The organism is Desulfovectis peckii (assembly GCF_055391705.1).
Window position 1 is genome coordinate 1035292 of sequence record NZ_AP042409.1, and the last position, 57671, is coordinate 1092962.

The following is a 57671-nucleotide window of genomic DNA, read 5'->3' on the forward strand; positions in this document are numbered from 1 at the left end:
AGTATTTAAAAACCGCCAAATTCAAAGGCGATCAAGAACAACTGCTGATGCGGGCGGAACAATTATACAGCAAATTAAAGGAAAGGGATATTTACGGATGATACCGGTTGAATTAAAGTTAAGAAACTTTTTAAGCTACGGCGCGGAAAGCCAGTCATTGCGCTTTGACGGATTCCATATTGCCTGCCTTACCGGTGACAACGGCAACGGCAAATCCGCATTGCTGGATGCGATTACCTGGGCTGTTTGGGGGCAGGCGAGAGGAACAGATGATCGGGGCGCCGGGGTAGACGACTTAGTCAATTCCGGCGCAGATGATATGGAAGTGGAATTTACTTTTATGCTGGAAGGCAATACTTATCGCATCTGTCGCCGCCGGGACAAAGGTCGCGGCAAGTCCTCATTGGAATTGCAAATTGATGACGGCGGGACCTTTCGCTCCATTTCCGGCGACAACATTACCGCCACCCAGCAAAAAATTATTCAAATTTTACGCATGGATTACCGCACTTTTACCACGGCCTCATTCATCCTGCAGGGCAAAGCGGATGCCTTTACGGCAATGAAACCGTCAGAACGCAAGAAAATTTTAGGCGAGATCCTGGGATTATCAATATATCGTGATTTAGAGTCAATGGCCCGGGAGGAATACAATTCTGCTACCGGTTTAGTAGCCAAACTGGATGAAAAGCTTCGCGAAATCGACGCTGAATTATCCGAAAAACAATTCTATCAAGATGAGGAACAAAAGCTTCAGAAACAGCAAAAACAATTAACTGAAGAATTAAATGCCAAGCTGGAAGAATTAAACCATTTGAAGAACAAATTATTCGAGCTACAGCAGATAGAGAAGCGGGTAATTGAGTTGCAGCAGCAATTTGTTGAACAGCAGCGGCAGGTAAAATCAATGGAAGCAAAGGTGGAAGAATTAAAGCGGAAAATTACTGACGGTGAGGAACTGGTATCCCGCTCCGAGGAAATAAAATCCGGTTACCAAACTTTACAAGAGCTGTTGGAAAAAGATCGCTTATTAAACGCCAAATCCCGCAAATTACTGGAACTAAACGAAAAGAAAAGAAAACTGGAGCAGTTGGTTGACAAGGAACGCTTTAGTTTAGAAAACAAATATGCTCAACTGCAGGGAGAGTACAAACACTATCTGGAAAAATCCCGGCAAACTGAATCCCTTTCTGAAAAGCTTGAGACACTCCGGCAAAAAATACAGGAGTTAAGACAATTAGAAGAGCGGCTGTTAAATTTGCAAAATATCAGCCAATCTTTAGGGCAGGAGATTAAAGCTAAAGAAATACTGGCTCAAACCATTGATAAACAGGTAAATGATCTGCGGGGAAAATATGCTTTGCTGCGTAAACCGCAGGCCCACTGCCCGGTTTGCCGCACTAAACTGAGCGGCAGCGACCGCGAGCGGGTATTAAATGAGATGATTGCCGAAGCCAATCAGTTAAAAGCGCAATATGACCGGCTACAGCGCGAGATAACTGAGTATAAAAATAAGCAGCAGCAAAGGGAAAAGGAAATTAAAAATCTGGAAGTTAATATAAATAGTTTAAAGGCCGCAGAGCAAGAATATACATTGTGCAATCGCGATCTGGAAGAGGCTAAACAAGCTTCGCTTAAACTTGATGAAATTAAAGCAAACCGCGAAAAAATATTAGCTCTCATTAACGGCAAGAAATATGCCTTGGAACAGCAAAGCCAAATTGCCGAGCTGCAATCGGAAATTGACGCCTTAAATTATAATTCTGCCGAACACAATCAAATTCAACAGCAAATCGGCGAGTACCGTGATTATGAAAATCAGTACCGTCATTTACAACAGGTACAGCTGGCATTGGATAATGATCGGCAAAACTACAAGCACTTTACCGACAATTTGCAGTCACTGCACAAAGCACTGAAAAATATCGAGGAACTAATTGCCCAACATAAGGAAAAATTAACTTCCCTGCCGGCGGTTAAAGAACAGGAACAAACTTTAGAAGCAAAAACCGCAGAACTAAAGAGTGCCATTTCTCAGCTAGAGAGGAATTTAGGAATATTTCAGGAAAAGTTAGCTCGCTGTCAACGCCTGGAAGAAGAAAAAAAGCAAATTACTGCGCAAAGAAATACAGCCAAAAAAGAAAAGCAGTACTATAGTGAATTAGTAAAGGCATTTGGCAAGAACGGCATTCAAGCGATTATCATTGAAAATGCCATTCCGGAACTGGAACAAGAGGCCAACCGCATCCTGCAGCAAATTTCCGACGGCCGTTTAACGGTGGCTTTAATTACCCAGAAAGCAGCAAAAACGCGGAAAAATGTAATGGAAACCTTAGAAATAGTGATTTCTGATGAATTCAGTACCAGGCGTTATGAAATGTACAGCGGCGGAGAGGCATTTAAAGTTAACTTTGCCCTGCGCATTGCCTTGTCGCGATTATTAGCCCGCCGTGCCGGCGCGCGCTTGCAAACATTGGTCATTGATGAAGGATTCGGCACGCAGGACAGTCAAGGTAAAGAGCGGTTGGTGCAGGCGATCAATGCTATCGCAGCCGACTTTGAAAAAATTATCGTCATTACCCATATTGAGGAACTAAAAAATGCCTTTCCGGTGCAATTGCTGGTTACCAAAGACAGCCAAGGCTCAAAAGTAGAGATTCGTCAATAATGACAAGCCCGTTAAAATTTACTACCTTTTAACTTCCAGGATTAGCTGTACAGTATTAAGCCAATTTAATATAATTAGACATGTTATTATTTATTGTTTAAGTTAAGGGGCGAGCAAAAATTTTGCGAGATTTTAAGTCAAAATTCCTGAAACTGATTAGTTTAAAAGATGATCCTAAGGTATTGGCAAAAAGCGTAGCTTTAGGTTTCTTTTTGGCATTTTTGCCTTTACCCGGATTAAATTACCCTTTAGGGATTATTCTGGCTAAATTTTTTAAACTAAACATCATTGCCACCACATTACCGGCAGTAATTGTCACTTACATCGGCCCGTTTTTTTATATCGTTCACTTTAAGGTAGGGGCGTTATTTATTACTTCCGTTCAACCGCCTCAAAACTTTGAATATAACCTAGCCTATATAATTAATTTGTTTAAATCCGTTACCTCACCCAGTGATATCTGGGGCGTTATAGTAGAGTTAATTAGCTATTTAGGGCCGGCTTTCTTACTGGGCAGCTTAATTGATGCTTTGCTGGCGGCGATGATATCATACTGTGCCTTTCTTTTAATTTACAAATCCACAGCTGGATTTATCAAAAGAAAGAAATCAACAAAAATTAAATTTAGGAAATACAGACCTACCGGGTATACCGCCAGGATTAAAAACCCGCAAGTAATCAACAAGTTTAGGCAAAACAAAATATATAAAAGTTAAAAATATTAGCTTTTTTAGTTACATCCCAAGTTTTATTTGGGATGTTTTTTTATTTGCCCATGTATGCTGTCAGCATAACAATTAATTTGTTGGAATTAAAAGGTAAATTTTAGCAGGAAAAGGAATGTTGTATTGCGAATGTTTTATATCATGCTGCTTTAAAAGGAGAGATGCCAGTTGTGGAAGTTTAGCAAATCTCAATTCTGGCAGGTGCTGGCATGCACATTGGAAAGATGCGGAGCACACAGACTGGCCCAAAGATATATTGAAAAAGCCATTGCCTCTGATCCGAATAAACACGATCTACATCTGCAAGCCAGTCGCCTGTATTTAAAAGACGGACAAGTAGACCGGGCAGCTCTGCACTGCAAAAAGGCTGCCATTGGTGTAGGCCCCGGAGGTTTTATATATTGGCTGAATAAAATCAGTAATGGCTGTTATTTTAAGGACGGCAAAATTACCGATGATCATATGAATAAAGATTACCAAGATAAGGCAGCCATTTTAAATAACAGCGGCATCTTATTATTACAGCAAAGGCGTTACCAAGAAGCAATCACTTGTTTTGAGCAAGCATTGCAGCAGTCGCGCAAAAAAGATCCGGCTATTCTTGTAAACATAGGTTTGGCTTATACTAAAATGGGTTTATATCAGCAGGCCTTAGATTATTTTCAACAAGCGCAAAACAGCGGATTTTTAAATATCGAATTAATTATTCACAAAGGATATAGTTTATATCATTTACAGCGGTATGAGGAAGCGCTAACCTGTTATCAATTGGCCCGGCAAATGTTTCCCGACGATGCAACTATATTATCCAATCTCGCTGCGTGTTATCAAGCCTTGGGTAAATTTAAAGAAGCAATTGATTGTTTTAAAATTGCCGGTCATGTTTCCTCTGAGGATGCGACGATATATAACAACCTGGCCCTGTGCTATGAAAAGATTGGCGACAACGATGAAGCAATAAAAAATTATCAGAGGGCAGTAGAGCTGGCAGACAAGGATGCGGTAATTTTAATTAATTATGCGGCATTTTTAGGCCAGCTGGGCAAACACCAGGAAGCCTTAGAATTTTGTGAGAAGGCTTTGGCTGCATGCCCACATAACTATGAAGCCTGGGGTGTGAAAGGAAATTTATTAATGGACATGGGCAAAACAGAAGAAGCGGCACAAGCATTTTCTAAAGCATTGGGTTTAACCGGCTAATAGGAATAATAATATTTTATCAGCCTGCAGGTAAGCAGGCTTTTGTTGTTTCCGGATCAATAGCAGGAATGTTAAAATATTTGTAGAATAACACATACTTTAGGCAGTTTATGCATACTGATAAGCTGTAATTCACTGGCGCACCAAAGGAGGAATGGTCATGCCAAAATTCGACGCCATAAAGATTGAGCAGGCGGTGCGTATGATATTAGAAGCTATTGGCGAGGATCCGGATCGTGAGGGGTTAAAAGAGACACCACAACGGGTTGCCCGCATGTATGAGGAAGTTTTTAGCGGTTTACATGAAGATCCCTTAGATCATTTGGAAAAATTATTTACCGAGCAGCATGAGGAAATGGTGCTGGTTAAAGACATTCCGGTTTATTCCATGTGTGAACACCATCTTGTCCCTTTTTTTGGAAAGGCACATGTAGCATATATTCCTAAAAACGGCCAAGTTACCGGCTTATCTAAATTGGCCAGGGTGGTAGAAGGGTATGCCCGGCGCCCGCAGCTGCAGGAAAGGCTGACCACCCAAATTGCTGACGGAATTATGGAAAAGCTTAATCCCTATGGTGTGGTCGTGGTTATCGAAGCGGAACACATGTGTATGTCTATGCGCGGTATTCGCAAGCCGGGTGCTAAAACAGTGACTTCCGCGGTACGGGGTTTGTTTAAGAAAAACGCCACCTCGCGGGCGGAAGCCTTTTCACTCATCATGAAATAGCTTGGAAGGGGAATCTTTAATGCCTGAAGAAAAACAAGAGCCAAGGTTGGAGATAATAGCCCAAAAGTCCTTTGCTTACTATCCGGATATGTATAAAGTAGTTGATTTTCTAAACAAAACACTGAAAGATAAAAACGTCATCTTTGGATTGACGAAAAAAGATGAAAAATTAACGATCACAATTTACCGGACTTAGGAGGAAAATATGCGATTCTTGCTGTCTAATGATGATGGTATTTATGCCGAAGGGATTAACGCTTTGAGAAAGGCACTGGAGGAAATCGGAGAAGTTACGGTTGTCGCTCCGGACAGGGAGCGCAGTGCCACCGGACATGGCATAACCGTTTACCGTCCCCTGCGGGTGAAAACGATTAAATATAAAAACAGCGGTTCTATCGGTTATGCGGTAGACGGAACGCCGGCGGACTGCGTAAAGCTGGGGCTGGAAGCTTTAATGAAAGAACCGCCGGATTTGGTGATCGCGGGGATTAACCTAGGACCGAACCTGGGCACAGATGTGCTTTATTCCGGCACGGTTTCCGCTGCCTATGAGGGTGTAATAAACGGTATTCCTGCCCTGGCAGTTTCGTTAAATACCTGGGAGGACCCGGATTTTACCTTTGCAGCTAATTTTATAAAGGACTACATTCCTCATGTGCTAAAACAGCAATTCCCTCCCGGTGTGCTGTTAAATATTAATATACCTCACGGTGTTGAACCCAAAGGGGTGCGGGTAACCAAGCTGGGTTACCGGCGCTACATAAACGTTTTTGAACAGCGTAAGGATCCCAGGGGGAAAATATATTTTTGGATGGCCGGCGAACCGGAGGATGTGGATGCAGATGATCCGGATACCGATGTCAACGCTATTAACCAAGGATATATCACCGTAACCCCAATTCAAATAGATGTTACCCATTATGGCTTTATGCAGGAACTAAAAAAGTGGCCGGTAAATAAATAAAAAAACGATGGGGCTGCATGCAGCCTCATCGTTTTTTTATATCCTTTTATTGTTACTTAGGCTGTTCAGATAGGTTTAGCAATTTCGCGGCGTTTTGGTACATTACTTTTTCCCGCACTTCCGGCTTGAAGGGAAGTGTTTGGTAGTTTTTAATCGCCTTTTTAAAGTCAACAAAGGGATGGGCGCTGGCAAACAACAGTTTATCACTGATAATGGTATTAGCTGCTTGAATATAAGCTTCAGATTGAGGGAAGAACTCATATTCCGACAGCTCAACATAAACATTTGGATTCCGCTGGGCAACGATAATCATTTCATTCACCCAAGGATATCCGCCGTGGCTGACAATGATTTTCAATTCCGGAAAGTCGCGAGCCACAAAGTCGATATACCGCGGGGCAACATGATCAATGACGGCATTGGGGACAAAGGATGCCGGGCCGGTAGTAATAATCACCGGAATGTCTAATTCACAACATTTAAAGTAAATGGGGTAGTATCTGGCGTCGTTCACATAAATTTGAGCCAGGTAGGGATCAATTGCCGCCCCTTGGATACCGTACTCGGCAACAGCGGTTTTAAGCTCATTGATTGCCTGCATTTTTTTGTGGGGATCCAGACCGACAAAACCGATAAATTTGTCCGGAAATTTACTGACAAATTCAATGACGCTGGCATTATTTGAGGGAGCGCCATTAGTTGTTTCACTGTCTCTGCCTGTGATTACCGCCTTCACTACCTTGTGCCGATCAAGTTCTTGCACTACTTCTTCAAGGGTCTGAGGCAACATTTTGGAAAAAGCAATAGAAGAACACAGTTCTTTAAATGACGGGTTGTTGGCAATTCCTGCCAGGATTTCCTCAGTATTCGGCCGGAAGCGAAAATCAATAATGTTCATGCGTATCCTCCTTCAACCATGAATTTAGCTTGTTAATTAATTTACATCGCAAGATTTATACCAACCGCCTGTTAACCGGATAAGCAATGTTTTTTGCAATTGTCATTTTATACAAACATGTCATTTGTTGTAGAACTGCAACGAGCCATGTTAAGATAAGGGTAAAAATATAGAAATAACTATCACATTCGGATTATTGTTGCACTTTTGCAACCTGTTGCAAAAGCGCATCATCAACAGTGGAGGGAGAACGGTTGTGTTTAAATCTAAACTATTAAAAACATTTGATGTAGAGACACTTCATGAAAGAATACTGGATGTATTTACTGACGGTATCTATGTGACAAACTCTGAGGGTAAAACATTGGCGGTAAACCGGATGTATGAAAAAATTACCGGGTTACAAAAAGAAGAACTTATCGGAAAGACGGTACATGAATTGATAAACAAAGGCGTATTTGATATAGCTTTAAACCCGGAGATTGTCAAAACAGGTAAAGAAAAAACTTCCGTTCAGGTGACTAAAACCGGAAGAAGAGTTTTATTAAACGGCTATCCGATTATTGACGAATCGGGCAATGTGGTTTTAGTGATTACCTTTGTCAGAGATATTACATTGCTTTCCCAACTTCAAGACCAACTAAAAGAGCAGCAAGAAGTAATAGACAAATATCGTGAAGTACAAATAAGAAACGAAAATAGTGATGTTTACGTTTTTGAAAGCCCGGAAATGTCTAAGTTAATTAATTTGTTGGAAAATGTCGCTAAAACCGATGCCACAGTATTACTGCTTGGTGAAACAGGCGTCGGCAAAGGGGTGCTTGCCCAATTCATTCACCGACGAAGCTTAAGATATAATGAACCCTTTTTTAAGGTGGATTGTTCAACGATACCGGAAAATCTCATTGAGTCCGAGCTTTTCGGTTATGAAGCCGGGGCCTTTTCCGGTGCAGGCAAGAAAGGTAAACCGGGGCTTTTTGAAATGGCTGATAAAGGAACTTTGTTTTTAGATGAAATTGGTGAGCTTCCTCTTCATTTGCAGGCTAAGTTATTGCGGGCAATTCAGGACCAGGAACTAATTCGCGTCGGCTCAACACAGGTGCGAAAAATTGACGTGCGCTTTATCGCAGCGACAAACAGAGATTTAAGGGAAGAGGTGGAAAAAGGTAATTTTCGCAGTGATTTATACTATCGGTTACGAGTCGCCTGTTTTAAAATTCCCCCGTTAAGAGAGCGGCGAAAGGATATTCTGCCCTTGGTGCGCACTTTTACAAAAAAATATAACAATAAATACAGAAAAAATATCGCCTTTACCAAAGAAGTAGAGAAAGTTTTTGAAAATTATAAGTGGCCCGGCAACGTAAGGGAACTGGACAACTTAATTCAAAGCCTGGTTGTTACGCAAGACAAAGAAGTGCTCGAAGTTTCAGATTTACCCCATTATGTAATCTATGACAGGATCGATTTAGAACAATCGGGCAGTGAAAAAAATCAATCATTAAATGATTTGGTAGCTAATTTTGAGAAAAAAATTATTAAAGACGCCCTGGAAGTTCATGGTTCCATAGCGAAAGCGGCAAAACTTTTAAAAGTCGATCGGTCAACAGTCTATCGAAAAGCCAAAAAATATTCCCTGATTGAATAAGAGGTTGCGATTATGCAACAAGTGTTGCAGAATTGCAACCTTTTAAAAGTGCGTAAAGGTACAAGATAAACCAAGTACCATTAATAACAATGTTGCAGAGTTGCACAAGGGTTGTGAAATATAAAACTTTATATTTATGGGAGAAAAGCACAAATCTTAGCTGTTTTTGTTGATTCCCAAAAACGTTGGCACGGCATTTGCTACAGTATATAGGCAAAAGTTAATAGGCGGTAGAGTTAAAAATAAGGTAAGGGGGTTGATATTGAAGACTTGGGGCAGTGCGCTGATAACGGCAGATGCTTAAACAAATAAAATTGCAATAGTAATAAATATTTTTTTAACAGTATACGCACTAGTTGTTACAATCGCCTATTAACGGTTCGGTTATTAAAACAAGTTTTTTGATATGCTCTTACGGATGGAGGGTAAAAAATGGACAACAAAAAGAAAATTAGACAGGTTAGCCTCTCAAGTGTTATCGGTGCCACCGTTGAATGGTACGACTTCTTCCTGTACGGTGTGGTTGCCGGGATCGTGTTTAACCATTTGTATTTTCCGGGAGACAACCTTTTTGTTAACACATTGCTGGCTTACGTAACCTTTGCTGTCGGTTTCTTGGCCCGTCCTTTAGGTGGGATTGTCTTCGGGCACTTTGGAGACAAGATTGGTCGTAAGGCAATGTTGGTTTTGACAATTATGATTATGGGTATTTCCACTTTCTTAATTGCCTTGCTTCCCACTTATGAGCAGATTGGTATTTGGGCTCCCATCCTTCTGCTGCTTCTCAGATTGATTCAAGGAATTGGCTTAGGCGGAGAATGGGGCGGAGCAGTGTTAATGGTTTTTGAATATGCTGACGAAAAAGAAAGGGGACTTTATGCAAGTTTACCGCAAATGGGGTTGGCACTCGGATTGTGTCTATCCTCCGGCGTTGTCGGATTACTGTCCTTCACACTGACAGACGCACAATTTATGGCCTGGGGTTGGCGCGTTGCTTTCGCTTTGAGTATTGTCTTGGTAGTTGTAGGTACTTACATTCGTGCACATATTGATGATACACCTGAATTTGCAGAAGTTAAAAAGCAAGACGGTGTCGCTAAAATACCGTTTTTGGCGATGTGGAAGGAACATACCGGTAACGTTATTGCGGGCATGGGTGCCAGATATGTTGAGGGTGTATTCTTTAACGTCTTCGGCGTTTTCTCTATCACTTATTTAACTCAATCTCTCTCTATTGACCGTACCACTGCCTTGATTGGTGTTTCAGTGGCGGCAATTGTGATGTGCTTCTTTATTCCGCTCTTCGGCCACCTTTCTGATAAACTGGGCAGAACCAAAGTATACGGCATCGGTGCCATGATTTGCGGCCTTTCAGCCTTCCCGGCGTTTTATCTGATGGGTCAAAGCGGCGGAAGCACTTTAGTGATTTGGCTGTCCATTATTATTCCCTTTGGGATTTTCTACGCTTCAATTTATGGACCGGAAGCAGCGCTGTTTGCGGAATTGTTTGACCCAGAAGTCCGCTACACCGGTGTTTCATTCGTTTACCAATTTTCAGGAATCTTTGCCAGCGGAATTACGCCGATTTTGGCCACCACGTTTTTACAACTTGCCGGCGGCAAACCGATTTACCTTTGCTCATATGTGTTGTTTACCGCAGTGATCAGTGCAATTTCGGCATGGTGGATTGGTAAGCAAAAGAAAAAATTAGCAAGTTCAAGTGTTGCTGCGGAAGTTAATTAAAATTACTTCCTAAGCAATCACTTTCATGAGTTGTCTAAATAAAAATTTTTAACATAGAAGGGGGAAGTAGTAATGAGTCAATGCTGTTTATCACCGCACGAACAAAGAATTAAAGAGGAACAGTTAGGCAAAGAAGACTTTAAAAAGGGTCGTGAAAGAGTCTTTAAAATTCTGGAAGGTTTTCAGGGGCAACGTCCGAAAGTTGATGTAGAAAGAGCATTATATTTTACTCAATCCTTCAAGCAAACAGAAGGACAACCGCTCATCTTAAGATGGGCAAAAGCTTTAAAACATATTGCCGAAAACATTACTGTCTACATTGACGATAATCAGCTGCTGGTGGGAAGAGCAGGACGTCAAGGCCGTTATGGAATTCTTTATCCGGAATTAGACGGCGATTTCTTAGATGTTGCTGTAAAACAACTTCCCAACCGGGTGGAGTCTCCTTTTGACATCACCCAAGAAGATGCGGACATTATTATTAATGAAATTGCACCCTACTGGAAAGGGAAAACCTTCCATGAAAGTTTAGCGAAGCAACTTCCTGAAGATACCTTAAAATTAACCTATGATCCGGAAAATGTATTGAATTCCAGATATATTGTAAATGAAACTGCATCTTTCCGTTCTTCCATCCAATGGGTGCATGATTATGAAAAAGTACTTAAAAAAGGTTTTAAAGGAATTAAAGAAGAGGCACAACGAAAACTGGCAGCACTTGATCCACTAAGCCCGGTAGATAACATGGAGAAAAAACCTTTCCTGGAAGCTGTTATCATTACCTGTGATGCCATTGTTCACTGGGCGAAAAGACATGCTAAGTTAGCTTATGAAATGGCGCAAAAAGAAACCGATCCAAAACGGAAACAAGAACTGCTGGAGATAGCCGAACGTTGTGAATGGGTTCCGGAAAATCCGGCTCGGAACTTTCGAGAAGCTATGCAGGCTCAGTGGTTTACGCAAATGTTCTCCAGAATTGAGCAAAAGACCGGTACCATTATCTCTAACGGTCGGATGGACCAATACCTGTATCCATACTATAAGAAGGATTTAGAAGAAGGCCGGATTACCCCGGAAGAAGCTATTGAATTGCTTGAGTGCATGTGGGTTGCTATGGCCCAGTTTATCGACCTGTATTTATCGCCAACCGGCGGGGCCTTCAATGAAGGGTATGCACACTGGGAAGCTGTAACCATTGGCGGACAAACTCGTGACGGTTTAGATGCAACCAATGAGCTGACCTATCTTTTCTTGAAATCCAAGCAGGAATTCCCGTTGAATTATCCTGACTTGGCAGCACGGATACATGCACGTGCTCCGGAAAGATATTTGTATGAGGTTGCGGAAACGATTAAAGAAGGAACCGGTTTCCCGAAACTGATTAATGACGAAGAAGTTATTCCGCTGCTTTTGTCCAAGGGTGCTACCTTTGAGGAAGCCTTTGACTATGCCGTATCCGGTTGCGCAGAATGCAGAATGCCGAACCGAGACACCTATACTAGCGGCTGCGCTTACATCAACTTTGTTGCTGCACTGGAAATGGTACTTTACAACGGCAAAATGCTTAAATACGGCGATGAGCAACTTGGCTTGCAAACCGGCGATCCCACTCAATTCAAAACTTGGGAAGAGTTTTGGAATGCATATTTAGCTCAACAAACCAACTTCTTAAAACATGCTTTTATTCAGCAGCATATTATTATCAATACGCGTCCGAAACACTTTGCCACACCGCTGGGCTCCATGCTGCATGACCTCTGCATGGAAAATTGCAAGGACCTGCATACACCGGTAATTGAAGGCGGCATAGATCTGGGTTACTTTGAGTTAATTGGTTATGGTACATTAGTTGACTCACTGGCAGCAATTAAGAAACTGGTATTTGAAGAGAAAAGACTAACCATGGCCGAACTTATTGAAGCTCTGAAGAATAACTTTGAAGGTTATGAAGCTATTCGTCAGATGCTTATTAACGCACCGAAGTACGGCAACAATGATCCTTATGCAGATTCAATTGCCAGAGCTATAGATAGATCGGCACAAGAGTACACCAAGAAATACTCTAAAGAACTGGGCGTTCATCTTGACTTGAGACTGGTTCCGTTCACTTCGCACGTTCCCTTTGGTAAGGTTATCAGTGCCACACCTAACGGCCGCAAAGCGTGGACACCGCTTTCAGACGGTTCTTCCGCTTCCCATGGCGCTGATGTGAATGGACCGACTGCCGTTCTTTTATCTAACTATTACTCGAAGAACTATGATTTCCGTAACCGTGCAGCCCGTCTGCTAAACATTAAATTAAGTCCGTCATGTGTTGCCGGTGAAGAAGGTACTCAAAAACTAGTATCCTTTATCCGCACATGGTGCGATTTGAAATTGTGGCATCTGCAGTTTAACGTAATTAATAAGGAAACCTTGTTAGCTGCCAAGAAAGATCCGGATAAGTATCGCGGCTTGATTGTTCGCGTTGCCGGTTACAGTGCTTACTTTGTAGATCTGTCACCCGATTTGCAAGACGATATTATTGCCAGAACAGAACACAGTACAATCTAATTATCTAACTAATTAAAGTACAATCTAGCTTTGTAAGTCCTGCTTTTAAAAGCAGGACTTACAGCTAGTAAGAAGTTTAAAAAAGTATATTTTAAGTGAGGGAAGGTTATGGGCGAATCACAGTTCGGTTACGTATTTAACATTCAACACTATTCGGTACATGATGGCCCAGGGATTCGAACAATTGTATTCTTAAAGGGCTGTCCGTTAAAATGTAAGTGGTGCTGCAACCCGGAATCTCAAAAACTGGAACCGGAATTAGGTTACAATGCAAATAAATGCATCGGCAGCGATAATTGTTTACGCTGTGCCGAAGTTTGTGCGGTTGGGGCAATCAGACAAGGGAATGATAAAGATAAAAAAATTTTGATAGATCGTGACACTTGTACAAAATGCATGGCCTGTGCAGATGCCTGCCCTGCCAAAGCGCTACAAGTTTTTGGCAAAAAATACAGCGTGGATGAAATTATCAAAACAGTGGAAAAGGATAGCTTGTTTTATGGCCGTTCCGGCGGTGGTTTAACTATCAGCGGCGGGGAGCCTTTAGTGCAAGCAGATTATACTATTGAAATTCTTAAAAAAGCGAGAAGACATAGGATTAATACGGCAATAGAAACATGTGGCTACGGTGATTGGAGCAAGCTTGCTCAGGTTTGTGAACACCTTAATACACTGATTATGGATATTAAGTGTATGGATTCAGAAAAACATAAGGAGTTTACAGGCGTTTCCAATGAAATTATTTTAAATAACTTTAAAAAACTGTGTCAGGAATTTCCTAACTTGCCGAAGCTTATCCGCACTCCCGTAATTCCCGGATTTAACGATACAGAAGAAGATATCCAAGCAATAGTTGATTTCATTAAAGATCAGCCTAACGTTCAATATGAATTATTAAAGTATCACCGTTTAGGGGAACAAAAATATACTTATATTGGGAAAACATACCCTTATAAAGGGGCCCAATTAGACGATGAAAAATTCAATCGTCTTAAAGAAATTGCCAAACCGCTTTATAAATAACAAGCCTATACTACTAAATAAAATAAGAATTCTTCCAAAAAATGAGTTGCGAGGTGTATACTTGTAACTCATTTTTAATTTGCTTTATATTAAGCCCTGCTGTCTAAAGACTGGATCGCCTGTCTAACCAGTACTTTAACCATGTTACCTCCTATTTTTCCGCCAACCCGTCCGCAATCACGGGAAGAAATACTGCCCCATCCGCCCTTTTGAATGTCATCGGCAATGCCGATTTCCTGGGCGACTTCATATTTAAAATTATTTAAAACAGATTCCGGCAGTAATTTATCCGTATTAGTAAATTGAGCCATTTTTTAGCCTCCTTAAGCCATTTTAAAATTAGTATGAACAAATAAAAGCCCGTTATTTTAATAAAAATTTTACTTATTTGGGCAGTATTTTTTGCAAAAATTTAATCAAGCGCGCTTTATCTTGAGCGGTAAAGGCACCGGTAACAAGCAAGGCTAAAAAATAAACGGAAAAACTAAAAACAATGATCAACAATGTTGACAGCGCCAAAGATTCTATATTGTTAAATAAATTTGTTTTTGCAAACCGGATTGACAATCCCATTATTAACCCGGCAAAAACAGGTTTAAAAACGTTTCTGACAAAATATATTCTGAAACCGATTAACCTTTTTAAGTCGGCTAAATTTAAACAAGCCATAATAATATAGAATACGGCAAAAGCGGCAGCGGTACCGTTAAGATTAAGCTTTGGCACTGCAGTTAAATAGTAAATGCCAATTATCTTAAAAGCAGAGGCAATAATTAGATTTTTAAAAGGTTTCATTGCTTCACCCATGCCCTGTAAAATGCCGTTAGTAGTTTGATAGTAGTACAAAAACAGACCTCCCAAAGCCATAATGGCCAAACTTTGTCCGGCTTCCGGATAGCCAAACAACATGCCGCACAGTTCGCCGGGCATAAATAAAAATAATATGATGCACGGTATGCCGGCCATGCCGGTTAGGCGGATTGCTTCTGACGTGCGAGATTGTACCAGTTTGATGTTGTTTTGTGCCATTGCTTCGGATACGGCAGGAATTAACGCCGTACACAGTGCTATGGTGATGATGCTCGGCGTGCCTAAAAGAGTTTGAGAAATTCCCACTAACTTGCCATAGGCGGCAGTGGCTTCTTGCAAGGTCATCCCACCGGCCTGCAGACGGTGGGGAATAAGTGTGGCATCAACGGTCATTAAGGCACTGGATACAAACCTGGTTAAGGTCACCGGTATGCTGAGACTGAAAGTTCGTTTAAAAATGCTTCGTTTTGCTTCTAAACCGGCACCTTTCGGAGGGGGCAGCGGTTTAGAGCGCAAATAAATAAACAATATGGAAACAAGTCCCGTTAATTCCCCACAGATTACTCCTAAAGATATTCCGATGGCGGCATATTCCACGCCGCGGGGTAAAAGTAAATAGGCAATTAACAACCCGGCAGCCACCCTAATTAATTGTTCTAATGTTTGGGTCAGGGCAGTAGGCGTCATTTGCTGTAAACCTTGAAAAAAGCCTCTGAAAGCTGAACAAACGGTACAGATGAATATACCGGGTGCTAAGGCTATAAAACTGTAATAAACTTTAGGATTAGGAAAATAGTATTCGGTTAACAGCGGCGCACTTATGATCAGTAAAGCGGTAAAGGTTGCTCCCGAAATAACGAGGAAGGCCAGGCAAGTATAAAAAATGCGATAGGCATTGCGGATGTTGTTGCGGGCAACTTCTTCGGCCACCAGTTTAGATATTGCCACCGGTATACCCATGCTGGAGATCACCAAAACCAGCACGTACACCGGATAAACCATGTTAAACAAACCAACGCCTTCCGGTTTAACTAATCGGATAACGACAATTTGATAAGCAAAGCCCACTATGCGATTGATAAAGCTGGCTAAAAACAGTATTAACGCTCCATAGACAAATGAGTGTTTTTTCATTGCCTTCCCTTACCTTAAACCCGTCTTTGTAAACCGTTGTATAAAACATGTCTATGCTGTTGTTTCATTTGCTATGTGAGCGAACTGACTAAAAAAAATAACATAATTCTTTGTATATAAAAGGATATTTAATCATGTTTGTAGAATGAATCACATAGACATTAAATTTTGGTTAAAAAGAATTTAATATAAAAATAATTAACGCAAATCTTTATACTTGTATTACTATTATGGAAATTTATGTGCCAAATTACCTTTTTTTGGACATAATACAAATAGAATACAAGAAAACATTCATAATAAAGTGATGCAAAGGAGGCAGTTTTTTATGAAAAAATACTCTTCGGAAAAGATCCGTAACATTGCTTTAGTAGGACACGGCGGTACCGGCAAAACTTCCTTGGTAGAAGCCTTGCTTTATAATACCGGATCGCTTTCACGTATGGGACGTGTTGAAGACGGCAATACAGTATCTGACTATCACCCCGAGGAAATTCAACGTCAGTCCAGCGTGCATACCAGTTTGGTTCCGATCGAATGGCAAGGGGTAAAATTAAATGTGCTGGATACACCGGGTTTTTCTGACTTTATAGGGGAAGTCAGAGGAGCTTTACGTGTAGCCGATACGGCAATGTTTGTCTTCTCCGCTGTTGACGGTGTGCAGGTGCAGCATGAAATTATTTGGAAAACCGTGAAAAAGGCGGAGCTGCCCAAAGTTGCCTTTGTAAATAAAATGGATCGTGAGAATGCAAGCTTTAGTAAATTGTTAGATGAGATGAAAAGTGTACTGAAAGGAAACTTTGTACCCGTTAACTTCCCGATTGGCGAAGCACTGGACTTCAAAGGCATTGTAGACGTTATCGAGCAAAAGGCATTTGAGTTTTCTAAAGAGGGCAAGCCGCAGGAAGTTTCTCTTACAGACGATCTTAAAGCTCAGTTAGAAGAATATCGTGAAATGATAGTTGAGGCTGCGGCTGAGAGTGATGACGAACTCACATTGAAGTACCTTGAAGGGGAAGAGTTAACCGTAGATGAAATAAAAGAGGGTTTAAGAAAATCTGTTGCCGACGGTAAAATAATTCCGGTGCTGTGTGGTTCCGCTACCAAAAATATGGGTATCGCAAACTTGGCTGACTTTGCCGCGGAATACTTACCGGCACCGAAAGTTGAAGAAGGCCCGATGGCGGCACTGGTATTTAAAACTTTAGCCGACCCTTATGTAGGACGGATGAATTTTATCCGGGTTTATCGTGGCACATTTAAGGCCGATACACAAGTTTATAACGCCAACAAAGAAAAGAACGAAAAAGTCGGTCAGGTTTTATTTGTCCGCGGGAAGCAGTCAGAACAAACCGATGAAGTGGCTTGCGGAGATTTAGCCGTTGTGGTTAAACTGGCAGATACGGCTTCCGGTGAGACACTGTGCGACAAGGAAAAAGTAGAAATATTGGAAGGTATTGATTTCCCGACACCTAACTATACGATTGCAATTGCACCTAAGAGTAAGAACGACGAAGACAAACTAGGCGATGCCGTACAAAAGCTTTTAGAAGAAGATTTGTCATTAAAAGTGGAAAAGAATACCGCTACCAAACAAACCTTGCTAACCGGTATGGGTGAAGCCCACGTAAATATTACAATTAATGCCCTCAAGCGTCGTTTTGGGGTAGAAGTGATTACCGAAGAGCCCAAAGTACCTTATCGTGAAACTATCCGCTCTAAAGTCGATGCGGAAGGGAAGCACAAGAAACAGTCCGGTGGACGCGGTCAATACGGACACGTATGGATTACTTTTGAACCGCTGCCTGACGGTGAATTTGAATTTCATGAAAAGATATTTGGCGGTGCGGTACCGAAAAACTACTTCCCGGCTGTAGAAAAGGGTTTGCGTGAAGCGATGTTGGAAGGGGTACTGGCCGGTTATCCGACAACCGGTATTAAAGCTACACTGTTTGACGGTTCGTACCACAGTGTAGACTCATCTGAAATGGCCTTTAAAATTGCCGCCTCCTTGGCATTCAAAAAAGGTATCCCCAATGCCAACCCGGTACTGCTGGAGCCAATCATGTATGTTGAAGTGACGGTACCTGACGAGTATATGGGTGACATTATCGGTGACTTTAACACCAAGCGCGGTCGGGTGTTAGGTACCGATCAAACAGAAGACGGTACATTGATTAAAGCTCATGTGCCGATGGCTGAAATGTTCAAATACGCCAACGATCTAAAATCCATGACGCAAGGTCGCGGACAATTTACCATGGAGTTTTATGACTATGAAGAAGTGCCGCAAAACTTGGCAGAGAAAATCATTGCCAAAGCTAAGGAAGAGAGAGAGGCACAATAAAGGCATAGAAAAGCGGCGTGTCGCTTAAATTAGCCACACGCCGTTTATTTTTATTTATCAGGGCTTTTTTGTTCCTCAGCAAACTCTGCCAAGTCTCGAGTAATTTCTCCGCAATCACAGTAACGGCAGTTTTCAGCGGTGTGAATCGGTGCATTTCCTAATTCACCTGACGCATTATACCGGTACTTTTCTTTTAAGAGGTTGTTTTTTTTCATGCCACATAAACCCTTCTAATACTGGATTGGCTCGGAAAAAGACCCTTGCTTTTCTTTTTTATTCTTCTGTAGTTGCTTTTCTTTTTTAGCTTCCGGGGTTAAGTCCGTGCCGAATTCAAATTGACCGAATTGACGCTGCATTTGCTCTTTATTGTTTTTATTTTGCTTTTTGTTTTTCTTGGCCACACCAATTACCCCCTTAAATATTTTTATTGGTGAATCCATCTATATCTTTTCCCGATAATCTTAAGACAAATTCATTACAAAAAAGGATGTTTTGGCAAATCAAGGGGGTTAATTTGCCGTTAGTTGCTTGACCGGTTAAACAATTAAAACAAAAAAACCGTTGCATAAATTTATGCAACGGCACAAATTTGGCAGGGGAGACAGGACTTGAACCCGCAACACCCGGTTTTGGAGACCGGTGCTCTACCAATTGAGCTACTCCCCTAAGAGTTTGTCAGCTTAGGTTATTATATAACAAAAGTTATCGTTAGTAAACAGATAATATTTAACAGATAATATAAATTATTAGCCATTATTTGGTTCTATCAACGGTTGTTAATGAATACACATAGCATAAAACTAAAATAAGGAGCTGATCCGTTATGTTAAAGCTGCTTAAACGGTTATTGCGCTGTCGCGTGATCATGATTAATTTTGACGAAAAACCGACTCAACTGCGTTCGAAATTACTTCAGCCCCAGAGTCATTATCGCAAAAAAGTAAGGCTTTCTTAAAAGATAAAATAAAAAACGCTGTTGCAAACTGCAACAGCGCATGCATCTGGCAGGGGAGACAGGACTCGAACCCGCAACACCCGGTTTTGGAGACCGGAGCTCTACCAATTGAGCTACTCCCCTAAAATTTCAGGCAAATGTTATTATAAGACAATTGGATTAGTTAGTCAAGGGATAATTGGGCTAATCTTGCTCCTGCTCTAAAAATGTATCAAAAGACAGGAATTTACTTTTATCACTCGAATATAATAAAGATATAATTTTTCGGAGGTGGATTAATGACCCTGAAAGTTGCTGTATTATACGGGGGAGTATCAACTGAAAGGGAAGTGTCTTTAAAAAGCGGCGAAGCAGTATACAAAGCACTGATGGCTAAAGGGTACCAAGCAATAAAGGTAGACACTGCCAATACTGATTTTATCGAACAACTGAAAAAATATAAGCCGGATGTAGCTTTTTTGGCCTTACACGGCAAGTATGGCGAGGATGGAACAATTCAGGGTCTGCTGGAAATTCTGGGGATTCCCTATACCGGTTCGGGAGTACTGGCCAGTTCGGTGGCAATGAATAAAATTACCACTAAAAAGTTATTGCGGGCAGATTCTATACCCACTCCGGATTTTTGCACTTATACTAGGCAGGATATTGAAGATAAAGGGTGGGATTACATTTGTCATGAAATAGTCGGCCGCTTATCTCTTCCTGTTGTGGTTAAGGCACCCACACAAGGCTCGACAATCGGTGTTTCCTTTGCCAAAAATCATGATCAGCTGCCCAAAGCAATGGAGGAATCCTTTAAGTATGATCCTATAGTTTTGGTGGAAAAGTTTATTGCCGGTAAAGAAATAACGGTAACGGTGCTCGGAAACAATCAATTAGAAGTACTGCCGCAAATAGAAATTGTTTCCGCAACCGGCTTTTATGATTATCATGCTAAATACACTGCCGGCATGAGCGAGCATATCATTCCGCCTAGAATACCCCAGCCACAACAAGATTTAATTGCCGATCTGGCCTTAAAAACTTATCGTTTAATTGGCTGCCGCGGTTTGGGAAGAGTTGACTTTATCGTCACAGAAAGCGGTAAAGCCTATGTATTGGAAGTTAATACTCTGCCGGGAATGACGGAAGTGAGTTTAGTGCCCGACTCCGCTAAAGCTGCCGGCATTGAATTTCCGGCATTGGTAGAAAAACTGGTAAACTTAGCATTGGAATAAAATTAAGCAAAATGGATTTGCAGCATAGAGGTGTTGTTACACCTCTATGTTTTTTAAAAAAATAAAATTTTTTTATTTTAATAACTTAGAAGGAATCATTTACTTAATAAAGAAAAGTAAACAAGAAGGAAAGATTAAGTAAAAACAGAAACGGAGGTAAAATTATGCCGGAACGGTGCATTATTTGTGCTCGGATAATTGAAGAGGAGACAGATACACAAGAGGATAACTTATGGGATGATGAAGAGGATTTCATTCCTAAGCCGAAAAAAAAGTCAAGCAGTATTTGCCAGTTGTGTGAAGCAAAACTAAGAAAGGAATCTGACGATGCACTTAAAGGACCTAAAAAGAATATGTAATTTAACCTTTTATATAAAATATCTGCCTTAAAGTCCTGCTGCAATGTGCTAAAAAATGATAAAAATGGGAAAAATTTAATAATAAGGCACTAGGAGGTAGATATTTTTGCGACAAAATGCCCGTTGGGTAATTTTAGGCATAGTTGTGCTGTTAGCTGCCGCACTATATTGGGTAGCCGGCATATTCACAGATTGGCTGTGGTTTAGTTCAATTAATTACCAATCTGTTTTTCTCACTATCTTGTTCAGTGAGGTAGGGCTCAGCGCAGCTATAGGTCTGATATTTTTTGTCTTTATATACTTAAACTTAATATTTACCAGACGTCCGTTATTAGAAGGTATAGACAGTTTTCAAAGGCACAGGCGAACATTTAATGAAAATGTGATCGATATTCACCCGCAGATGCAGGGCCTGCAATGGTTAGAGTTTATTAACAAGCGCTTTCTTGGCATATTATTTTTTATTGCCAGCGTAATTCTGGCCCTTTTAACCAGCAACATGTTCAGCGGTGACTGGGTAACTTTGCAAAAGTTTTTAAACGGCGTATCTTTTGGTGAAGTTGACCCGATATTTAATAAGGATATTGGCTTTTATGTTTTTAAACTGCCGTTTTATCAGTTTATTTTATCATTTTTTATGTGGACAACGGTAGTCACCGCGGTTATAGTGCTGTTCCTTTATTTTGTTGCTGAAACACTTCCAAACCTTGGCAAAATTGAGTTGTTAAAATCTGCCCAGTCCCGTATTCACATTTCTGCACTGGCTGCCTTTTTCTTTATACTAAAGGGAATAGATTTTTATTTTGACCGGTATATGCTGCTGTTTTCCAGCAACGGTGTAGTATATGGTCCGGGATATACGGAAGTACATGCAACAATGATTGCCCTTTTAGTTTTAGCAGTACTTTCACTGGTCACAGCACTTATTATATTGGTTAATGTTTTTATGCGCCGCTTTAATATTGTGTTTTACAGTGTTGTGGGACTAATTGCCGCAGCAATATTATTAAACGGAGCTTATCCCTATGTCATTGAGCGCTTCGTTGTGCAACCAAACCAGTTTAATCGTGAAGAGCCTTACATTGCTCACAATATCAAATACACCAGACAAGCTTACAATTTAGATAAAATAGAAGTCAAAACCTTTCCATCAGGTACAGTGTTAAGTAATGAAGACATTAAACAAAACAGGGAAACCGTTGACAATATTCGCCTGTGGGATTGGCAACCCTTTGAGCAGACATACTCACAGCTCCAAGAAATGCGTACCTACTATGAGTTTTCGGACATAGACATTGATCGCTATGTCATTGACGGAGAATATCGCCAAGTAATGTTAGCGCCGCGGGAGCTGAATCAAAGTCAACTGTCCGCTCAGGCCCAAACCTGGGTAAACCAGCGGTTGGTATACACCCATGGCTATGGTGTCGCTATGAGCCCGGTAAACGAGGTAACCAGCGAGGGGCTGCCTAAATTCTTTATTAAAGATATTCCGCCTAAGACTGTTGATGATATTCCCATTGACAGACCGGAAATATATTTTGGGGAAAAAACCGACAACTATGTTATAGTTAACACAAAAACAAAGGAATTTGACTATCCTTCCGGCTCAAAAAACGTGTACACCACTTATGAAGCCGATAGCGGGATCAGGTTAAAAACTTTTGCCCATCGGTTGTTTTTTGCCTTTGCGCTTTCTGATTACAGATTGCTGTTTACCGGAGATATTACCAATGAAAGTGAAGTGCTGATGTACCGCAACATTAGACAGCGGGTACCTAAAATTGCTCCCTTTTTAAACTATGACGACGATCCTTACATCGTTATCGCCGACGGAAAGTTAAAGTGGATGTGGGATGCTTATACCACAACAAACATGTATCCGTACTCTGAACCGTTTCGGGGAGATTTAAACTATATTCGCAATTCCGTTAAGGTAGTAATAGATGCTTATACCGGCATGGTAGATTTTTATGTTGCCGACCCGGAGGATCCATTAATCAAGGCATACCAAAAAATCTTCCCCGGTATGTTTAAGCCATTAGAACAGATGCCGGAAGAATTGCAAAAACATATCCGCTATCCCATCGATTTGTTCAATATTCAAGCGCAAATGTACACAGATTACCACATGACCAACACACAGGTGTTTTATAACAAGGAAGACCGGTGGGAATTGCCTACAGAGGTATTTGGCAATGAAGAAGTTGATATGCAAGCCTATTATACGATCATTAAACTACCCGGCAACGATAAGGCAGAGTTTGTGCAAATTCTACCCTTTAAACCAACCAATAAACAAAACATGATCGCTTGGATGGCCGGCCGGTCAGACGGCGAAAATTACGGCAAACTGCTTGTATATGAGTTTCCGAAACAGGAACTGGTTTACGGCCCAATGCAGATTGAAGCCAGAATTGATCAAGATGCTGCAATCTCGCAACAACTTACCCTGTGGAGTTCTCGCGGCACATCGGTGATCAGAGGAAATTTATTAGTCATTCCCATTGAAGATTCTTTATTGTACGTAGAGCCGCTGTACTTAAAATCTGAACAAAGCAGCATGCCTGAGTTAAGGCGGGTAATTGTTGCCCATGGTGAGAATGTTGTCATGGAACAAACGCTGGAACAAGCGCTGCAAAGAATCTTTGGCAAGGATACGGGTGCCCGTCAAGAGCCGGATGATGCAGCCGGTACTCAGGAAGAGCAACCTGACGGAGCTGCCCCGGAACGTACCGTTGCCGACTTAGCCAAAGAGGCCCAACAGCTATATAATCAGGCTCAAGACAAACTTAAAAGCGGCGATTGGGCCGGCTATGGAGAAGCCCAAAAGCAACTGCAGGAAATTTTAGAACAATTGGCACGCCAAGCAGCAGAGACTACTTAAATAAAAAGAGTGGAGCACAACGAACAAAAGTTTCGTTGTGCTTCAGCCTTTTTGGCAGTTGAAATTTCATCAGGATTTTAGTTTATAATTTGCGTAAGTAAGTTTAAAAATTTTCTATAGATAATACTTAAATTACCGCTGGCATATTTGATATAATTAAGAAAAAATTGTTAAGAAAAAGAGGTATTAAATATGCTGCATAATTACACTGAGACGGCGGTCCTGCAATTGTTAGATTCCATCTTAGATAACTATCAGAAAAAAAACGGGCCTATTTGTACCTGTGAGCGATGCCGGGAGGATATCATGGCTATTGCATTAAACAACCTGCCTGCCCGCTATATTGTCACCGAAACCGGCAAAATAATTACCCAGGTATCCTTTGAACAAATAGGTGGTAAAGCGCAAGTTGCCGCCCAAATATTAAAGGCCATTGAAATTGTACATAGCAACCCGAGATGCGGGTGCTGCCAGCTCTAGGCTGGCTTTATTCTTTGTAATAAGCAATTTTTTTAACGCAGGGAAGAAATAGCTGCCAATATCAGCAGGAGTTAATTTTACCGCCCACGAATACTATTGGAAAATAATTCCAGAGGTGGGCGCTTTGAAATACTTACGCTTTTCTTTAATTATTTTACTCATCGGCATATTGCTGAATGGCTTGTTACTGTTTCATCCTCCATCGTTAGCAGGCGGAGAATTGTATCAGGAATTGGCAGGACTTGTTACCGAAGCGGTTGAAGATAACCGTTGGTTAACCGTTAAATCTCGCCAAGAAGCCAAAGAGCATTTAAGTAAATATTATACCGGACAGCTTTTAGAGGATAACGCAAATAATGTTTGGGAATTTGTCCAACGACCAACTGATTGGCACTATATTGCCACCGTAAATCAGATACAGGTTCATCTACGCAGTGCTACCGAAGCTGTTGTAACTGCAGAAATATTGGAATATGATATTATTAATAATGAGCTGTATAAAGGCAGGGGAAAATATTTATTAGTATATACCGAACAAGGCTGGCGAATAGCAGAGGCGGAATACCAATGGTAATTTAGTATAATACTATATAGATATGGAAATGTTATGTAAAGTAACGGTTAAAGGTGGTTAACAGAGTAAAGGAGGATGATAAGCATGAAAATAGCCATGTTTTCGGACAGTTATCGTCCTTATACAAGTGGTGTGGTACGCTCTGTGGAAACCTTTACGAATGAATTAAGCAAATTAGGACACGAAGTTTTTATATTTGCTCCTAATTATCGTAATTGTAAGCACGAGCCTAATGTGTATCGATTTTTTTCGATACCTTCACCCACTAATAAAGATTTTACTTTAGCATTACCCTTTTCTATAAGTTTGTGGCCGAAATTAAAAGAGATTGACCCGGACATTATTCACGTTCATTCACCCTTTTTATTGGGGCGATTGGGCGCTAAATGGGCACGCCGTTTAAATATACCGTTAGTTTTTACTTACCATACTTTATATGAACAATATGTGCATTATGTGCCGATTAATCAGCGGATTGCTAAAGAAGTAACCGTTAAATACACGGTAGACTTTTGTAATCGCTGTGATCATGTAATAACACCGACAAACGTCATTGCGAACCACCTGGTTAAAAACAAAGTTAAAGTACCGATAACTGCCGTACCAACCGGCATTAATACTGAAGAGTATGAGAATGTTGATCGGCAGTGGTTAAGAAATCGCTACAATATTCCGGCTGATAAAAAGGTACTGCTTTTTGTCGGCAGACTGGGGAAAGAAAAAAATGTAGAATTTTTACTGTCCTGTTATCAGGAAATTCTGCGAAGGTATCCTGATGTAGTAATGGTGCTGGTAGGAAGCGGTCCGGAAGAAAATAATTTAAAAGAAAAGGTGATTGAAGAAAGCTTACAAGACCATGTTATATTTACCGGCACACTGCCTAAAGTCGATACAATTAAAGCCTATTGTGGCGCGGATATATTTGTATTTGCATCGGTTACCGAAACCCAAGGATTAGTAATTGCCGAAGCCAAGACCGCCGGCTTGCCTGTAGTGGCGGTAGATGCTTACGGGCCTAAAGAAATGGTAATAAACGGCGAAGACGGTTACCTTTGTCCGCTGGACAAAAACATATTTGTTAACTCCGTGATCAAGCTATTGACAGATGAGCGGCTATACCGACAAATGAGGCAAAACGCCTTGCAAAATGCGGAAAAGTTATCTGCACGCAATTGTACCTTGAAGCTGTTAAAGGTATATAAAAACTTAATCAGTATTCATTACCGGCAAAACATGCAATCACATGGCTAAATTAAAAAGACTTTGTGTAAAACCGGAACAAGCAATAACAATTATGCAGGATTTTTGATTAATATTGTAGAAGACATTTATAAGATAGCTAATAGTAGAGGGGGCGAGCATTAAATGGATCTGGAAAAAGTCAAAAAAAGATTGGATTGGGAACATAAGTTTGATTCTGAATTTAAAACCCGTGAATCCGGATACACTTTTGTGATCGATGTTATTAACCGGCAGCCGATGGTGTCATTATATCGTTTTTCTCCCTACATAACTAAAAGTGAACCATTAGAACAGCAGCCGCCGTTGGATATGCTCAATGAAGCTTTGGCTGATCAGGGAAACGAAGCACTTAAAGACGGAGTGTTTTATATAAACGAAAAAATCCGCAGTTGGATTGAAGAAAATATCCTCCAGGCATCTTAAACAACAAGATAAAACTCTCTTGAAACGCCCTCGAAAATAAAATCGAGGGTTTATTAATTTATCGTTAAAACTAAGTTAAAAGTACCATATTAAAAGAGGAATTATATCAATCATAAAGAATATTCCTTTGGGTCGGGCATGCAGTTCTGTCAGTGCTTACATTTAAGCTAATGAGGTGTCCCAATTGGGAAAGAATTTTTAGCGGTTGAAACAAACGGCGCCTGAATTCTATCTTGACTTTTGGGGGTATACTGCATGGAATATTCTATAAAAGAAATTTTATTTTTGGCTCTCGGCGGTTTAGGTATCTTTTTATTTGGCATCAAGTTTATGTCCGAAGGATTACAAAACGTTGCCGGACAGCGTTTAAAGAGTTTTTTAGAAAAGGGAACGAAAACACCGGTAAGAGGTGTAATTACCGGTACGCTGGTAACAGCTTTAATCCAAAGCAGTAGCGGAACTACTGTGTTGACGGTAGGTTTAGTTAACGCCGGGTTGTTAAACCTCAAACAGGCAATTGGTATTATTATGGGCGCCAATATTGGTACAACGTTGACAGCTTATTTAATTGGCTTTAAGCTGGAGGAATATGCCTTACCGATTATTGCCGTAGGCTCTATTTTAATGTTTTTCTTTAAAAACAAAAGATTAAACAGTATCGGTCAAGTGTTGCTTGGTTTTGGCATGCTGTTTTTTGGTTTGGATATTATGGGCACCGGTTTAAGCCCGTTAAAGGATTTACCGATATTTTTGGACTTAATGGTTAGCGTGGAAGATAATCCCTTGCTAGGTGTGGCCATTGGCACAGTTTTTACGGTCCTTGTGCAAAGCAGCAGTGCCACTATCGGTGTATTGCAACAGTTGGCTTATGAGGGCTCAGTAACCTACTTACAGGCAATACCAATATTGTTTGGCGATAATATCGGTACCACGATTACTGCTTTATTAGCCGCTATAGGGACATCGGTAGCTGCCCGCCGGGCGGCTTTGACACACATGTTATTCAACATAGCTGGTACTGCTATTTTTTTGCCGCTGACAATTATCGGCGTGTTTCCTGAGATAGTAAGACTGGTGACAAATTACTTTTTTGTGTTAATTCCCGGATTTGAAGGAACTTTTGAAACTTTAAATATTAAAATGCAGATTGCCCAAACACACGGCGTTTTTAATATAACAAATACACTGATTCATCTTCCCTTTGTATCGTTTTTAGCTGCAGCTGTTACTAAATTGGTTCCCGGTAAGTTAGCTCAGCTGGATATGGAACCGAAGTATTTGGAACCACGGTTGTTATCTCAGCCGGAAGTAGCTTTAAAACAGGCCCATATGGAAGTTCTACGCATGGGTAGGCATGTCAACTCTTTCTATGATGAAGCTATAAAGTTTTTCTTTAATACTAAAGATAAAGACTTAAATCCCATGTATTTAGAGCAACGGGAGCAAATGATTAATCGGCTTGAAGAGGATATTACTAATTACATTGTAAAAATAACAGCTAATAAAAAGATAACGGAAGAACAATCAAATTATGCCACTACGCTGCTGCATTCCGTATCAGATTTGGAACGGATTGGAGACCACGCAGATAATATTGTGGAACTGGCAATTTATGCAGTGGAAAACAAAGTACAGTTTTCTAAGGAAGCTTTAGACAGCATTGCTTCGATGGCAGATTTAACATCAGAAACACTGCATTTAAGTTTGGAAGCGATGAAGGAAAATGACCATGAGAAAGCGGCAAAAGTGATTAGAGATGAGGTAGTGATTGACAACTTAGAACGGGAGTTTAGGCAGGGGCATATTGATCGGTTAAATGAAGGAGAATGTACCGGAGTTTGCGGTGCGGTATTTTTAGAAATGTTATCAAACATGGAGCGAGTTGGCGACCATGCCGTAAACATTGCAGAATATGTGTTAGGTGATATGGGGGCAATTGCCAGACGACAAGTTAGATATAGCAGTCAAGACATTGCCTATTCATCCCAAGATAGCTGACCGACAAAAAATGAGTAACCACCCGGTGGGTGGTTATTTACTTTAATAATTCTTTTATAATTGGTATAATATGTGTACATAGGCACGGTAAAGGTGTTGGGTTTGTATGGCAAAAAGCAACACAGAAAAAGGTAAGGTATATGAATTTAAACCCAGAAAACATAAAAAATTAAAGACCTTAGATTATGTTGACCCTGAGCAAAGAGAGCTTAGAAGAATGCGGGAAGAGCAAAGAAAAAAAGCTGCTGTCAGAAAGAAAGTAATCAGATATACAGCCTATTTTTTGCTGTTGTGTACAGCTGCCACGATAATAAAAGCATTTATATAAAATGCAAAACATTTGAAGGTTTAAGCTAACTTATAAAGAAATAATCTGTAACAGCCGTTTACAAAGGGGAGATGAATTTGTTAAACTTTAGCTTTTGGGATATATTTTTGATTTTAATTTTATGTTTAATTCTTTTCGGTCCGGAAAAAATGCCCGGAATAGCCAGATCAATGGGTAAAGGTTTGGCGGAGTTTAGAAATATGACTAATAAAGTATCGCAAACCTTTAGGGCGGAAACGGAAGATTTTAAAAAGGATATTCAAGAGAATATGGGTCTGAATGAATTGCTAACCGATGAGGAAAAGAATAAAGATACAGCTAAAAAAACAAATGAAGATAACAAAATTAACCTGTAACAACGTATTAACGGGTCAGCTTGCTTGCTGACCCTTACATTCCCTTGCTCCATAGTTTGTAAAGGTCAAATGCCCTGGCTGCATCATACCATTATAATTCCTCTGCCGCAGCCTGACCGGCAGCCTTATTTTTGCGGCGAATTTTTTTTGTTGGCTTGTCAACTGCTTCCTGTGGAGTATCGATGGTGACAATGAACAGTGCATAAAATAAAAACCAGGATGCAAAAAACAGCAGGACATAGTGGTACAGCGGGGCAGATGACGCACTGGCGTATTCAAAGGTAAATAAAGCTCCGCCGGCAGCGGCAATGAGGATAAAAAGCTTATGAAGTAAACTCGACAATTAAGTGCCTCCCTTTATTATCTTTTATTTATTTTATTTTTTTATATAGATGCAGGGGCTTAAACTCTTTGCAGTTAACTGTCGAAAGCCCTCTAAGTTGATAGACTTTTTTCGGCATGTCTATTAAACAAAAATTAATAAAAATATCAGTATTGGGGATGCGTTTAGCGGTTTGAAACTGACAGTACTGACAATCATGAGTTTTTCTCCGGAAAGAAATTTTAGCAGAGTTTTTTACTGACATGGCGACCCCTCCTTTAATATATTGACGAAAAAACGAGGCAATAAGTGCCCAAAAATGACTAAAATTTTAAAAGAAAGGCAAAAAACTTTTTTTGCAGAGGATTTTGCCTACTTTTAATCAAATAAAATCAAAAATTTGATATAAACGGGGGAAAAAGCGAATGAAAAAATTTACTGCGGAAGAACTGAAAAAGGTTTTAACCAAAATGAGAAATCGAGAAAACTTGAGTGAAGAAGAGTTAGAAGGATTAAAAAAGTGCGTGCCGCTGCATTTGGATAAGGAGAATGCAGAAAAAATGTCCAAATTAGTCAGTGAAATCAGAGCGGGCAAACGTCCGCCAATGACACCGGAAGAAAGAGCGGCACTGCATAAAAAGAACATTGAGCTGACCATAAAAAACATGCAAAATACCCTTCCGAACGTTAGCGAACAGGAATTTCAACAAATATTATTGATGTGCGAATCTCTTCGCCAACAAATTAGGTAAGGTAATGCCATAGATAGTCTAATCTGCCTCTTTTAATAAAGTATATCCCGGAGAATTTCATTATTTTTCTGATTTTATCTCTGTATTTTGGAGCATAGCAGTGAATATCACAATTTTTGCAAGAGGGTTTGGGGTTTTTGGGGCAGTTCAACCGCCTTTTTACCGCATAGGTGCCAAGCTCTTCACATTCCGAACACAACTGCCATTTATTGCCTTCTAACCATACTTCTTTTTGGGCATGATGGTGGCATTGACAATAGGCCTCAATAAATTTTAGCAGTATTTTTAAGTCCTTTTCCACTTTGCCCATCAACATTTCCTCCTTTGCCCTGACTATATGATAGATCAGCACCGCCAAAATTGACATGATGTAGATCACAAACTAATACTTAACAACAAAGAAAGAACCGCTAATGAAAACGGTTCTTTCTTTAACTTATTGTATTAAATTCATTTGACAGCTGGTTTCATCCTCACCTTGTTGGCAGACATAAATTTGTTCACTGGCATCGGCAGCAACATGCATGTTGGGATAACGCCTTCTTACCTGTTCCATAGCCTCTTGAAGGTTGGCGGCATTAATTTCGCTACATGCTTCACCCGGTCCTCTGACAGTATATTTATTCATTAAAGTCACCTCCGTTAATAGTATGGACGAATTGCTTCCGCTGTATAATTGTTATCAGTAAAAATAGATAATGACAACGGTATTAGCTTGTGGTAAAATAAAAACAGTATATTAAATTAGCCAGTATGAGTTCAGCAGAGACAGCTACTAAAAACTGAATAAGAGGTGAGCGGAGATGAGCTAAGCCTAGTTAAGCATAGTATTAGTTTAGCGGAGAATAATATGCGTTTAACCGGGCAATTAGCCTGGTTTTTTTAGTTTAAGGCGCTTTGGGTTGAGAAGAGAAAAGTTGAGAAGAGGAGAGATGAGGATGAGTGTGAACATTGAAAAAACCTTGTCAAACAGTGAGCGGATGGTTGAACAGCCGGTTACCAAAACCAAATCGATAGCAATAGTAGCCATTTTAATTGCCATTGGTGCGGTGTTGCGCCTGTTTTCTCCAAATATTCTCGGAATAACTCCTAACTTTATCATTGCCATGTATTGCCTGGCAATCTTGTTATTACGCCCTACTTTTAAAGCAGCTTTTGGTATCGGTGTTGTGGCCGGAGCGGTGAGCATGATTTTCTCAAAATCACCGGTTCCCATGCTTAATTTAATCACTGAACCGACAGGGGCTTTGGTTTGTCTTTTGGCTGTCAGGTATTTACCGGATCTTACTTTAAAAAAATACACTTTTAAACCGATATTTGCCACACTGTTGGGCACACTGGCAAGCGGTGGCTTATACGTTTTGTTGAACTTCCGTTACGCCTTAAATTTGCCTGTTGATGCCATGCAGGCCGCCTTTATCGGTGTAGTTATTCCGGTAGCTTTAATTAATGCCGGGATGGCCCAGATATTGTATGCCCCGGTTAAAAAGTTTATCAAGCTTTAGCCCGAGGAGGAACCGGAATGACGGTATATATCATTGACAACTTGACCTTTTATTATCCGCAGACAAAAATACCGGCATTATCCGGTATAAACTTGACCGTTCGCAAAGGAGAATTTTTAGGCATTACCGGTCCGACCGGTGCCGGGAAAAGTACGCTGGTTAAATGTTTAAACGGCATTATTCCCCATTATCAAAAGGGTTCATTGCAAGGCAGTGTCTTGTTGAACGGTAAGCCCGTCCAACAAGATACCATTGCCAATATTGCCAGAAGGGTAGGCAGTGTTTTTGATGACCCGGAAGCGCAGATAATTTCGGCAGATGTGGAGCAAGAAATAATTTTTTCTCTGGAAAATATGGGTATTGACCCGAGTGAAATGAAAAGTCGCATTGATTGGGCTTTACAAAAGACCGGGCTAAGTGCTGTGAGACACAGCAGCACAAACGCCCTTTCCGGCGGACAGAAACAAAGGTTGGCTATTGCGGCGGTGCTGGCAATAAAACCACAGGTTCTGGTGTTAGATGAGCCCACATCGGAGTTGGATCCGCTGGGAACAAGAGAAATTTTTGAAATACTGGCCGAGTTAAATCAAAGAGAAGGCATTACGGTTGTGATAATCGAACAAAAGACGGAATATCTGGCGCGTTACGCCAGTAGAATTGTGATTTTAGATCAGGGGAAAGTAGCCGTTGACGGCCCTCCCCGCGATGTTTTTTCTCATTCAGAAAGGCTGTGGCATTTAGGTGTGCAGCCGCCTCAAATAGCACAATTGGCCCACCGCTTCGGCCAATGGCAGCAGCTGCCGATAACTGTATCTGAAGGTTTATCATACATTCAGAGTTTACGGAGTGGGATAAGTGAACAGAAAAGAAATTATTAAAACAGTAAATTTATCTTATCGTTATCAAAACGGTGTTAATGTTTTAAAAAACATCAATATTGCCGTAAAACCGGGAGAAATGGTAGCTGTTGTGGGGCAGAACGGTGCCGGCAAAACTACACTGGTCAAACATTTTAACGGCCTGTTAAAGCCTACTTCCGGTCATGTGCTGGTAAACGGCTGTGACACAGTAAATCACAAAGTTTCTGATCTTGCCCGTCATGTCGGCTTTGTATTTCAAAATCCGGATCATCAGATATTTCATGACAGCGTAGAAAAAGAAGTTGCTTTTGGGCTGTACAATGCCGGTTTCTCCTCGGCTGAAATCAGTGAACGGGTAGAAGAGGCACTGACTGCAGTGAAGCTAATAGAAAAACGCCATGTTTACCCCTATGAACTAAGTAAAGGCCAGCGACAGCGTTTGGCATTAGCGTCAGTGCTGGCAGTGCGTCCGGAAGTAATTGTGCTGGATGAACCGACTACCGGTCAGGATTATCGGGAAAGCAGGCAGATCATGAAAATGATCGCTGACTTAAATCAATCCGGTCACACCATTATCTTTATCACTCATGATATGTCACTGGTAGCGGAATTTGCTCAGCGTGTAATTGTGCTTTGTCAGGGGGAGCTATTGATTGACGGCCCGGTGCGGGAGGTTTTTACCAAACCACAGCTGTTGGCCAGAACTTTTTTGGAACTTCCTCCTGTCGTCAGGTTGGCGCAAAACCTGGGTCTTGGCAGTGGCTTTAGCTTACTGACGGTTGAAGAAGTTTATCGCGAACTGCTGCGTTCAATGCGAGGTGAAGCAGATGGCTTCAATTGTAGATTATTATCCCTGTAACTCTATCATTCACCGCTTAAATCCGCTTACTAAAATGATTTGGTTGATTGCGGTGATGGTTGTTGCCCTTACCTTTAATAATGGGATTTATTTGCTGCTGCTGTTGGGCAGTGTAGTGGCAGTGGCAGCGGCGGCAAAAGTGCTGCCCAAACTGCTGCCGATGTTTAAAGGGCTGTTGCTATTCAGCTTAATGCTGATTTTGCTGCAAGTACTTTTTTTAAAGCAGGGTGATATTTTAATTTATTTGTTGCCGGGAAAAAAACTGCCGGTATACAGTGAAGCCGTTTATTTGGGTATGGCAATGAGTATTAGGATGATGGCGATAGTACTTAGTTTTTTGGTTTTTTTGGCCACCACCCAATACAAAGACATTATCCTGACTATGCACCGCCAATTAAAACTGCCATACGACTATGTGTTTATGTTTATGACTGCGCTGCGCTTTATTCCGGCTTTTTTAACGGAGATCAAACTGGTTCGTGAAGCACAGGCTACCCGTGGCTGTTTGATCGACGGCAACAATCCCGTGATCAAAATAAAATCTTACGGGGCGGTGGCCGTGCCCCTGGTATTAATATCGCTGCAAAAAGCCGAACAGTTGGCAATGGCTATGGAAACAAGAGGTTACGGCAGCGGTCAGCGCACACAATACCAGGAAATGCTGATTACCGCTAAAGATTGGCTATTTATAATGCTTACGATAATTTTAACGATTGCTGCGATTGCCTTTAAAATAAGCGGCCATTAGGCAAAAAATATACCAAAGATGGAGGAACTGGCTGATGAAAAAACTGTTAATGGGAAACGAAGCAATGGCTTATGGCGCTGTAGAAGCAGGCGTTCAGCTGGCGGCAGCTTATCCGGGAACGCCTTCGTCTGAAATATTTTCCACGCTGGCAGCCATGGCAAAAGATAAAGGCATTTATACAGAATGGTCAACTAACGAAAAAGTGGCTTTAGAGGTTGCAGCAGGTGCAGCCTATGCCGGGGCGAGAGCGATGGTGACCATGAAACAGGTGGGGTTAAACGTCGCCGCCGACTCTATGATGACTTTAGCTTACATCGGCGTTAAAGGTGGGTTGGTAATAGTGGTTGCCGACGACCCCGGCCCGCACAGCTCACAAAATGAGCAGGATACCAGAAAATTTGCTCAGTTTGCTAAACTGCCGGTGCTTGATCCCTCTACACCGCAAGAAGCTAAGGACATGATCATTAAGGCTTTTGATATATCTGAAGAACTTGGCCTGCCGGTGATATTGCGGCCAACTACCCGTACCTGTCATGTCTGTCAGGATGTGGAAGTTTCTGATGTGCAAAATATAAAAAAACCGGAAGGATTTGTTAAAGATCCGGGCTGGGTGATAATGCCCGGTTTGGCCTTCAAACGCCACGTGTGGCTGAATAAACAGCAGGAAAAGGCCGCTGAAATCTTTGAAAACTTGCCCTTTAACGAAGTTGAACTGCAGGCAGACGTAGGCATTGTGGCCGGCGGCGTTTCTTATAACTACGTGAAAGAAGCACTGGCTATGCTGGGAGTTAAAGCTTCTATACTAAAGATTGGCACGCCCTATCCGCTGCCGAAGAAGTTGGCCTTGGAATTTTTAAGGCAGCATAAACGGGTATTGGTGGTAGAAGAACAAGAACCGGTGATTGAAGATCAGCTGATTAAAATTGCTTGGGAAGCAAAACTGCCCATAGAGATAGTCGGCAAATACCGCAGTTTTGTGCCGCGGGAAGGAGAATTAAATGTCAACAAAGTAGCAGATGGGATTGCCAAATTTATGGACCTGCCGGCTATGCAAAAAGATATTAGAAAGCTGCCGCAGCTGCCAATGCGGCCCCCGGTGCTCTGTGCCGGTTGCCCCCACCGCGCGTCATTTTATGCTATAAAGCAGGTGGCCGGTGACGATGCCGTTTATTCCGGAGATATTGGCTGCTACACGCTGGGCGGCATGGCTCCGTTAAATGCGGTGGATACCTGCCTTTGCATGGGGGCCGGCGTGAATATAGCGGCGGGACTCAACCGGGTGGAACCGGATAGAAAGCATATTGCCTTTTTGGGAGACTCAACCTTTTTCCATTCCGGTATACCGGGACTGATCAACGCCGTATATAACAAGGCAAATATCACCCTGGTTGTATTGGATAACCGCACCACGGCCATGACCGGACACCAGCCTCACCCGGGATTGGGGGTAAATGCCGTCGGTGATGCCACGGCAGCCGTTAATATCGCCCAAATTGCCGCGGCCTGTGGTGTCAAAAAGGTGCTGGAAGTAGACCCTTACAATTTAGAAGAAGCCAAAAAAGCCGCCCAAGAAGCCATTAACTATGACGGCCCGGCAGTGATAGTAATGCGCCGGGAATGTGCGGCGTTAAAATCGCGGGAGCGCAGAAATCCCCGCAAAATTAACCATGATACTTGCTTAGATTGCCGGATTTGCATTGAAGAGTTAGGTTGCCCGGCAATATACCTTGCCGATGGGCGGCCGGTTATTGATGACAAGTGTACCGGATGCGGGCTGTGTGCTCAGCTTTGCCCGGCCGAAGCAATCGAGGAGGTGCTTTAAAGTGAAATTAGATATTGTCATTACCGGGGTAGGCGGACAAGGCAATGTTCTGGCTTCAAGAATTTTAGCGCAAACAGCGATGGAAGCCGGCTACCCGGTGCGCACCTCTGAGGCTATCGGCATGGCGCAACGGGAAGGGGTAGTAATGAGCCAAGTGCGCATTGGAGATGAAGCAAGAGGGGCATTGATACCGAACGGAGCGGGAGATGTACTGCTGGGAATGGAACTTGCTGAAACTGTGCGCGGTTTGCCAATGTTAAAAAAAGATGCAGTGGTCATTGCCAATTCAGCTACAATCATTCCCGTAACTGCCGCTTTGGGTATGTCTGAGTACCAAACCGATGAATTAATCAGTTATTTAAAAAATAATACCGCTCACCTTCATTTGTTTGATGCCACAAGTTTAGCGGTCGAAGCCGGTACATTTAAAGCTACCAACATAGTGCTTTTAGGAGCGCTGGCATCGTTAAATATTTTACCTTTTACCGGCGAACAGCTTTTAGACAACATTCTTAGTGCGGTGCCGCCGAAATTTAAAGAGATTAACAAACTTGCCTTTGAGCTGGGCTATAAAGCTCTGGAGGTGTAATGACCATGGCAGTGACCAAAGAAGCGATAAAAGATTGTTATGATTTTTTAAGCTTAACGGCTATGCAAGAAGAAAAATTAAGAGTACTGGTTCAAAAATTATATGATCACTCTCCCTTTTATCGGCAAAAGCTGGATAAACACGGGATTAAGCCTAAGCATATTAGAACAATAAAGGATTTGGCCAACGTCCCCTTTACTACGAAATCAGAATTACGAGAAACCTATCCCTTAGGCCTGATGGCTGTTCCGGAAGAGGAAGTGGTGCGCATTCACTCCTCATCCGGCACTACCGGGAAGCCGATTATCATACCGTACACCGCAAATGACGTGCAAACTTGGAGAGAGATGATGGCCCGCTGCCTGACAATGGTCGGTGTGACTAATAAAGACCGCGTACAAATTACCCCCGGTTACGGCTTATGGACGGCAGGTATCGGTTTTCAAGCCGGTGTGGAGGCGGTTGGAGCTATGGCTGTCCCCACCGGCCCGGGAAACACTGAAAAACAATTAGAGCTAATGCAAGATTTACAGACCACCGTTCTTATCGGCACTTCATCATACGGCCTGCTGCTGTCAGAAGAAATTTGCCGCCGGGGAATCAGAGATAAGTTGGCATTGCGCATCGGCATATTTGGCTCGGAACGTTGGGGCAGTAAAATGCGGGCTAAAATTGAAGAAAACCTCAACATTGAAACCTTTGATATCTATGGACTGACGGAAATCTACGGACCGGGCATTGGCATAGACTGCCACCACCATAACGGCATACATTATTGGGCCGATCACCTGTTATTTGAAATTATCGACCCCGTTACCGGCGAACAACTGCCCTTAGGTGAAACCGGCGAATTGGTTATTACCACCTTAACCAAAGAAGGAATGCCGCTTTTGCGTTACCGTACCCATGATATTACCTGCTTAAAAGTAGAACGATGCGCCTGTGGTTCACCCTATCCGCTGATGGGCCGGGTACTGGGTCGCAGCGATGATATGGTAAAAGTTAAAGGGGTAAATATTTATCCCGGACAAATTGATCATGTTTTAAAAGAAACGCCGGGTGCCGGCAGTGAATATCAGTTAATATTAACCCGCAGCGGCGGCAAAGATAAAATAACCGTGCGCATTGAACATGAAGAGGGCTATCAGCCCAATGAAGTGGCCTCTGCATGTCAGCAGATCATTAAAAGTAAAATCGGCGTACTGGCGGAAGTAGAAGCAGTGCCCCAGGGCACCCTGCCGCGCAGTGAAAAGAAAACCAGGCGAATTTTTGACCACCGGGAAGAAAATATGTAAATAAATATTAGTTACGGATAACAACAACAGTAACCCTTTATCGGTTGCTGTTGTTATTTTTGTGTTGCTATTAACGGTAATAAGGGTTACTATGTAAGTTAGCTGCAAATTAATGACCCGGAGGCATTTATGAGCGCAACACTAAAGATTATCTTGGCAATGATTACCTGGGGCAGTATCGGTGTGTTCGTCAAAAATATTGACCTGCCGTCACTTGAGATTGCTTTTTTGCGAGCGGCAATTGCCACCGTATTTTTAGCCGCTGTATCTTATCGGCTCAGAGAGGTAAAAAGCCGGCAAAATATAATAAGTAACAAGTATTTGCTGCTTATTTCCGGTATAGCATTGGGTTTAAACTGGGTGCTGTTATTTCAAGCCTATCGCTATACCACCATTGCAAACTCTACACTAAGCTACTACATGGCACCGATCATAGTGGCGCTGCTGGCGCCGATATTTTTTAAAGAACGGTTAACTTTAAGCAAACTGCTGGCGGTGCTGGGGGCCATGGCCGGTTTAACGGTGATACTCTCCGGTCAGCCGGCAACGAGTGAGGTTAACTACAATCACCTGCTGGGTATTGGGTACGGGTTATTGGCGGCACTGTTTTATGCCTGCGTTGTTATTGTCAATAAGCACCTGAAAGGCATATCAGACTTTGATACCGCTTTTGTGCAGATTGCCATTGCCGCCATAGTTTTGCTGCCGTTTATCCTTTACCGCAAGTCACTGGTTATTCAATCCGCTGACTGGATTTGGATTGTAATTTTAGGCATTGTACATACCGGGCTGGCATATTTACTGTACTTTTCCGGAATAAAAAAAGTGCCCGCGCACAGCGTGGCCGTGTTGAGCTATATCGACCCGGTAGCGGCCGTAGCTTTTGGTACGCTGTTTCTTAGCGAGCCATTATCGATTTGCAGTATTATCGGCGGACTGCTAATATTAGGCTCCACTTACTGGGGAGCACAACAAAGAACTTAAGACGTTAGAATTTTTATTCCATTAGCTTATTGTTTTAGGCGACAGGAAGATTGTTCTCCTGTCGCTTTTTTTTGTTAAATAATTTATTGTTTACAGTAGAAAATCGTGGTAACATTAAACTAAGTAAACTATAATAGTGACATTAGTTTACCTTTTAAGGGCAGAGGGGGAAGTCTATGAAGAGGAAAAAGAAAATTTTAATTATTATCGGGCTGGCAGTGATAGTCGCAGCAAGCTCTTTTTGGCTTTGGCAGACCTACTATAGTGAAGGTGAGGAACTAATCAAGGCTACAGGCACTATAGAAGGTACCAGTGTGGATATAAATGCCAAAATAGCCGGCACAATTGAAGTTTTAAATATAAATTCAGGTGATTTTGTTAAAAAAGGAGATCTGATAGCAGAGTTAAGCCGCAATGATTTAGTAGCACAACGGGAAAGAGATGAATTAAGTGTAGCCAAGGCTGAGGCCAATTTGGCTGATTTGCAGTCGGGGGCGAGAGAGCAGGAGATGCGGGAAGCGGAAGCCGGTATAAATATTATTCGCACCAAACTAAAACAGGCAGAAGATGAATTAAAAAGGAAAGAAGTGCTTTTTAAAGAGAAGGCAATTACCGAAGTGGAATACGAAAATGCCCAAAATCAAGTAGAAATACTGAAAAATGAACTTGTTGCCGCACAAGCCCGCTATGACCTCTTAAAAGCGGGAAGCAAGCCGGAAGTGATTAATGCGGCGCAGGTGGAAGTGGCACGTACCAAAGCGGTGCTAAAAGCGACGGATGCTATGCTGGCCGATCTAAAGCTTTATGCCCCGATGGACGGTATCGTGCGGTCAAAGAATTTTGAAGTTGGGGAATATGTCACAGCGGGTGATGCAATAGCAACAATTGTTAACATGGATGACCTATGGATAAAGGTATATATCCCGACGGTTGACCTTCCCAAGATTGCTGTAGGTGACAAGGTTACTTTTACCGTTAGCGGTTTGTCGAAAAAATTTACCGGTGTTGTAGAAGAAATTGCTACCAAGGGAGAATATACTCCGAAAACCATTCAAACGGAAAAAGAGCGAGCCAATGTGGTCTTTGCCGTAAAAATAGGGATTAGCAGCGAAGGGGGCATTCTCAAGCCCGGCATGCCTGCCGATGTCATATTTACCGGCGGTGGTCGGGATGATTAAAGCGGAAGGCGTGAGTAAGTCTTTTGGTTACGTGCAGGCGGTAAGAGATGTGAGCTTGCAGGTAAACAGGCAGGAAATTTACGGTTTAGTGGGACCGGACGGAGCGGGTAAAACCACTTTAATGCGCATCATTTGCGGACTTATTACCCCGGAACGCGGTCAAGTGAAAGTGCTGGGAGTGGCCCCGGAAAAATTGGCGGAAAGAGACAAATTTGGCTATATGCCTCAGCGATTTAGCCTCTATGGAGATTTGACGGTAATGGAAAATATCAGCTTTTTCGGAGCGATGTATAATCTGGACAAAAAGACCATTACAAAGCGGGCCGATGAAATATTAGAGATTACCAATCTAATTCAGTTTAAGGATCGCTTTGCCGCAAATCTTTCCGGAGGGATGAAGCAAAAATTATCCCTTACCTGTGCCTTGATTACCCGCCCTAAGATCCTGGTTTTAGACGAACCCACTTATGGAGTGGATCCCCAATCACGGAAAGATTTCTGGAAAATTCTTTATGACCTGAACAAAGACGGGATGACGATACTTATTTCTACCCCTTATATGGACGAAGCGGAACTTTGTACCAGGGTAGCCTTTATGAACCAAGGCAGGATAGTGAAAATTGATACCCCCCAGGCATTTAAAAATAAATATCCCTTTACTGTTTTGGAATTGCAGACGCCGGTAAAACAAACGAATATCTTGGAAAACCTGCAAGAGGTGCAGGATGTTTACTTTTTGGGCAACCGTTATCATTTAGTACTTAAAGAGAAGGTAGCAGTAGAGAATATGAGCCGACTACTAAAACAAAAGGGGATTCCGGTCACCTCACTTAAGATCGTCAGACCTTCCATGGAAGATGTTTTCGTTTCCCTGGCTGAGAAAGAGGTGGTCTAATGGATTATGTAGTAGAAACTACTGATTTGACCCGCGTATTTGGCGATTTTACCGCTGTCGATAAGCTGAATATAAAAATTAAACCCGGTGAAATTTACGGCTTTTTGGGGCCCAATGGGGCGGGCAAATCCACCGCGATTAGAATGCTCTGCGGTATTTTGGCACCTACCGCCGGATCGGCGAAAGTTTTAGGTTATGATCTTGTCCGGGAGACAGAAAAAATAAAAAGCGGCATCGGCTATATGTCGCAAAAATTTAGCTTATATGATGACCTTACCGTTATCGAGAACTTAAATTTTTATGCCGGAATTTATGGCCTGCCCGGGAACAGACGGAAGGAACGGATAAAGGAACTGCTGGCCATGGCCGGTTTATTGGGGCGGGAAAGGGAGCCGGTAGCTAATCTTAGCAGCGGTTGGAAACAACGGCTGGCTTTGGGCTGTGCCATTATTGCCCGGCCTTCCCTTGTTTTTTTGGACGAACCTACCAGCGGCGTAAGTCCTACCGGTAGGAGAATGTTTTTTAATATTATTCAGGAATTAGCTAACCAGGGTACGACGATTATGATTACCACCCATTTTATGGACGAAGCGGAACGCTGCCATAAAATTGCCTTTATTTCCGGGGGCAAGTTAATAGCCGTTGATACTCCGGACAATTTAAAAAGAAATGTCTTAAAGGGATGTTTAGTTGAGTTGGATATTCCCCAGGCCATGGAGAAAACAAGCAGCTTGAAAAAATTGCCCTATGTAAAAGATTGTACGGTACATGGCTCCTTACTGCATGTTTTATTGGCCGATGAAAAGTATATTAATGACTTGCGTAAATTTTGCGGTGTAGATCCCAAGCCCATAGTGCCGTCACTGGAGGATGTTTTTATAGCCTTAACCAAAGAAAAACAGTTGGGTGATAGCAATGCATAGAATTATAGCCATTTTAAAGAAAGAATTTTTGCAAATGCGCCGGGACAGAATGACCCTGGGGCTGATATTTATGCTTCCCTTAGTTCAGCTTTTGCTTTTTGGCTATGCCATTCAGACCGAAGTAAAACATATACCTACGGTTGTATTTGATCAGTCGTTAAGCAGCGAAAGCAGAGATTTGTTAGATTCATTCAGTGCCTCCGGTTACTTTGACGTAAAATATATCGCTAACGGGTACGATGAGGTAAACAGAATGATTGACAGCGGTAAAGCCAAGGTGGGAATTATCTTTCCGCCCGACTTTGCAGCCAGCGTTAACCGGGGGGTTCCCGCTCAGGTGCAGGTGCTGGTGGATGCCAGTGACAACATGGTTGCCAACCAGGCTATCGCCATAGCTAATTCGATAGGGCTAATTAAGTCGCAGGAAGCACTGGCCCAAAAAATGAAAACGATTGCCCCGCTGTATGACATCAGGGTGCGCCCTTGGTATAATCCAGATGGGATAACGGCTTATTATATGGTGCCGGCCATTTTAGGTATAGTGGTTACTATGACTATGGTGCTGCTGACATCTATGGGCATTGTGCGGGAACGGGAACAGGGAACTTTAGAACAATTAATGGTAACACCGATTAAATCTTTGGAGTTAATGCTGGGCAAAACCTTACCCTATATTGTTTTGGGCTATTTACAAATCACGGTGGCTTTGATCATCAGTGTGACCGTTTTTAAAGTGCCTATCCGGGGCAGTATTTTAGAGCTGTATCTGTTAACCCTCTTTTTTATTACCGCCTCTTTAGGGTTGGGTATCTTGATTTCCAATGTGGCGAAGACACAAATGCAGGCTATGCAAATGGGCTTTTTTGTAATGCTGCCGAGCATATTGCTCTCTGGCTTTATGTTCCCCCGGGATGCAATGCCGACTTTTATTTATTATCTTAGCAATTTAATTCCCTTGACTTATTATCTGGATATTATTCGTGGTATAGTATTAAAAGGTATTGGCTTTCCCTATTTAGTAGGGCAGGTTGTGTGTTTATTAGTTTTTTCGCTGGTGGTGTTAATTGCCAGCACCTTGAAGTTTAAAAAGAAAATCGCCTAATTACTAACCTGATATTAGTGACCGGCACCATGTAAAGCTAAATGTAAAAGTCACGGTGCCGCACCCTAGGTTTGGACATTCCTCAACTAAAGAAATAATTAAAAGAGAGGTGTGTCCCCTTGTCTTAGTAAGGAGGTATTGAACATTAAACAGAGAATTCTTACGGCTTTTCAGGAACTTTCCAAAAAAAAAGGCTTCTATCGAGTAACGATGGACGAGCTGGCGGCTGTAGCAGGCATAAGTAAGCGCACCATTTATCGCTATTTTCGCAGTAAAGATGAAATAATAGAAGCTACTTTGGAAAAATTTATGACCGAGGTGGCCGGTAAAATGGAAGAAATAGCTGCCACCCCACTCAAACCGGAGGAACTGGTTAACCGCATGCTTAAAACAATACATTTTGTGGGCGGTTACATCGGTAATCCTTTAGTTTTAGATGATTTGCGTCAACATTACCCTCATTATTGGAAAAAAATTGATGAATTTCGCATGAAAAAAGCACAAGAGATTATAATTTCTAAATTACTTTTAGATGAAAAAAACAAAGAATATATCCGGGATATTGATCCGCGGATTGTAACCGCAGCGATGTTTGCTTCAATTAAAGCGGTTGCCAATCCGGAATTTATTATTACCAACGGCTTAACCTTTGATGATACCATTCGACAGCTAATGGATTTTTTTCTACATGGAATTTTGAAGGAAAATCATTGATGAATACAGCTTAACTTTTCAACCTAAATCTTAGATTTAGGAAAAATATATTTTACGTTAACTTGGTAATAATTTACTTAAAGCGATAATTCGGGGGATGAAAATTGAACTATGATTTAATTGTAGTCGGCGGCGGACCGGCAGGCATGTTAGGTGCGGCAACCGCTGCCGAAAATGGCTTAAAGGTATTGCTGCTGGAAAAAAACAATAAGCTGGGCCGTAAAATGTACATTACCGGTAAAGGCCGCTGTAATGTAACTAATTATGGCGACAGGGAAGACTTTTTTAATAATGTGGTTACTAATAAAAAATTTCTTTACAGTGCCTATCATGCTTTTGACAATTACCGGTTAATTGAGCTATTGCATTCATTGGGTGTAAAAACCAAGGTAGAGCGCGGCAACCGGGTATTTCCGGCCTCAGATAAGTCCAGCGATGTAATTAAGGCCCTTACCAAATATTTGGAGCAGACAGGGGTAGATGTTAAATTAAACTGCGAAGTGAAAGAGGTACTGAGCGGCAACCGGTGTGTCACCGGTGTTAGGTTAACCGACGGCACAGTATTTAACGGTAAAAAGGTGCTCATTGCTACCGGCGGCATGTCTTACCGGCAGACTGGTTCTACCGGTGACGGGTACGAAATGGCTAAGCGGTTGGGGCATACCATAAAGGAAATAAAACCGGCATTGGTTCCGCTGGTAGTTAAAGAAGATTGGGTTAAAGAGCTGCAGGGGTTAACATTAAAAAACGTGACGGTAAAAGCTATTGCGGACGGCAAAGTAAGGGCGGAACAATTCGGCGAAATGCTGTTTACCCACTTTGGCGTATCCGGCCCGATTATACTGACACTGAGCAGCTTATTGAAAAAGTATCTGGCCGGGCCGATTACCTTAAGAATTGACCTCAAACCGGCATTATCAGATGAGCAGTTGGATGCCCGTTTATTAAGGGATTTTGAGAAATATGCCAACAAACACTTAAAAAACGCTCTGGATGACTTGCTGCCGAAAAAGATGATTGCGGTGGTATTAAGACTATCCGGTTTGGATATTCATAAAGAGGTAAATCAAATTACCAAAAAAGAGCGCCGAAAATTACTGCATACACTAAAGAATATAGACTTGACGGTAACCGGCACCTTAGACCTAAATTATGCAATTGTTACCAGCGGGGGAATAAACGTAAAAGAGATAAACCCCTCAACATTAGAATCGAAAATAGTAAAGGGGCTTTACTTTGCCGGCGAGGTGATCGATGTCGATGCCTTAACCGGCGGCTATAATATGCAAATTGCCTTTTCTACCGGGTATTTGAGCGGGTTCAGCGCTGCTATGGAAAACAGATAAACAAAAAAGCACTTCACTTAAGATAGGTGAAGTGCTTTTTTATTGGCGGAGAGAAAGGGATTCGAACCCTTGAGACGAGTTCAACGCCCGTCTACACGATTTCCAGTCGTGCGCCTTCAACCAACTCGGCCACCTCTCCGTTTATCTATGGCGGAGTGGGTGGGATTTGAACCCACGCTGGCCCAAAAGACCACTAACGGTTTAGCAAACCGTCCTCTTCAGCCACTTGAGTACCACTCCGGGATTGTTTAAATAAAAAATGGCGGAGCTGACGGGATTCGAACCCGCGATCTCCTGCGTGACAGGCAGGCATGTTAGGCCACTACACCACAGCTCCGCAGTGGTGGGCGATGACAGGCTCGAACTGCCGACTTCCTGCTTGTAAGGCAGGCGCTCTCCCAACTGAGCTAATCGCCCATTTTGGCAGCGCAATTATAATAATAACATTTTTTTAAAAATATATCAATAGCATTTTACTATAGATTAAATTACTCTTCTATTAAAGTCAAATATATACGACACGACTTCTGAATTATTGCAGTGTTTAAATTGAAAAAAGTCAGCTTTTTTCTTGATTAGCTGCTTTACCGATTGGTATTTTGTTGATTACCGCTGCCATATGCCGCCTGTTGATATGAGTATAAATACGGGTAGTGGCGATGTTATCGTGGCCTAAAAGTTCTTGCAGTTCTTCTAATTTAGCGCCGCTTTCCCGGAGCACGGTAGCAAAAGAATGGCGCAGTTTATGAGGTGTAATATTGCTTGACAAACCGGCCAGTTGCACATACTTTTTCACGATGTTTTCTAACGCTCTGCTAGAAAAACGTTTGTTTAACCGAGAAATAAATAATATGTCTTTATCCTGCGGTGCCACGCAATCATGGGGGCGAACTTCCAAGTATTTTTTTATCGCGGCATAACATGGTTCGGTCAAGGGGATTTCCCGCTCTTTGTTGCCTTTGCCAATCAGGCGCAAGAAGCTTCCCTCAGCGGTTTCAATGATACCGCTTATTTTTACATTTGCCAACTCCGATACCCTAAGCCCGGTATGCAAAAACATAATTATAATCGCATAGTCTCTGATTTTATAAGGAGAGTTACTGGTACTTACCGCCTTTAACAGTTTGTTTGCCTCATCTACAGTAAGATAAACCAGCTGCCGCTTTGGTGGATCGTGAAGGGACATTCTCACCGGGTTTTGCGGCATTAAATCTAAAATTTGTACTAGGTAATTATAAAACGATTTAAGGGAAGCCAGCTTGCGCGCATCGGCATGATAAGGGTCGCCCTTTTTTTGCCGCGGGCGGGTACTGATAAAATCAGTAAAATAGCACTCGACGGTCTTGGGGGTTACCGCCAACAGATGCCGGTCGGTAACAAGCGCCGGTGAGACCTGTTGAATAAGTTTATGGATATCGGAACCATTATCTGCCGGCAGTTCCGCAATGCCAAACTCTAAGGCCAGCCAGCGGCAGAAGAGGCTTAAGTCTATGGCATATTCTTTTACGGTAGCTTTGCTGCAGTGTTCGGTCTTATATTTATACTCAAGAAAACGCTGTATTAGCGGTGGTAACTGCATAGATAGAAAACCTCCGTTAACAATATGTTCGGTGTTGTTCGCTTACCTATTTCTAGATTTAAATAAAAAAACCCTTTAATTCTATGATATTGGAAAATGCAGGTTAGCTAAGGGCTAATTTAAAAATTAGCAAAGCTTAATGAACATTGAATGAACAGTTTGGCCACTGATAGAATAATTTACAATAAAAGGGAAAAAAGATGGGAGGGATGGAAGTATGATGGATGAACTGTGGAGAAAAATGCGTGAAATTGAAGAAACTATGAGTAAGTTACATCAATCAATGCTTTCTGATTTTGACCGTTTATTTAACGCTTATAATAACGCTATTGATTCACAGAAGCTGCCGCCTGAAAAGGAGCAGCAAAATATAAAAACTTCCTATGTTAAATTCTATGCCAAAAGGGAAATAGACTCTCATGGTAAAAACCTGCAGGAAGCGTATTTAGACGTAAACGGTGATAAAAAGTACTGGAAAAAAGACGGTGACAACGAAATACTGATGGAACCAAATAAAAAGGGCAATGAATACCTGGAAAAAATGTGGCGCAAATTTTTGCCACACTGGAAGGATAAAATATAATCTAGTTTACTTAATATATTATTATGTAACCACCACCTTGGAAGGGTGGTTTATTATTTAATAGGGGGGTAAAATGCCGGCCGGGGAGCCAAGCCCCCAATACCGATGTAGACTGGGGGCAATTATGCAAAAATGTTTGCTAAGAGATAATAAAAAGCGGCTTTTTCAGCAAAGAAAACGTTACCATATGAAGAATAAAAAGCGCATAGGTTCTCGAAAATACACCGGCAAACCTAACAACTACAAGGCCTAAGAAAACATGGGGTTGCAAGAACAATAATTCCCTTTAGGAAAAATAATAAAGCCAGGGTAGTACAGTTTACCCTGGCTTTATTGTGCGTATTTATCGTCTTCTTGGCGGGAATTTTGTCACAAATTAAAAAACAACAGGCACTAATTTTAGCTAATTTCTACTGGGATAGTTAAAAATTTTCCTTTAATTTCCGGAAGAATTTAAACTTGTTAAATAAAATTTAGTTTTATTGGAGGAAAATATAATATAATAGCGAATATTTTGGTAAAAAAATGAAAAAGGAGGAAGACTAAGTTATATACAGTTAGTTGACGAACCTGTTATAGTGCCGCCATGTAAATAGCCTTTAACAGTACAACCTTTTTTAGAATAATAGCGAGATTGTCTACCGTATATTTAACGGTTACTTCTTTAGCAATCCGCTGATTAATCGGCACATAATGCACATAAGGTTGTACTTGTGTAGGGAGGTGAGGTGACCGGTTAAATGAAGAAAAAACTTTTGTGGTTGGCAGGTTTAGCATTTGCCGGTTTTGCATTGATGCTGTTAACCAAGGTTCCTGCCCTGGGATTGGATAAGGCAGAGTTTTGCGGTACATGTCACGCAATGGATGCACAGGTAGAAACCTACTTGCATTCTGCCCATCGGTCAGGTGCCACCTGTGGTGACTGTCATATTCCCCATGGCTTGGTGACCGGTGCCACCTATAAAGCATATACCGGGACCAAGGATTTATACCGAGTGGTTACAAACACTACCCCGGCGGAAATCAGAATGACTGGGCTAGGTGAAGACATAGTGCAAAATAACTGCTTTAGGTGTCACGGGCAAATGATGGAATTGGTGGGGGACACCAAGGAAAATGGCGGAAGATTCTGCTTTGATTGTCACCGTATACACCGCACCTAAAATAGTGAAAGGGGTGATTATTTAATTGATTCCTGCAAAGTATCGGAATTTAGCCATCTTTTCGCTGATAGCGGTTGTCATCTTAGGGGGATCGGCTTTGTATTTCTTTACCGCCCACAACACCGACCTAGAGGAAAAACCAATTGGTGAGATCCCAGCCAATGAGGCAGACCCGGCGGTGTGGGGTAAATACTATCCCAAGCATTACGACAGTTACATGGAAAACTTAAAAAATACCGACAAGCCATCGCACTTTGAAACCAAGCCTTACATGGAGCTCCTCTATGCCGGTTTGGGTTATGCCAATGAATTTAACGAACCACGGGGTCACCTGTATACATTAGAAGATATCCGGGAGGTTGATCCCAGTAGATACAAAACCGGTGCAGCCTGTAACACCTGTAAATCCTCGCAAATACCCGAACTAATCAAAAAATACGGTGAAGACTACTACCTAAAATCATTCGAAGAAATCAACAAACAACTGAAGCACCCCATCGCCTGTTTAGACTGTCACGATCCCAAAACAATGGATTTAAGAATCAGCCGGCCGGCTTTAATTGAAGCCTTTGAACGTCAAGGAAAGGATATTACTAAAGCCACCCGGCAAGAAATGAGAACTTTAGTCTGTGCCCAGTGCCACGTAACCTACTATTTCCAGCCGGAAACCAAGAAGCTGACTTTCCCTTGGGATAAGGGCATTAAAGCAGACGAAATTCTCGCTTATTATGATGAAAAGAACTACAGCGAATGGTACCATCCCGATGCCGGAACAGGCTTAGTTAAAGCCAGACACGCCGAATATGAAATTTTTATGAACAGTACCCACCAGTCTGCCGGATTAGCCTGTGCCGATTGCCATATGCCTTACGTTAAGCAGGGCAACGTTAAAATCGTCTCCCACTACTGGACAAGTCCTCTCAATAACATTGAGCAGAGCTGTACCGTTTGCCACCGCGAAGGCGTAGATTGGCTGAAATCTAGGGTAGAGGAAATTCAAACCAAGACCAAAGAAGTGCAGGACATTGCCGGTGAGGCGATGGTACAAGCCGTTAATGAAATTAAGATTGCCAAAAACACCCCCGGTGTTAACCAAGAACTGCTGAAGCAGGCCCAGGAAATGCACCGCAAGGGTCAGTGGTATTTAGACTATGTCATGGTCACCAACGGTTACGGATTCCATAACCCCATAGAATCAATAAACAATTTGAGTAAGGCCATAGACTATGCCCATAAAGCGGTTCAATTGGCCAGAGAATCTGTAAAATAATGGAGTGAATAGTTTGACAGACAACAATAGCAACTTGACAAAGTCCGGAGGGAAGGGGATTATAAATCTCCTTTCCTCCATGAAAACCGGTCTGTTTCTTTTATTGTTATTGGGTGCTGCCTCATCCATCGGTAGCTTAATTCCTCAGGGTGAGGCCGCTGCTTTTTATAAAGCCCATTACGGTGAACTAATGGGCGGTTTTATTGTGCTGTTGTCCCTGCATGAATTATATAGCTGCTGGTGGTTCATTGGGTTGGGCATTCTCTTTGCCATCAATATCCTCTGTTGTTCTTTAAGGCGTATTAAAACCATAAGGGGTGCCCGCCAAGTCGGTTCTGTATTACTGCACTGCAGTATCCTGGTTATTTTTGTGGGCTCGGTAGTATCCGGCCTGTTGGGCCAAAGCGAAACCGTTGAGCTGGGTACCGGGGAATCAATAAATTTGGCTACTAAAGGATTTCCGGAGTACACCCTAAAAGTGCATGACTTTGAGATTGAGTATTACGATACCTATGAACCCAAGCAGTACATTAGCAAGGTTTCTTTATCAAGCAAAGACAGCCAAGTAAGCACAGATATCAGTGTAAACCACCCGCTAAAGGCAGAGGGCTTTACCATTTATCAAATGAGCTATGGCTGGAAGACCGAAGGCAGCATTAACATCGACGGCACAAAGAAAAAATTTGATCTGATAAATGGCGGTGAAATGCCGGTGGCCGAGCACGTTAATTTAAAAACAATTTTTGTGCCGGATTTTGATCCCCATAGCGGCAGTTTACAATCAAGGACACCCCTTCCCAATAACCCGCACCTGGCTTGTGCCCTGGTGCAGCACCAACAGTTAATTGACGTGCAGGTGATCCCTCTGGGAGAAACAAGAGTAATAGGTGGGTATCCCGTCACGTTTACTAGTTATAAATATTACACCGGACTGGAGGTAAAAAGAGACCCGGGGGTAAAGATTGTCTATGCCGGCTTTGCTTTACTGACGTTAGGGTTTTTAATACGGTATTTTGCACCGGCTAAGGGCAAGGGCAAGCAAGATGCTGACAAAAGCGAGGTGAAGGCATAATGGAAGCAACATTTAACCTGGCGGCCTATTTTTTACTTTTTGTTGGCGTAATTTTTAGCCTAATATCGTTGTGGAAGCCCCATAAAACCATTAGCAAGCTGGCATTATTGGCAATTGTATTGGCCTTCATTTGCTTAACGGCGGCTCTTTTAGCCCGAAGCTTTGTCAGTGGCAGACTGCCCTTTGCCACTATGTATGAATTTACATTTCTTTTTGCCTGGGGTATTTTACTGTTTTTAATCATCCTCAACAGAAAATTCTCTTCAAATCTGTTAACAGCACTGGCAGGACTGTTAACCATAGTCATAATTACCTATGGCAGTACGCTGCCATCGGAGATCAGGCCACTTATGCCCGCTCTGCAAAGCAGATGGCTGGAAATTCATGTGATTACCGCCATTATTGCCTACGGTGCCTTTGCACTTTCCTGCTGTTTGGGTATTTTGTATTTAGTAAAAGCCAAATCAGCTGAGCGAGGATTAGATAAACTGGATGCCGCCCTACATTGGTCGGTGGTGGTGGGATTCCCCTTTATGACCTTGGTGTTAATTAGCGGTGCCGTATGGGCCGAAGAAGTTTGGGGGCGCTGGTGGAGTTGGGATCCTAAAGAAACCTGGGCATTAATCACCTGGCTAATCTATGCCGGCTATTTGCATGCCCGTAAGACCTACGGCTGGCAGGGTAAAAAGGCTGCCATAATGGCTATAGTTGGCTTTGCAGCGGTGCTGTTCACCTTCTTCGGCGTTTCACTACTGCTACCGGGCGACCACAGTTATGTGTAAAACACACAGTCTATAAGCTTTTGCTTATACATGGTATCAAATAAAAAGTATTTTACTTATTTGCTCTTTAGGGTTAAAATTTAACCAAGTAAAGCAATTTATATTAATCGGCGGAAAAAATTACAGCCGGGTTAACATCCTATTGCTATAAGTAAAATTTTATGACCCTAAGGAGCTGATTGCATATGACAATCTTTAATATTCTAAAAGACAAACTGGATGATAAACAATATCAAAACGTTCTAGATTTGGCAGCCAAATTCGGTTATTACATGGAATCTAACGAAGAAAAAGAGGAACCTTTGATGAAACTTAGTTGTCCCAACTGTGAAAGAATCAAAAAGATACTGGCCAATTATGGATGTCACATAGAGTGCCAAAACTAGGAGAGTCCCCGCCGTTGGGAACTCTCTTTTTTACTGTTCTGCATCCTATGTGTGTAAAGTGTGGTATGATAATAGTAAATGTTGCATTTAATTTGCAGAGGGAGCGGAGGTAAAATGGGGCCATATCAATTAGAGATATTCAAAACAGTGGTAGAAAAGAAGAGTTTTTCTGCTGCTGCCAAGGCTTTGTTTATCTCTCAACCGGCGGTAAGCATGCATATACGCGCACTGGAAGAATATTATAAAACCAAATTATTTGATCGGGCTAATCAACAAATAACCCTTACCGAAACCGGGCGTATTCTCTACGATTATGCTGTCAAAGTTTTAAATTTGTTAAATCAAGCAGAAAAGGAAATTTCCAGCTATACCGGACAAATAGTGGGCCCGTTAGATATAGGAGCCAGTTTTACCGTAGGGGAATATGTGGTGCCTAAATTGTTAGGGATTTTTAATAAACTAAATCCCGGGGTTAAGGCTTCCCTGCGAGTGACCAACACAGAACATATAGTAAAACTGGTGTCCAGACAAAAGCTGGATTTAGGTTTTGTAGAACACAGTTTGGTAGAACACAGTGTAGATGCCCGCAATCTAATTGTTAACCCGATAATGCAGGACGAATTGCAGGTGGTCTTTTCACCGGAACATCCTTGGGCAAATCGAAAAACAATCACTATACAAGAACTTAAAGATATGCCTTTGGTGCTAAGAGAACATGGCTCCGGCACAAGAAGGATGGCCGAGGAAAGGCTGGAAGAGGCCGGATTTGACCTGGATCAGCTGAACGTAATTATGGAGCTGGGCAGTACCGAGGCAGTAAAAGAAGCCGTTGAAGCAGGCTTTGGTATCACCATTATTTCCCGCTGGGCGATACAAAAGGAATTAAAACTAGGCACATTACTGTCTGCAAGAATTGAAGACGTCAACATGTCAAGGAATTTTTATCTAATCTACCACAAAGATAAGTTTAAGCCGCTGGTGGTAGAAAAATTTATTGAATTTCTTATTTCATACTGTAAGGAATATTCTTAAAGGGGCAGCATTCTAATTAAAATAACTATACTTGCCTACCGGGCAAATTTGTTTTGGCATTCGGCTTGCCCCATTCTATTTGCAAAAACGATAATTCCCTTAAGGGGCATAACAAAACCAGGGTAATACAGTTGCCCCGGTTTTATTATGCCTATTTTGAGGATTGGGTTGGATAATATGTATTCTGAGATTGTTCCGATAGATTATCGGATAATTTCCAATATAAATAATTTTATTTCCGCTATTAGGAGGAAAATGTTACTATATGGAGAATAAACAGTGCAAAACGGCTGAAAAATAACCGGTAAAGCTATAGTTATGGTTTTGATTTATTAACTTTTATTTGCGAACACCTTTGCTGTACAAAATTCCCCGTAGGTTCTCGCAAACCTCTAAGCCTACAAAATACAGTACTTTGACAATTTAGGCAGTAAAGTATAAGGGGTATTTTGCCAATCTTCTTTAGGTGCTCGAAAACACACCGCCAAACCCAATAACCACAAGGGATAGGGATACAAGCGGTTGTAAAAACAATAATTCCCTTAGGGGAATTGAAACTGGTGAAACCCCAGGAGGGGAGATTTTCTCCCTTTCCGTTGTAAAAACAATAATTCCCTTAGGGGAATTGAAACATTAAAAACTCATCTGAGCCGTACACTTTTTCTTTGTACTTCACAAGTTGTAAAAACAATAATTCCCTTAGGGGAATTGAAACATACCAAGGAACTTCATTTGTTGCTTACCTGTTGTTTCGTTGTAAAAACAATAATTCCCTTAGGGGAATTGAAACGTAGCTATCAGTATACGAGGGTCTAATCCATGCGATATGTTGTAAAAACAATAATTCCCTTAGGGGAATTGAAACACTAATTAAAAAATACGTTTCCAAAAACAAAAAACAGTTGTAAAAACAATAATTCCCTTAGGGGAATTGAAACTTATTATAATGAGGAATGCTTTCCTCTTTATAAGCACGTTGTAAAAACAATAATTCCCTTAGGGGAATTGAAACAAGAACGCAAAACAATTTACAAAATCATATGGATACGTTGTAAAAACAATAATTCCCTTAGGGGAATTGAAACAATAGTTTAACGAGCTTCCCGTTCCGCATTTTCTGCCGTTGTAAAAACAATAATTCCCTTAGGGGAATTGAAACTTTAATCACTTTAAATTACCCCTCCTTGACTTCTACAGTTGTAAAAACAATAATTCCCTTAGGGGAATTGAAACACGCTTTTATTCCGTGCAAGGGAATAAAAGCGGGAGTTGTAAAAACAATAATTCCCTTAGGGGAATTGAAACATGAGGTTTGAATCGCAATACTATCCACTTCTTTTAGCGTTGTAAAAACAATAATTCCCTTAGGGGAATTGAAACTTCTCTCTTTTGCATCTTGCTCTGGGCCTTATCAAGTTGTAAAAACAATAATTCCCTTAGGGGAATTGAAACCACCGACATCCGCAACGAATCTGCTTCCATTGAAAAGTTGTAAAAACAATAATTCCCTTAGGGGAATTGAAACTATTCTTGCAGTCGGATTGCTTCAGTTATCTGTTGCTGGTTGTAAAAACAATAATTCCCTTAGGGGAATTGAAACTCTACCAGCGATTCTATTAATTTTTTGGTTTCCGGGGATGTTGTAAAAACAATAATTCCCTTAGGGGAATTGAAACTTATCTTTTACCTCAAATAATGTGCCGTTAAAAATGGGGTTGTAAAAACAATAATTCCCTCAGGGGAAATAATAAAACCAGGATAATAAAGTTATCCTGGTTTTATTATGCCTATTTTGGGCAATATTGGTATTAAATAATCTTCTGGATTAGTTGTAAAAGAGTTGATGAACAGGTTTTCGGTTATAACGATTTAAAGAGAAATTAAAGTAACCGGAGGATAATGGCGTTGCTTAATAGCAAAGATGTTAACCTTAGGCAAAAGCAAGATAATTTTTTAATACCGGTGTCGCATTTGGCTGAAATTTTATACTGTCCAAGAAATTTTTACTACCGAGTTGTTCAAAACATAGAAGATTACAATGAAGATGTTTTGGAAGGGCGCTTACAAGAGGAACGTCGGGATGAGCGGCGCAAAATAAAACGTCAAGATGCTATGCAAATTCGTTCCATTATTGTGTCATCAGAAAAATTAGCTTTGATAGCTAAACTTGATGTACTTGAAGAAAACGATAATATTTATCCGGTGGAATATAAAAAAGGTGTAATGAGAGATAACCTAAATGACGATGTACAGGTATGTGCCCAAGCCATGCTATTGGAAGAAAAATTAGGCAGAGAAATCCCACATGCTTACATTTATTATGCTACATCACATGCCCGAAGGAGGGTGGAATTACACCGGGATTTAAGAGAACTGGTAATGCAAACCATAAACTACGCCCAAACCATTATAAAAAGCCGGCAAATTCCCGAGCCCCGAGCAGACAATCGCTGCAGGGGTTGTTCTTTAATAAATATCTGCATGCCTGAAGAAGTAAACTATCTCAAGAAAAAACAAGAGAAACCTAAAAGACCAATACCAGGTATTAATCTTGGACGTATTCTGTATGTTGATGAACCCGGAGCTTATATCAGAAAAGAAGGTGAGCGCTTAATAGTTACCAAAGAAAAAGAAAAACTTTCCGAGATGCCATTATGCAATATTGATCAAGTTGTCCTGGTTGGGCGAGTAAATTTAAGCACTCCGGCAATTACATTATTGCTTCAAAAGCAGATACCTACTTCTTTTGTTTCAACAGGCGGTAAATATATTGGACAGCTGCAACCTGCATTTAATAAGAATTGCCTACTGCGCTCTGCCCAATATAAATTTCATCATGATGCGGATAAAAGTATCGTTTTATCGAAAGCCTTTGTGGTCGGAAAGTTAAATAACATGCGAACTTTTTTACTACGTTATAACCGCAGCCTTAAAGATGAGCAAATTAACATTGCAATCAAACGAATTTCAATATTATTAAATGCTGTAAAAACAGCAGCAGATAATAAAAGTTTAATTGGTTTAGAGGGTGCTGCCAGCCGGGAATATTTTTCGGTTTTCGGTAAACTTATCGGCAATAATTTAAGCTATAGTTTTCACGGTAGAAACAGAAGGCCGCCAACGGATGAGGTTAACGCCCTGTTGAGCTTTGCATACACACTATTAACAAAAGATATAATGACAGCCCTATGTATAGTAGGATTAGATCCTTATGCCGGTTTTCTTCACGAAAGCAAATATGGCAGGCCGGCACTGGCTTTAGATTTAATGGAAGAATTTCGTACAATTATTGGTGACTCTGTAACTTTAACAGCAATTAACCGTGGAATGATCAAAAAAGAAGATTTTTATTTTGAAGCTGACGGATGTTACCTTACCGCTGCCGGAAGAAAAAAGTTTTACCAAGCTTATGAGCAACGCCGCAAAGAAATGGTTATCCATCCTGTTTTTAAATATAAATTATCTTATCTCCGGGTTTTTGAAGTACAGGCCAGATTTTTAAGTAAAGTAATTCAAAACGAATTAGACGAGTATATTCCTTTTATGGTTAGGTGAAAAAATGGAGCGGTTTGTAGTTGCCTATGACATAGCAGATGACAAAAGAAGATTGGCCGTAGCCAAAACTTTAAGTGATTACGGTATTAGGGTTCAATACAGTGTTTTTGAATGCAATTTGAGAAAGGAAGACTACCTAAGATTGCGTTACAAATTAGAGAAAATTATTAATCGCGAACAAGATAGCTTAATATTTTATCGCCAGTGCTGCCGTTGTAGTAGCAAGGTTGAAAGGTTAGGGTTAGTGGATAACCCCTTTGGCAGTGACCTATTTATCATCAGTACAGAAGAATAAATTTGTAAATATTGGCAGGAATTTTGTTACAAATTGAAGAATAATTAGCTACTAATTTCCAATAAGGGAGTAGAAATTTTTCTTTATAAGTATTGATTTTTAGATAATTCCCTAAGGGGAATAAAATTTTAACTTTCATTTTCATTATATGTATAAATTCCTCAAAAAGGAGAATAATATGCTGCAACAATTTAATTTTACATTTATATGTACTACCGAGGGCAGTACAACGATATTAGGCGGCGTGGAACTGCACGGTTTGTTTTTTAAATTGCTCAGTGAATACGATTTAGCTGTTGCTACTGAATTGCATCATCAAAATAACAAGCCTTTTTCAATTTCACCGCTTAATGGCGTTGCTTCTGTTAACAGTGGCAAACTGTACCTTAAAGCCGGTGAAACTTATACTTTTCAGCTATCTACTTTGGAAAAATGGTTGGGTGAATTAATAAAAAGCTTAAGCCATATATGGCATGGTAAGACAATGACGCTGGGCAGTGCCAAAATTGTAGGATTAACAATAGAAGAAACCATTTCAACATCTTATTTGGAACTAATAAATAACGGCTCTTTAAATCGAGAGATTACTTTTATTTTTAAATCACCTACTACTTTTCGTAGTCAAGGAACTCATTTGCTTTTTCCTGAGCCAAAATTGCTTTTTACCAGCATGTTTATAAAATTCAATGTCTTCAGCCCACTGAAACTGCAGCAAATTACCGACTTTAGCAATATCAACGTTTCCCGATACAGATTAGAAACAAAATTGATTGATATGCAGAAATATAAACTATTAGGTTTTGT

Annotated in this window: 57 protein-coding genes, 6 tRNA genes and 1 CRISPR repeat array (2 of these 64 only partly in view); of the genes, 47 read left to right on the forward strand and 16 right to left on the reverse strand. The window is 41.4% G+C overall.

The window, feature by feature from the left end; genetic code table 11:
- The 7 genes from ACZ5NG_RS05210 to surE form a co-directional block, all read left to right on the forward strand.
- Window positions 1-101, forward strand: the end of a protein-coding gene (locus tag ACZ5NG_RS05210; RefSeq protein WP_464252930.1) for a metallophosphoesterase family protein. Its footprint begins 1126 nt before the window's first position; the window shows 101 of its 1227 coding nt (coding positions 1127-1227); its start codon lies off the left edge, out of view; its stop codon occupies window positions 99-101.
- Window positions 98-2668, forward strand: a complete 2571-nt coding sequence (locus ACZ5NG_RS05215) for an AAA family ATPase (RefSeq protein ID WP_464252931.1) — start codon at window positions 98-100, stop codon at window positions 2666-2668. Before ACZ5NG_RS05210 ends, ACZ5NG_RS05215 begins: the two co-directional genes overlap by 4 nt.
- A 122-nt stretch (window positions 2669-2790) precedes the next feature.
- Entirely contained in the window at window positions 2791-3384 is a 594-nt protein-coding gene (locus ACZ5NG_RS05220; RefSeq protein WP_464252932.1) for a DUF2062 domain-containing protein, read from the forward strand.
- 177 nt (window positions 3385-3561) lie between these two features.
- The gene (locus tag ACZ5NG_RS05225; protein WP_464252933.1) at window positions 3562-4593 is read left to right on the forward strand and encodes a tetratricopeptide repeat protein; all 1032 of its coding nucleotides are present in this window, start codon (window positions 3562-3564) and stop codon (window positions 4591-4593) included.
- A gap of 160 nt (window positions 4594-4753) precedes the next feature.
- A complete protein-coding gene (folE, locus tag ACZ5NG_RS05230) occupies window positions 4754-5320 on the forward strand; it encodes a GTP cyclohydrolase I FolE (protein ID WP_464252934.1) in 567 nt (188 codons plus the stop codon).
- A gap of 19 nt (window positions 5321-5339) precedes the next feature.
- Complete coding sequence (locus ACZ5NG_RS05235; protein ID WP_464252935.1) at window positions 5340-5516, forward strand: YpmA family protein; 177 nt, start codon at window positions 5340-5342, stop codon at window positions 5514-5516.
- A 9-nt stretch (window positions 5517-5525) separates the two neighbouring features.
- Window positions 5526-6284: a 5'/3'-nucleotidase SurE gene (gene surE / locus ACZ5NG_RS05240; protein ID WP_464252936.1), complete on the forward strand. Its 759-nt coding sequence runs from the start codon at window positions 5526-5528 to the stop codon at window positions 6282-6284.
- Between the two features lie 52 nt (window positions 6285-6336).
- Here the strand turns inward: surE and ACZ5NG_RS05245 are convergent, their stop codons facing one another.
- On the reverse strand, window positions 6337-7182 hold the full coding sequence (locus ACZ5NG_RS05245) for an amidohydrolase family protein (RefSeq protein ID WP_464252937.1): 846 nt from the start codon (window positions 7180-7182) through the stop codon (window positions 6337-6339).
- A gap of 256 nt (window positions 7183-7438) precedes the next feature.
- Between ACZ5NG_RS05245 and ACZ5NG_RS05250 the strand changes: the two genes are divergently transcribed.
- The 4 genes from ACZ5NG_RS05250 (at window position 7439) to hpsH (ending at window position 14146) form a co-directional block, all read left to right on the forward strand.
- Window positions 7439-8827, forward strand: coding sequence for a sigma-54 interaction domain-containing protein (locus ACZ5NG_RS05250; protein WP_464252938.1), 1389 nt, complete (start codon window positions 7439-7441; stop codon window positions 8825-8827).
- Between the two features lie 432 nt (window positions 8828-9259).
- On the forward strand, window positions 9260-10570 hold the full coding sequence (locus tag ACZ5NG_RS05255) for an MFS transporter (RefSeq protein ID WP_464252939.1): 1311 nt from the start codon (window positions 9260-9262) through the stop codon (window positions 10568-10570).
- Between the two features lie 72 nt (window positions 10571-10642).
- The gene (hpsG, locus tag ACZ5NG_RS05260) at window positions 10643-13123 is read left to right on the forward strand and encodes a (2S)-3-sulfopropanediol dehydratase (protein WP_464252940.1); all 2481 of its coding nucleotides are present in this window, start codon (window positions 10643-10645) and stop codon (window positions 13121-13123) included.
- Window positions 13124-13231: 108 nt separating this feature from the next.
- The gene (gene hpsH / locus ACZ5NG_RS05265) at window positions 13232-14146 is read left to right on the forward strand and encodes a (2S)-3-sulfopropanediol dehydratase activating enzyme (RefSeq protein ID WP_464252941.1); all 915 of its coding nucleotides are present in this window, start codon (window positions 13232-13234) and stop codon (window positions 14144-14146) included.
- A gap of 89 nt (window positions 14147-14235) precedes the next feature.
- Here hpsH and ACZ5NG_RS05270 read toward each other — a convergent pair whose 3' ends face one another.
- Window positions 14236-14457, reverse strand: coding sequence for a small, acid-soluble spore protein, alpha/beta type (locus ACZ5NG_RS05270; protein WP_464252942.1), 222 nt, complete (start codon window positions 14455-14457; stop codon window positions 14236-14238).
- A 73-nt stretch (window positions 14458-14530) separates the two neighbouring features.
- Entirely contained in the window at window positions 14531-16090 is a 1560-nt protein-coding gene (gene spoVB, locus ACZ5NG_RS05275; RefSeq protein WP_464252943.1) for a stage V sporulation protein B, read from the reverse strand.
- A 328-nt stretch (window positions 16091-16418) separates the two neighbouring features.
- On the opposite strand from spoVB, the gene fusA reads away from it, so the two are divergent.
- Entirely contained in the window at window positions 16419-18437 is a 2019-nt protein-coding gene (gene fusA / locus ACZ5NG_RS05280) for an elongation factor G (protein ID WP_464252944.1), read from the forward strand.
- Window positions 18438-18487: 50 nt separating this feature from the next.
- On the opposite strand, the gene ACZ5NG_RS05285 is transcribed toward fusA, so the two are convergent.
- From ACZ5NG_RS05285 to ACZ5NG_RS05295, 3 genes are all read right to left on the reverse strand, one after another.
- Window positions 18488-18652 (reverse strand): hypothetical protein, encoded by a 165-nt coding sequence (locus tag ACZ5NG_RS05285; RefSeq protein WP_464252945.1) that lies wholly within the window; start codon window positions 18650-18652, stop codon window positions 18488-18490.
- Window positions 18653-18667: 15 nt separating this feature from the next.
- Window positions 18668-18838: a hypothetical protein gene (locus tag ACZ5NG_RS05290; protein WP_464252946.1), complete on the reverse strand. Its 171-nt coding sequence runs from the start codon at window positions 18836-18838 to the stop codon at window positions 18668-18670.
- Between the two features lie 189 nt (window positions 18839-19027).
- Window positions 19028-19103: transfer RNA gene (locus tag ACZ5NG_RS05295), tRNA-Trp, on the reverse strand.
- Window positions 19104-19260: 157 nt separating this feature from the next.
- Between ACZ5NG_RS05295 and ACZ5NG_RS05300 the strand changes: the two genes are divergently transcribed.
- The gene (locus ACZ5NG_RS05300; RefSeq protein ID WP_464252947.1) at window positions 19261-19392 is read left to right on the forward strand and encodes a hypothetical protein; all 132 of its coding nucleotides are present in this window, start codon (window positions 19261-19263) and stop codon (window positions 19390-19392) included.
- A gap of 47 nt (window positions 19393-19439) precedes the next feature.
- On the opposite strand, the gene ACZ5NG_RS05305 is transcribed toward ACZ5NG_RS05300, so the two are convergent.
- Window positions 19440-19515 (reverse strand) — tRNA-Trp (locus tag ACZ5NG_RS05305).
- A 155-nt stretch (window positions 19516-19670) separates the two neighbouring features.
- Here ACZ5NG_RS05305 and ACZ5NG_RS05310 point away from each other — a divergent pair.
- The 10 genes from ACZ5NG_RS05310 to ACZ5NG_RS05355 all read left to right on the forward strand — a co-directional run bounded on the left by ACZ5NG_RS05310 (window position 19671) and on the right by ACZ5NG_RS05355 (window position 29256).
- The gene (locus tag ACZ5NG_RS05310; protein WP_464252948.1) at window positions 19671-20609 is read left to right on the forward strand and encodes a D-alanine--D-alanine ligase; all 939 of its coding nucleotides are present in this window, start codon (window positions 19671-19673) and stop codon (window positions 20607-20609) included.
- Between the two features lie 164 nt (window positions 20610-20773).
- Complete coding sequence (locus ACZ5NG_RS05315; protein WP_464252949.1) at window positions 20774-20968, forward strand: hypothetical protein; 195 nt, start codon at window positions 20774-20776, stop codon at window positions 20966-20968.
- 106 nt (window positions 20969-21074) lie between these two features.
- The gene (locus tag ACZ5NG_RS05320; protein WP_464252950.1) at window positions 21075-23855 is read left to right on the forward strand and encodes a UPF0182 family membrane protein; all 2781 of its coding nucleotides are present in this window, start codon (window positions 21075-21077) and stop codon (window positions 23853-23855) included.
- Between the two features lie 192 nt (window positions 23856-24047).
- Window positions 24048-24335, forward strand: a complete 288-nt coding sequence (locus tag ACZ5NG_RS05325; protein ID WP_464252951.1) for a late competence development ComFB family protein — start codon at window positions 24048-24050, stop codon at window positions 24333-24335.
- Window positions 24336-24459: 124 nt separating this feature from the next.
- Window positions 24460-24909, forward strand: coding sequence for a hypothetical protein (locus ACZ5NG_RS05330; RefSeq protein ID WP_464252952.1), 450 nt, complete (start codon window positions 24460-24462; stop codon window positions 24907-24909).
- Window positions 24910-24993: 84 nt separating this feature from the next.
- Complete coding sequence (locus tag ACZ5NG_RS05335) at window positions 24994-26160, forward strand: glycosyltransferase family 4 protein (RefSeq protein WP_464252953.1); 1167 nt, start codon at window positions 24994-24996, stop codon at window positions 26158-26160.
- A gap of 114 nt (window positions 26161-26274) precedes the next feature.
- Window positions 26275-26574: a DVU0772 family protein gene (locus tag ACZ5NG_RS05340; RefSeq protein ID WP_464252954.1), complete on the forward strand. Its 300-nt coding sequence runs from the start codon at window positions 26275-26277 to the stop codon at window positions 26572-26574.
- 255 nt (window positions 26575-26829) lie between these two features.
- Complete coding sequence (locus ACZ5NG_RS05345; RefSeq protein ID WP_464252955.1) at window positions 26830-28572, forward strand: Na/Pi cotransporter family protein; 1743 nt, start codon at window positions 26830-26832, stop codon at window positions 28570-28572.
- A gap of 106 nt (window positions 28573-28678) precedes the next feature.
- Window positions 28679-28900 (forward strand): hypothetical protein, encoded by a 222-nt coding sequence (locus ACZ5NG_RS05350; RefSeq protein ID WP_464252956.1) that lies wholly within the window; start codon window positions 28679-28681, stop codon window positions 28898-28900.
- 77 nt (window positions 28901-28977) lie between these two features.
- Window positions 28978-29256: a Sec-independent protein translocase subunit TatA/TatB gene (locus ACZ5NG_RS05355; RefSeq protein WP_464252957.1), complete on the forward strand. Its 279-nt coding sequence runs from the start codon at window positions 28978-28980 to the stop codon at window positions 29254-29256.
- A gap of 91 nt (window positions 29257-29347) precedes the next feature.
- Here the strand turns inward: ACZ5NG_RS05355 and ACZ5NG_RS05360 are convergent, their stop codons facing one another.
- Both ACZ5NG_RS05360 and ACZ5NG_RS05365 read right to left on the reverse strand, forming a co-directional pair.
- Window positions 29348-29599 (reverse strand): hypothetical protein, encoded by a 252-nt coding sequence (locus tag ACZ5NG_RS05360; protein ID WP_464252958.1) that lies wholly within the window; start codon window positions 29597-29599, stop codon window positions 29348-29350.
- Window positions 29600-29627: 28 nt separating this feature from the next.
- Window positions 29628-29843: a hypothetical protein gene (locus tag ACZ5NG_RS05365; RefSeq protein ID WP_464252959.1), complete on the reverse strand. Its 216-nt coding sequence runs from the start codon at window positions 29841-29843 to the stop codon at window positions 29628-29630.
- Between the two features lie 160 nt (window positions 29844-30003).
- Between ACZ5NG_RS05365 and ACZ5NG_RS05370 the strand changes: the two genes are divergently transcribed.
- On the forward strand, window positions 30004-30330 hold the full coding sequence (locus tag ACZ5NG_RS05370; protein ID WP_464252960.1) for a hypothetical protein: 327 nt from the start codon (window positions 30004-30006) through the stop codon (window positions 30328-30330).
- Here ACZ5NG_RS05370 and ACZ5NG_RS05375 read toward each other — a convergent pair.
- Both ACZ5NG_RS05375 and ACZ5NG_RS05380 read right to left on the reverse strand, forming a co-directional pair.
- A complete protein-coding gene (locus tag ACZ5NG_RS05375) occupies window positions 30323-30640 on the reverse strand; it encodes a nitrous oxide-stimulated promoter family protein (protein WP_464252961.1) in 318 nt (105 codons plus the stop codon). The genes ACZ5NG_RS05370 and ACZ5NG_RS05375 overlap by 8 nt on opposite strands.
- Before the next feature lie 126 nt (window positions 30641-30766).
- Entirely contained in the window at window positions 30767-30958 is a 192-nt protein-coding gene (locus ACZ5NG_RS05380) for a hypothetical protein (RefSeq protein WP_464252962.1), read from the reverse strand.
- A gap of 310 nt (window positions 30959-31268) precedes the next feature.
- Between ACZ5NG_RS05380 and ACZ5NG_RS05385 the strand changes: the two genes are divergently transcribed.
- The 14 genes from ACZ5NG_RS05385 (at window position 31269) to ACZ5NG_RS05450 (ending at window position 45150) form a co-directional block, all read left to right on the forward strand.
- Window positions 31269-31835, forward strand: a complete 567-nt coding sequence (locus ACZ5NG_RS05385; protein WP_464252963.1) for a tryptophan transporter — start codon at window positions 31269-31271, stop codon at window positions 31833-31835.
- 17 nt (window positions 31836-31852) lie between these two features.
- The gene (locus ACZ5NG_RS05390; protein WP_464252964.1) at window positions 31853-32713 is read left to right on the forward strand and encodes an energy-coupling factor ABC transporter ATP-binding protein; all 861 of its coding nucleotides are present in this window, start codon (window positions 31853-31855) and stop codon (window positions 32711-32713) included.
- Complete coding sequence (locus ACZ5NG_RS05395) at window positions 32691-33554, forward strand: energy-coupling factor ABC transporter ATP-binding protein (RefSeq protein ID WP_464252965.1); 864 nt, start codon at window positions 32691-32693, stop codon at window positions 33552-33554. Before ACZ5NG_RS05390 ends, ACZ5NG_RS05395 begins: the two co-directional genes overlap by 23 nt.
- A complete protein-coding gene (locus tag ACZ5NG_RS05400) occupies window positions 33523-34302 on the forward strand; it encodes an energy-coupling factor transporter transmembrane component T family protein (RefSeq protein ID WP_464252966.1) in 780 nt (259 codons plus the stop codon). The genes ACZ5NG_RS05395 and ACZ5NG_RS05400 overlap by 32 nt, the downstream gene beginning before the upstream one ends.
- 34 nt (window positions 34303-34336) lie before the next feature.
- The gene (gene iorA / locus ACZ5NG_RS05405; protein WP_464252967.1) at window positions 34337-36124 is read left to right on the forward strand and encodes an indolepyruvate ferredoxin oxidoreductase subunit alpha; all 1788 of its coding nucleotides are present in this window, start codon (window positions 34337-34339) and stop codon (window positions 36122-36124) included.
- A gap of 1 nt (window position 36125) precedes the next feature.
- Window positions 36126-36713, forward strand: coding sequence for an indolepyruvate oxidoreductase subunit beta (locus tag ACZ5NG_RS05410; RefSeq protein ID WP_464252968.1), 588 nt, complete (start codon window positions 36126-36128; stop codon window positions 36711-36713).
- A 5-nt stretch (window positions 36714-36718) separates the two neighbouring features.
- Entirely contained in the window at window positions 36719-38008 is a 1290-nt protein-coding gene (locus ACZ5NG_RS05415) for a phenylacetate--CoA ligase family protein (RefSeq protein WP_464252969.1), read from the forward strand.
- Window positions 38009-38137: 129 nt separating this feature from the next.
- Window positions 38138-38992 carry a DMT family transporter gene (locus ACZ5NG_RS05420; RefSeq protein ID WP_464252970.1) on the forward strand — a complete coding sequence of 285 codons (855 nt, stop codon included), beginning with the start codon at window positions 38138-38140 and terminating at the stop codon, window positions 38990-38992.
- A 176-nt stretch (window positions 38993-39168) separates the two neighbouring features.
- A complete protein-coding gene (locus tag ACZ5NG_RS05425; RefSeq protein WP_464252971.1) occupies window positions 39169-40170 on the forward strand; it encodes an HlyD family secretion protein in 1002 nt (333 codons plus the stop codon).
- Window positions 40163-41065, forward strand: coding sequence for an ABC transporter ATP-binding protein (locus tag ACZ5NG_RS05430; RefSeq protein WP_464252972.1), 903 nt, complete (start codon window positions 40163-40165; stop codon window positions 41063-41065). The genes ACZ5NG_RS05425 and ACZ5NG_RS05430 overlap by 8 nt, the downstream gene beginning before the upstream one ends.
- A complete protein-coding gene (locus ACZ5NG_RS05435) occupies window positions 41065-41988 on the forward strand; it encodes an ABC transporter ATP-binding protein (RefSeq protein WP_464252973.1) in 924 nt (307 codons plus the stop codon). Before ACZ5NG_RS05430 ends, ACZ5NG_RS05435 begins: the two co-directional genes overlap by 1 nt.
- Complete coding sequence (locus ACZ5NG_RS05440; RefSeq protein ID WP_464252974.1) at window positions 41981-43090, forward strand: ABC transporter permease; 1110 nt, start codon at window positions 41981-41983, stop codon at window positions 43088-43090. Before ACZ5NG_RS05435 ends, ACZ5NG_RS05440 begins: the two co-directional genes overlap by 8 nt.
- 138 nt (window positions 43091-43228) lie before the next feature.
- Window positions 43229-43804 (forward strand): TetR/AcrR family transcriptional regulator, encoded by a 576-nt coding sequence (locus ACZ5NG_RS05445; RefSeq protein WP_464252975.1) that lies wholly within the window; start codon window positions 43229-43231, stop codon window positions 43802-43804.
- 104 nt (window positions 43805-43908) lie between these two features.
- A complete protein-coding gene (locus tag ACZ5NG_RS05450) occupies window positions 43909-45150 on the forward strand; it encodes a BaiN/RdsA family NAD(P)/FAD-dependent oxidoreductase (protein WP_464252976.1) in 1242 nt (413 codons plus the stop codon).
- Window positions 45151-45193: 43 nt separating this feature from the next.
- Here ACZ5NG_RS05450 and ACZ5NG_RS05455 read toward each other — a convergent pair.
- The 5 genes from ACZ5NG_RS05455 to ACZ5NG_RS05475 all read right to left on the reverse strand — a co-directional run bounded on the left by ACZ5NG_RS05455 (window position 45194) and on the right by ACZ5NG_RS05475 (window position 46729).
- Window positions 45194-45289, reverse strand: a tRNA-Ser gene (locus ACZ5NG_RS05455).
- A 9-nt stretch (window positions 45290-45298) separates the two neighbouring features.
- Window positions 45299-45390, reverse strand: a tRNA-Ser gene (locus tag ACZ5NG_RS05460).
- Between the two features lie 20 nt (window positions 45391-45410).
- Window positions 45411-45487, reverse strand: a tRNA-Asp gene (locus ACZ5NG_RS05465).
- Between the two features lie 4 nt (window positions 45488-45491).
- Window positions 45492-45567 (reverse strand) — tRNA-Val (locus ACZ5NG_RS05470).
- A gap of 142 nt (window positions 45568-45709) precedes the next feature.
- A complete protein-coding gene (locus tag ACZ5NG_RS05475) occupies window positions 45710-46729 on the reverse strand; it encodes a tyrosine-type recombinase/integrase (RefSeq protein WP_464252977.1) in 1020 nt (339 codons plus the stop codon).
- Window positions 46730-46946: 217 nt separating this feature from the next.
- Here ACZ5NG_RS05475 and ACZ5NG_RS05480 point away from each other — a divergent pair, with 217 nt between their 5' ends.
- The 9 genes from ACZ5NG_RS05480 to cas6 all read left to right on the forward strand — a co-directional run.
- Window positions 46947-47312, forward strand: coding sequence for a hypothetical protein (locus ACZ5NG_RS05480; RefSeq protein ID WP_464252978.1), 366 nt, complete (start codon window positions 46947-46949; stop codon window positions 47310-47312).
- A gap of 740 nt (window positions 47313-48052) precedes the next feature.
- Complete coding sequence (locus tag ACZ5NG_RS05485; protein ID WP_464252979.1) at window positions 48053-48475, forward strand: NapC/NirT family cytochrome c; 423 nt, start codon at window positions 48053-48055, stop codon at window positions 48473-48475.
- Between the two features lie 25 nt (window positions 48476-48500).
- Window positions 48501-49745, forward strand: a complete 1245-nt coding sequence (locus tag ACZ5NG_RS05490) for an ammonia-forming cytochrome c nitrite reductase subunit c552 (RefSeq protein ID WP_464252980.1) — start codon at window positions 48501-48503, stop codon at window positions 49743-49745.
- Window positions 49746-49758: 13 nt separating this feature from the next.
- Complete coding sequence (locus tag ACZ5NG_RS05495; protein WP_464252981.1) at window positions 49759-50817, forward strand: cytochrome c biogenesis ResB family protein; 1059 nt, start codon at window positions 49759-49761, stop codon at window positions 50815-50817.
- Window positions 50817-51599 carry a cytochrome c biogenesis protein CcsA gene (gene ccsA / locus ACZ5NG_RS05500; RefSeq protein WP_464252982.1) on the forward strand — a complete coding sequence of 261 codons (783 nt, stop codon included), beginning with the start codon at window positions 50817-50819 and terminating at the stop codon, window positions 51597-51599. The genes ACZ5NG_RS05495 and ccsA overlap by 1 nt, the downstream gene beginning before the upstream one ends.
- A gap of 500 nt (window positions 51600-52099) precedes the next feature.
- On the forward strand, window positions 52100-53017 hold the full coding sequence (locus ACZ5NG_RS05505) for a selenium metabolism-associated LysR family transcriptional regulator (RefSeq protein ID WP_464252983.1): 918 nt from the start codon (window positions 52100-52102) through the stop codon (window positions 53015-53017).
- 521 nt (window positions 53018-53538) lie between these two features.
- Window positions 53539-54768: a CRISPR direct-repeat array (repeat unit 37 nt; unit sequence GTTGTAAAAACAATAATTCCCTTAGGGGAATTGAAAC).
- 154 nt (window positions 54769-54922) lie between these two features.
- Entirely contained in the window at window positions 54923-56572 is a 1650-nt protein-coding gene (gene cas4g/cas1g / locus ACZ5NG_RS05510; RefSeq protein WP_464252984.1) for a CRISPR-associated endonuclease Cas4g/Cas1g, read from the forward strand.
- A gap of 4 nt (window positions 56573-56576) precedes the next feature.
- Window positions 56577-56867, forward strand: coding sequence for a CRISPR-associated endonuclease Cas2 (gene cas2, locus ACZ5NG_RS05515; RefSeq protein ID WP_464252985.1), 291 nt, complete (start codon window positions 56577-56579; stop codon window positions 56865-56867).
- A 178-nt stretch (window positions 56868-57045) separates the two neighbouring features.
- On the forward strand, window positions 57046-57671 hold the 5' portion of the coding sequence (gene cas6 / locus ACZ5NG_RS05520) for a CRISPR-associated endoribonuclease Cas6 (protein WP_464252986.1). Its footprint extends 172 nt past the window's final position; the window shows 626 of its 798 coding nt (coding positions 1-626); the start codon lies at window positions 57046-57048; its stop codon lies beyond the right edge, outside the window.

Coding starts and splice junctions, on each gene's coding strand:
- ACZ5NG_RS05400 (WP_464252966.1), top strand. CDS start 33,523: ATGGCTTCAATTGTAGATTATTATCCCTGTAACTCTATCATTCACCGC.
- ACZ5NG_RS05380 (WP_464252962.1), bottom strand. CDS start 30,958: ATGAATAAATATACTGTCAGAGGACCGGGTGAAGCATGTAGCGAAATT.
- ACZ5NG_RS05365 (WP_464252959.1), bottom strand. CDS start 29,843: ATGTCAGTAAAAAACTCTGCTAAAATTTCTTTCCGGAGAAAAACTCAT.
- ACZ5NG_RS05435 (WP_464252973.1), top strand. CDS start 41,065: ATGGATTATGTAGTAGAAACTACTGATTTGACCCGCGTATTTGGCGAT.
- ACZ5NG_RS05300 (WP_464252947.1), top strand. CDS start 19,261: ATGTTAAAGCTGCTTAAACGGTTATTGCGCTGTCGCGTGATCATGATT.
- ACZ5NG_RS05420 (WP_464252970.1), top strand. CDS start 38,138: ATGAGCGCAACACTAAAGATTATCTTGGCAATGATTACCTGGGGCAGT.
- ACZ5NG_RS05340 (WP_464252954.1), top strand. CDS start 26,275: ATGGATCTGGAAAAAGTCAAAAAAAGATTGGATTGGGAACATAAGTTT.
- ACZ5NG_RS05270 (WP_464252942.1), bottom strand. CDS start 14,457: ATGGCTCAATTTACTAATACGGATAAATTACTGCCGGAATCTGTTTTA.
- ACZ5NG_RS05475 (WP_464252977.1), bottom strand. CDS start 46,729: ATGCAGTTACCACCGCTAATACAGCGTTTTCTTGAGTATAAATATAAG.
- ccsA (WP_464252982.1), top strand. CDS start 50,817: ATGGAAGCAACATTTAACCTGGCGGCCTATTTTTTACTTTTTGTTGGC.
- spoVB (WP_464252943.1), bottom strand. CDS start 16,090: ATGAAAAAACACTCATTTGTCTATGGAGCGTTAATACTGTTTTTAGCC.
- ACZ5NG_RS05310 (WP_464252948.1), top strand. CDS start 19,671: ATGACCCTGAAAGTTGCTGTATTATACGGGGGAGTATCAACTGAAAGG.
- ACZ5NG_RS05385 (WP_464252963.1), top strand. CDS start 31,269: ATGAGTGTGAACATTGAAAAAACCTTGTCAAACAGTGAGCGGATGGTT.
- ACZ5NG_RS05345 (WP_464252955.1), top strand. CDS start 26,830: ATGGAATATTCTATAAAAGAAATTTTATTTTTGGCTCTCGGCGGTTTA.
- ACZ5NG_RS05370 (WP_464252960.1), top strand. CDS start 30,004: ATGAAAAAATTTACTGCGGAAGAACTGAAAAAGGTTTTAACCAAAATG.
- ACZ5NG_RS05415 (WP_464252969.1), top strand. CDS start 36,719: ATGGCAGTGACCAAAGAAGCGATAAAAGATTGTTATGATTTTTTAAGC.
- ACZ5NG_RS05350 (WP_464252956.1), top strand. CDS start 28,679: ATGGCAAAAAGCAACACAGAAAAAGGTAAGGTATATGAATTTAAACCC.
- hpsG (WP_464252940.1), top strand. CDS start 10,643: ATGAGTCAATGCTGTTTATCACCGCACGAACAAAGAATTAAAGAGGAA.
- ACZ5NG_RS05425 (WP_464252971.1), top strand. CDS start 39,169: ATGAAGAGGAAAAAGAAAATTTTAATTATTATCGGGCTGGCAGTGATA.
- iorA (WP_464252967.1), top strand. CDS start 34,337: ATGAAAAAACTGTTAATGGGAAACGAAGCAATGGCTTATGGCGCTGTA.
- ACZ5NG_RS05245 (WP_464252937.1), bottom strand. CDS start 7,182: ATGAACATTATTGATTTTCGCTTCCGGCCGAATACTGAGGAAATCCTG.
- ACZ5NG_RS05325 (WP_464252951.1), top strand. CDS start 24,048: ATGCTGCATAATTACACTGAGACGGCGGTCCTGCAATTGTTAGATTCC.
- ACZ5NG_RS05375 (WP_464252961.1), bottom strand. CDS start 30,640: ATGGGCAAAGTGGAAAAGGACTTAAAAATACTGCTAAAATTTATTGAG.
- ACZ5NG_RS05485 (WP_464252979.1), top strand. CDS start 48,053: ATGAAGAAAAAACTTTTGTGGTTGGCAGGTTTAGCATTTGCCGGTTTT.
- ACZ5NG_RS05285 (WP_464252945.1), bottom strand. CDS start 18,652: ATGAAAAAAAACAACCTCTTAAAAGAAAAGTACCGGTATAATGCGTCA.
- ACZ5NG_RS05505 (WP_464252983.1), top strand. CDS start 52,100: ATGGGGCCATATCAATTAGAGATATTCAAAACAGTGGTAGAAAAGAAG.
- ACZ5NG_RS05335 (WP_464252953.1), top strand. CDS start 24,994: ATGAAAATAGCCATGTTTTCGGACAGTTATCGTCCTTATACAAGTGGT.
- surE (WP_464252936.1), top strand. CDS start 5,526: ATGCGATTCTTGCTGTCTAATGATGATGGTATTTATGCCGAAGGGATT.
- ACZ5NG_RS05235 (WP_464252935.1), top strand. CDS start 5,340: ATGCCTGAAGAAAAACAAGAGCCAAGGTTGGAGATAATAGCCCAAAAG.
- ACZ5NG_RS05255 (WP_464252939.1), top strand. CDS start 9,260: ATGGACAACAAAAAGAAAATTAGACAGGTTAGCCTCTCAAGTGTTATC.
- ACZ5NG_RS05315 (WP_464252949.1), top strand. CDS start 20,774: ATGCCGGAACGGTGCATTATTTGTGCTCGGATAATTGAAGAGGAGACA.
- ACZ5NG_RS05215 (WP_464252931.1), top strand. CDS start 98: ATGATACCGGTTGAATTAAAGTTAAGAAACTTTTTAAGCTACGGCGCG.
- ACZ5NG_RS05480 (WP_464252978.1), top strand. CDS start 46,947: ATGATGGATGAACTGTGGAGAAAAATGCGTGAAATTGAAGAAACTATG.
- ACZ5NG_RS05430 (WP_464252972.1), top strand. CDS start 40,163: ATGATTAAAGCGGAAGGCGTGAGTAAGTCTTTTGGTTACGTGCAGGCG.
- ACZ5NG_RS05390 (WP_464252964.1), top strand. CDS start 31,853: ATGACGGTATATATCATTGACAACTTGACCTTTTATTATCCGCAGACA.
- ACZ5NG_RS05440 (WP_464252974.1), top strand. CDS start 41,981: ATGCATAGAATTATAGCCATTTTAAAGAAAGAATTTTTGCAAATGCGC.
- folE (WP_464252934.1), top strand. CDS start 4,754: ATGCCAAAATTCGACGCCATAAAGATTGAGCAGGCGGTGCGTATGATA.
- fusA (WP_464252944.1), top strand. CDS start 16,419: ATGAAAAAATACTCTTCGGAAAAGATCCGTAACATTGCTTTAGTAGGA.
- cas2 (WP_464252985.1), top strand. CDS start 56,577: ATGGAGCGGTTTGTAGTTGCCTATGACATAGCAGATGACAAAAGAAGA.
- hpsH (WP_464252941.1), top strand. CDS start 13,232: ATGGGCGAATCACAGTTCGGTTACGTATTTAACATTCAACACTATTCG.